51 protein-coding genes, 3 tRNA genes and 2 pseudogenes (2 of these 56 only partly in view) are annotated in these 56496 nt (G+C 64.8%); 30 read left to right on the forward strand and 26 right to left on the reverse strand.

The features are described 5' to 3' along the window. From lon to GDH07_RS26860, 7 genes are all read right to left on the reverse strand, one after another. Window positions 1-1641 carry the 5' portion of an endopeptidase La gene (gene lon / locus GDH07_RS26830; RefSeq protein ID WP_053136738.1) on the reverse strand. Its footprint begins 756 nt before the window's first position, so the window shows 1641 of its 2397 coding nt (coding positions 1-1641); its start codon is at window positions 1639-1641; its stop codon lies off the left edge, out of view. A gap of 163 nt (window positions 1642-1804) precedes the next feature. Continuing rightward, window positions 1805-3088 carry an ATP-dependent Clp protease ATP-binding subunit ClpX gene (gene clpX / locus GDH07_RS26835; protein ID WP_022639717.1) on the reverse strand — a complete coding sequence of 428 codons (1284 nt, stop codon included), beginning with the start codon at window positions 3086-3088 and terminating at the stop codon, window positions 1805-1807. Between the two features lie 106 nt (window positions 3089-3194). Then, on the reverse strand, window positions 3195-3836 hold the full coding sequence (gene clpP, locus GDH07_RS26840; protein ID WP_016965272.1) for an ATP-dependent Clp endopeptidase proteolytic subunit ClpP: 642 nt from the start codon (window positions 3834-3836) through the stop codon (window positions 3195-3197). A gap of 92 nt (window positions 3837-3928) precedes the next feature. Next, window positions 3929-5239, reverse strand: a complete 1311-nt coding sequence (gene tig / locus GDH07_RS26845; RefSeq protein ID WP_152899419.1) for a trigger factor — start codon at window positions 5237-5239, stop codon at window positions 3929-3931. Window positions 5240-5643: 404 nt separating this feature from the next. Beyond that, window positions 5644-5728: transfer RNA gene (locus GDH07_RS26850), tRNA-Leu, on the reverse strand. 56 nt (window positions 5729-5784) lie between these two features. Beyond that, window positions 5785-5860 (reverse strand) — tRNA-His (locus GDH07_RS26855). Between the two features lie 32 nt (window positions 5861-5892). Next, window positions 5893-5969, reverse strand: a tRNA-Arg gene (locus GDH07_RS26860). 279 nt (window positions 5970-6248) lie between these two features. On the opposite strand from GDH07_RS26860, the gene folD reads away from it, so the two are divergent. Further along, window positions 6249-7103: a bifunctional methylenetetrahydrofolate dehydrogenase/methenyltetrahydrofolate cyclohydrolase FolD gene (folD, locus tag GDH07_RS26865; RefSeq protein ID WP_022639734.1), complete on the forward strand. Its 855-nt coding sequence runs from the start codon at window positions 6249-6251 to the stop codon at window positions 7101-7103. Window positions 7104-7391: 288 nt separating this feature from the next. Next, complete coding sequence (gene pbpG / locus GDH07_RS26870; protein ID WP_031320183.1) at window positions 7392-8330, forward strand: D-alanyl-D-alanine endopeptidase; 939 nt, start codon at window positions 7392-7394, stop codon at window positions 8328-8330. 58 nt (window positions 8331-8388) lie between these two features. Here pbpG and GDH07_RS26875 read toward each other — a convergent pair whose 3' ends face one another. Further along, window positions 8389-9060 (reverse strand): peptidase C39 family protein, encoded by a 672-nt coding sequence (locus tag GDH07_RS26875; RefSeq protein WP_053137537.1) that lies wholly within the window; start codon window positions 9058-9060, stop codon window positions 8389-8391. 223 nt (window positions 9061-9283) lie between these two features. On the opposite strand from GDH07_RS26875, the gene GDH07_RS32405 reads away from it, so the two are divergent. Beyond that, entirely contained in the window at window positions 9284-9445 is a 162-nt protein-coding gene (locus GDH07_RS32405; RefSeq protein ID WP_164485036.1) for a hypothetical protein, read from the forward strand. Window positions 9446-9524: 79 nt separating this feature from the next. On the opposite strand, the gene GDH07_RS26880 is transcribed toward GDH07_RS32405, so the two are convergent. Continuing rightward, the gene (locus tag GDH07_RS26880) at window positions 9525-10280 is read right to left on the reverse strand and encodes a TerC family protein (protein ID WP_022639738.1); all 756 of its coding nucleotides are present in this window, start codon (window positions 10278-10280) and stop codon (window positions 9525-9527) included. A 30-nt stretch (window positions 10281-10310) separates the two neighbouring features. Further along, complete coding sequence (locus tag GDH07_RS26885; RefSeq protein WP_031320186.1) at window positions 10311-10559, reverse strand: hypothetical protein; 249 nt, start codon at window positions 10557-10559, stop codon at window positions 10311-10313. Window positions 10560-10692: 133 nt separating this feature from the next. Between GDH07_RS26885 and nhaR the strand changes: the two genes are divergently transcribed. Then, a complete protein-coding gene (nhaR, locus tag GDH07_RS26890) occupies window positions 10693-11598 on the forward strand; it encodes a transcriptional activator NhaR (protein ID WP_152899420.1) in 906 nt (301 codons plus the stop codon). A 3-nt stretch (window positions 11599-11601) separates the two neighbouring features. Here the strand turns inward: nhaR and GDH07_RS26895 are convergent, their stop codons facing one another. Then, window positions 11602-12762: an MFS transporter gene (locus GDH07_RS26895; protein WP_152899421.1), complete on the reverse strand. Its 1161-nt coding sequence runs from the start codon at window positions 12760-12762 to the stop codon at window positions 11602-11604. 346 nt (window positions 12763-13108) lie between these two features. Here GDH07_RS26895 and sstT point away from each other — a divergent pair, with 346 nt between their 5' ends. After that, window positions 13109-14341, forward strand: a complete 1233-nt coding sequence (gene sstT / locus GDH07_RS26900; protein ID WP_022639740.1) for a serine/threonine transporter SstT — start codon at window positions 13109-13111, stop codon at window positions 14339-14341. A gap of 78 nt (window positions 14342-14419) precedes the next feature. Here sstT and GDH07_RS26905 read toward each other — a convergent pair whose 3' ends face one another. Further along, window positions 14420-14929 carry a DUF1993 domain-containing protein gene (locus GDH07_RS26905; protein ID WP_152899422.1) on the reverse strand — a complete coding sequence of 170 codons (510 nt, stop codon included), beginning with the start codon at window positions 14927-14929 and terminating at the stop codon, window positions 14420-14422. Window positions 14930-14971: 42 nt separating this feature from the next. Further along, complete coding sequence (locus GDH07_RS26910; protein WP_152899423.1) at window positions 14972-16027, reverse strand: AraC family transcriptional regulator; 1056 nt, start codon at window positions 16025-16027, stop codon at window positions 14972-14974. A 162-nt stretch (window positions 16028-16189) separates the two neighbouring features. Here GDH07_RS26910 and GDH07_RS26915 point away from each other — a divergent pair, with 162 nt between their 5' ends. Both GDH07_RS26915 and GDH07_RS26920 read left to right on the forward strand, forming a co-directional pair. After that, window positions 16190-18703, forward strand: a complete 2514-nt coding sequence (locus GDH07_RS26915; RefSeq protein WP_152899424.1) for a flavin-containing monooxygenase — start codon at window positions 16190-16192, stop codon at window positions 18701-18703. Between the two features lie 208 nt (window positions 18704-18911). Next, window positions 18912-19562: a YceH family protein gene (locus tag GDH07_RS26920; RefSeq protein WP_152899425.1), complete on the forward strand. Its 651-nt coding sequence runs from the start codon at window positions 18912-18914 to the stop codon at window positions 19560-19562. Window positions 19563-19620: 58 nt separating this feature from the next. Here the strand turns inward: GDH07_RS26920 and GDH07_RS26925 are convergent, their stop codons facing one another. After that, the gene (locus GDH07_RS26925; RefSeq protein WP_152899426.1) at window positions 19621-20439 is read right to left on the reverse strand and encodes a shikimate 5-dehydrogenase; all 819 of its coding nucleotides are present in this window, start codon (window positions 20437-20439) and stop codon (window positions 19621-19623) included. 253 nt (window positions 20440-20692) lie between these two features. Here GDH07_RS26925 and GDH07_RS26930 point away from each other — a divergent pair, with 253 nt between their 5' ends. From GDH07_RS26930 to GDH07_RS26940, 3 genes are all read left to right on the forward strand, one after another. After that, window positions 20693-21049, forward strand: a complete 357-nt coding sequence (locus tag GDH07_RS26930; protein WP_022639747.1) for a hypothetical protein — start codon at window positions 20693-20695, stop codon at window positions 21047-21049. Between the two features lie 250 nt (window positions 21050-21299). Continuing rightward, window positions 21300-21494: a hypothetical protein gene (locus tag GDH07_RS26935; RefSeq protein WP_022639748.1), complete on the forward strand. Its 195-nt coding sequence runs from the start codon at window positions 21300-21302 to the stop codon at window positions 21492-21494. Window positions 21495-21612: 118 nt separating this feature from the next. Beyond that, entirely contained in the window at window positions 21613-21795 is a 183-nt protein-coding gene (locus GDH07_RS26940) for a hypothetical protein (protein ID WP_152899427.1), read from the forward strand. Window positions 21796-21849: 54 nt separating this feature from the next. Here GDH07_RS26940 and GDH07_RS26945 read toward each other — a convergent pair whose 3' ends face one another. Beyond that, window positions 21850-22917: an AI-2E family transporter gene (locus GDH07_RS26945; protein ID WP_152899428.1), complete on the reverse strand. Its 1068-nt coding sequence runs from the start codon at window positions 22915-22917 to the stop codon at window positions 21850-21852. Window positions 22918-23073: 156 nt separating this feature from the next. Here GDH07_RS26945 and trhP point away from each other — a divergent pair, with 156 nt between their 5' ends. Next, entirely contained in the window at window positions 23074-24399 is a 1326-nt protein-coding gene (trhP, locus tag GDH07_RS26950; protein WP_152899429.1) for a prephenate-dependent tRNA uridine(34) hydroxylase TrhP, read from the forward strand. Between the two features lie 334 nt (window positions 24400-24733). Further along, entirely contained in the window at window positions 24734-25747 is a 1014-nt protein-coding gene (locus GDH07_RS26955) for a LysR family transcriptional regulator (RefSeq protein WP_152899430.1), read from the forward strand. Here GDH07_RS26955 and GDH07_RS26960 read toward each other — a convergent pair. After that, window positions 25691-26437, reverse strand: a complete 747-nt coding sequence (locus GDH07_RS26960; protein ID WP_152899431.1) for an SDR family oxidoreductase — start codon at window positions 26435-26437, stop codon at window positions 25691-25693. The two genes, GDH07_RS26955 and GDH07_RS26960, sit on opposite strands and share 57 nt — an antisense overlap. Before the next feature lie 302 nt (window positions 26438-26739). Here GDH07_RS26960 and GDH07_RS26965 point away from each other — a divergent pair, with 302 nt between their 5' ends. Genes GDH07_RS26965 through GDH07_RS26985 form a run of 5 tightly spaced genes read left to right on the forward strand, consistent with a single transcriptional unit; the run spans window position 26740 to window position 34408 of the window. Next, window positions 26740-30927, forward strand: coding sequence for an SDR family oxidoreductase (locus GDH07_RS26965; protein ID WP_281356389.1), 4188 nt, complete (start codon window positions 26740-26742; stop codon window positions 30925-30927). A 31-nt stretch (window positions 30928-30958) separates the two neighbouring features. Then, entirely contained in the window at window positions 30959-31714 is a 756-nt protein-coding gene (locus tag GDH07_RS26970; protein ID WP_022639757.1) for an SDR family oxidoreductase, read from the forward strand. Between the two features lie 32 nt (window positions 31715-31746). Next, entirely contained in the window at window positions 31747-32562 is an 816-nt protein-coding gene (locus GDH07_RS26975) for a 2OG-Fe(II) oxygenase (protein ID WP_207245112.1), read from the forward strand. A 53-nt stretch (window positions 32563-32615) separates the two neighbouring features. Beyond that, window positions 32616-33509, forward strand: a complete 894-nt coding sequence (gene serB, locus GDH07_RS26980; protein ID WP_152899433.1) for a phosphoserine phosphatase SerB — start codon at window positions 32616-32618, stop codon at window positions 33507-33509. Continuing rightward, window positions 33506-34408: an EamA family transporter gene (locus GDH07_RS26985; RefSeq protein ID WP_178124125.1), complete on the forward strand. Its 903-nt coding sequence runs from the start codon at window positions 33506-33508 to the stop codon at window positions 34406-34408. The genes serB and GDH07_RS26985 overlap by 4 nt, the downstream gene beginning before the upstream one ends. A 60-nt stretch (window positions 34409-34468) precedes the next feature. Here the strand turns inward: GDH07_RS26985 and GDH07_RS26990 are convergent, their stop codons facing one another. Then, complete coding sequence (locus GDH07_RS26990; RefSeq protein WP_164485057.1) at window positions 34469-35785, reverse strand: Na+/H+ antiporter family protein; 1317 nt, start codon at window positions 35783-35785, stop codon at window positions 34469-34471. Between the two features lie 579 nt (window positions 35786-36364). Between GDH07_RS26990 and GDH07_RS32975 the strand changes: the two are divergent. Continuing rightward, window positions 36365-37435: pseudogene (locus GDH07_RS32975) on the forward strand (cache domain-containing protein); the annotation flags it as partial. A 348-nt stretch (window positions 37436-37783) separates the two neighbouring features. Next, window positions 37784-38293, forward strand: a pseudogene (locus GDH07_RS32980) (methyl-accepting chemotaxis protein); the annotation flags it as partial. 159 nt (window positions 38294-38452) lie between these two features. Here the strand turns inward: GDH07_RS32980 and GDH07_RS27000 are convergent. Genes GDH07_RS27000 through GDH07_RS27015 form a run of 4 tightly spaced genes read right to left on the reverse strand, consistent with a single transcriptional unit; the run spans window position 38453 to window position 41053 of the window. After that, window positions 38453-39766: a sensor histidine kinase gene (locus GDH07_RS27000; RefSeq protein WP_343038346.1), complete on the reverse strand. Its 1314-nt coding sequence runs from the start codon at window positions 39764-39766 to the stop codon at window positions 38453-38455. Then, on the reverse strand, window positions 39763-40431 hold the full coding sequence (locus GDH07_RS27005; protein WP_022639765.1) for a response regulator transcription factor: 669 nt from the start codon (window positions 40429-40431) through the stop codon (window positions 39763-39765). Before GDH07_RS27005 ends, GDH07_RS27000 begins: the two co-directional genes overlap by 4 nt. Beyond that, window positions 40431-40745: a PepSY domain-containing protein gene (locus GDH07_RS27010; protein ID WP_031320197.1), complete on the reverse strand. Its 315-nt coding sequence runs from the start codon at window positions 40743-40745 to the stop codon at window positions 40431-40433. The genes GDH07_RS27005 and GDH07_RS27010 overlap by 1 nt, the downstream gene beginning before the upstream one ends. Continuing rightward, window positions 40745-41053, reverse strand: a complete 309-nt coding sequence (locus tag GDH07_RS27015) for a PepSY domain-containing protein (RefSeq protein ID WP_022639767.1) — start codon at window positions 41051-41053, stop codon at window positions 40745-40747. The genes GDH07_RS27010 and GDH07_RS27015 overlap by 1 nt, the downstream gene beginning before the upstream one ends. A 160-nt stretch (window positions 41054-41213) precedes the next feature. On the opposite strand from GDH07_RS27015, the gene GDH07_RS27020 reads away from it, so the two are divergent. The 9 genes from GDH07_RS27020 to codA all read left to right on the forward strand — a co-directional run bounded on the left by GDH07_RS27020 (window position 41214) and on the right by codA (window position 48033). Continuing rightward, window positions 41214-42293 (forward strand): patatin-like phospholipase domain-containing protein, encoded by a 1080-nt coding sequence (locus GDH07_RS27020; RefSeq protein ID WP_022639768.1) that lies wholly within the window; start codon window positions 41214-41216, stop codon window positions 42291-42293. A gap of 126 nt (window positions 42294-42419) precedes the next feature. Further along, window positions 42420-42776 (forward strand): 6-carboxytetrahydropterin synthase QueD, encoded by a 357-nt coding sequence (gene queD, locus GDH07_RS27025; RefSeq protein WP_022639769.1) that lies wholly within the window; start codon window positions 42420-42422, stop codon window positions 42774-42776. A gap of 78 nt (window positions 42777-42854) precedes the next feature. Beyond that, complete coding sequence (locus GDH07_RS27030) at window positions 42855-43319, forward strand: GNAT family N-acetyltransferase (protein WP_103326047.1); 465 nt, start codon at window positions 42855-42857, stop codon at window positions 43317-43319. Window positions 43320-43336: 17 nt separating this feature from the next. Next, complete coding sequence (locus GDH07_RS27035) at window positions 43337-43840, forward strand: nucleoside 2-deoxyribosyltransferase (protein ID WP_085600061.1); 504 nt, start codon at window positions 43337-43339, stop codon at window positions 43838-43840. Between the two features lie 60 nt (window positions 43841-43900). Further along, a complete protein-coding gene (locus GDH07_RS27040; protein WP_152899437.1) occupies window positions 43901-44524 on the forward strand; it encodes an NUDIX hydrolase in 624 nt (207 codons plus the stop codon). A gap of 82 nt (window positions 44525-44606) precedes the next feature. Beyond that, complete coding sequence (locus GDH07_RS27045; protein WP_022639773.1) at window positions 44607-44981, forward strand: hypothetical protein; 375 nt, start codon at window positions 44607-44609, stop codon at window positions 44979-44981. Continuing rightward, window positions 44978-45175 (forward strand): helix-turn-helix transcriptional regulator, encoded by a 198-nt coding sequence (locus tag GDH07_RS27050; RefSeq protein WP_022639774.1) that lies wholly within the window; start codon window positions 44978-44980, stop codon window positions 45173-45175. The genes GDH07_RS27045 and GDH07_RS27050 overlap by 4 nt, the downstream gene beginning before the upstream one ends. Before the next feature lie 194 nt (window positions 45176-45369). Next, window positions 45370-46638, forward strand: coding sequence for a cytosine permease (gene codB / locus GDH07_RS27055; protein ID WP_152899438.1), 1269 nt, complete (start codon window positions 45370-45372; stop codon window positions 46636-46638). A 138-nt stretch (window positions 46639-46776) separates the two neighbouring features. Beyond that, the gene (codA, locus tag GDH07_RS27060; RefSeq protein WP_053137352.1) at window positions 46777-48033 is read left to right on the forward strand and encodes a cytosine deaminase; all 1257 of its coding nucleotides are present in this window, start codon (window positions 46777-46779) and stop codon (window positions 48031-48033) included. A 170-nt stretch (window positions 48034-48203) separates the two neighbouring features. On the opposite strand, the gene GDH07_RS27065 is transcribed toward codA, so the two are convergent. Together GDH07_RS27065 and GDH07_RS27070 are read right to left on the reverse strand one after the other, a co-directional pair. After that, window positions 48204-49199, reverse strand: coding sequence for a diaminopimelate epimerase (locus tag GDH07_RS27065; protein ID WP_053137349.1), 996 nt, complete (start codon window positions 49197-49199; stop codon window positions 48204-48206). 68 nt (window positions 49200-49267) lie between these two features. Further along, a complete protein-coding gene (locus tag GDH07_RS27070) occupies window positions 49268-50266 on the reverse strand; it encodes a cyclase family protein (RefSeq protein ID WP_022639779.1) in 999 nt (332 codons plus the stop codon). A 99-nt stretch (window positions 50267-50365) separates the two neighbouring features. Between GDH07_RS27070 and GDH07_RS27075 the strand changes: the two genes are divergently transcribed. Further along, window positions 50366-51256, forward strand: a complete 891-nt coding sequence (locus GDH07_RS27075; protein ID WP_152899439.1) for a LysR family transcriptional regulator — start codon at window positions 50366-50368, stop codon at window positions 51254-51256. A gap of 3 nt (window positions 51257-51259) precedes the next feature. Here GDH07_RS27075 and GDH07_RS27080 read toward each other — a convergent pair whose 3' ends face one another. Next, window positions 51260-51727, reverse strand: coding sequence for an Lrp/AsnC family transcriptional regulator (locus GDH07_RS27080; protein WP_022639782.1), 468 nt, complete (start codon window positions 51725-51727; stop codon window positions 51260-51262). A 533-nt stretch (window positions 51728-52260) separates the two neighbouring features. Here GDH07_RS27080 and GDH07_RS27085 point away from each other — a divergent pair. Continuing rightward, complete coding sequence (locus tag GDH07_RS27085) at window positions 52261-53412, forward strand: MFS transporter (RefSeq protein ID WP_022639783.1); 1152 nt, start codon at window positions 52261-52263, stop codon at window positions 53410-53412. Window positions 53413-53576: 164 nt separating this feature from the next. Here GDH07_RS27085 and GDH07_RS27090 read toward each other — a convergent pair whose 3' ends face one another. Together GDH07_RS27090 and GDH07_RS27095 are read right to left on the reverse strand one after the other, a co-directional pair. Continuing rightward, the gene (locus GDH07_RS27090; protein WP_343038347.1) at window positions 53577-56021 is read right to left on the reverse strand and encodes a TonB-dependent siderophore receptor; all 2445 of its coding nucleotides are present in this window, start codon (window positions 56019-56021) and stop codon (window positions 53577-53579) included. A gap of 96 nt (window positions 56022-56117) precedes the next feature. Beyond that, on the reverse strand, window positions 56118-56496 hold the 3' portion of the coding sequence (locus GDH07_RS27095) for a FecR family protein (protein WP_152899440.1). 605 nt of this gene lie beyond the right edge of the window; 379 of the gene's 984 nt are visible here — the last part of the coding sequence; its start codon lies beyond the right edge, outside the window; it ends in the stop codon at window positions 56118-56120.

The following is a 56496-nucleotide window of genomic DNA, read 5'->3' on the forward strand; positions in this document are numbered from 1 at the left end:
GACCTTGGCGATCTGGCGCTCCAGGCCGCGCACACCGGCTTCGCGGGTGTAGTAGCGGATGATGTCGCGGATCGCCGCCGGGTCGAATTCCAGCTCGCCCTTCTTCAGGCCGTTGGCCTGGATCTGCTTGGGCGCAAGGTACTTGACCGCGATGTTGATCTTCTCGTCCTCGGTGTAGCCGGGCAGGCGAATCACTTCCATCCGATCCAGCAGGGCCGGAGGAATGTTCATCGAGTTGGAGGTGCAGAGGAACATCACATCGGACAGGTCGTAGTCGACCTCCAGGTAGTGATCGTTGAAATTGTGGTTCTGTTCGGGGTCCAGTACCTCGAGCAGTGCCGACGCAGGATCGCCGCGCATGTCGCTACCCATCTTGTCGATTTCATCGAGCAGGAACAGTGGGTTGCGCACGCCAACCTTGGTCATCTTTTGAATCAATCTTCCCGGCATCGAACCGATGTAGGTCCGACGATGCCCACGAATTTCCGCTTCGTCACGCACACCACCCAGGGCCATGCGCACGAACTTGCGGTTGGTGGCGTTGGCGATCGATTCCGCCAGGGAGGTCTTGCCGACCCCGGGCGGGCCCACCAGGCACAGTACCGGGCCACGAATCTTCTTCACGCGCTTCTGCACGGCGAGGTATTCGAGGATCCGTTCCTTGACCTCTTCCAGGCCGTAGTGGTCGGCATCGAGGATGTCCTCGGCACGCGCCAGGTCCAGGCGCACCTTGCTCTGGGCCTTCCACGGCACCTGCACCAGCCAGTCGATGTAGGAGCGAACCACGGTGGCCTCGGCGGACATCGGCGACATCTGCTTGAGCTTGTTCAGCTCGGCCTGGGCCTTGGCCATGGCGTCCTTCGGCAGTCCGGCGGCATCGATGCGCTTCTTCAGCTCTTCGATTTCGTTGTGGCCTTCGTCACCGTCGCCCAGCTCTTTCTGAATGGCCTTCATCTGCTCATTCAGGTAGTACTCGCGCTGGCTGCGCTCCATCTGCTTCTTGACGCGGCCACGGATGCGCTTCTCCACTTGCAGCAGATCGATCTCGGCATCCAGCAGGGCCAGGACATGCTCGACCCGTGCGGACAGGTCGATGATCTCGAGGATTTCCTGCTTCTGCTCGATCTTCAGCGCCATGTGTGCCGCCATGGTATCCACCAGGCGGCTGGGCTCATCGATACTGTTGAGGGAAGAAAGAACCTCGGCAGGTACCTTCTTGCCCAGCTGTACATACTGCTCGAACTGGGACAGCAGGCTGCGGACGAAAACTTCCGACTCGCGGTCGGGAGCTTCGACCTCATCAATCAGGGCGACTTCGGCACGGCAGTGGCCGTCCACTTCGCTGAAGCGCTCGACAGCGCCGCGCTGCTCACCCTCGACCAGCACCTTGACAGTGCCATCGGGCAATTTGAGCAACTGCAGCACAGTCGCAATGGTACCTACGCGATAGAGCGCATCCTCACCGGGATCGTCATCAGCAGGGTTTCTCTGTGCCAGCAGCAGAATCTGCTTGTCGCCCGTCATCGCTGCCTCGAGGGCTTCGATCGACTTCTCGCGCCCCACGAACAGCGGGATAACCATGTGCGGATAAACCACGACATCACGCAATGGCAGGAGAGGCAATTCGATGGTTGTCTTCATGATTTCGCCTCTACGGCGGCCATACGGCCGTAAACAGGTGGAAGTAAGCGTGAAACCAAGATGGGGGCTGCCTGAAAAAAAAACAAGCTCAAAGACAGCGTTTCAAAGACGCTAAAAACAAAGGGGCCCGAAGGCCCCTTCTTTCACTCAAACAGCCCGAAGCTTACGCGTCGGGAGCTGCCTTGGCAGTCGGCTCACTGTTTTCATAGATGAACAGTGGCTGGGACTTGCCTTCAATAACGCTTTCGTCGATCACTACTTTACTCACCTCGGACTGCGAGGGGATCTCGTACATAGTGTCGAGCAGTACGCCTTCGAGAATCGAGCGCAGACCACGGGCGCCAGTCTTGCGCTCCAGAGCCCGCTTGGCCACGGCCTTCAGTGCGTCGGCACGGAACTCCAGGTCGACACCTTCCATCTCGAACAGCTTGCCGTATTGCTTGGTCAAGGCGTTCTTCGGTTCGGTGAGAATCTGGATCAGCGCAGCTTCATCCAGCTCGTCCAGGGTTGCCAGGACCGGCAGGCGGCCCACGAACTCTGGAATCAGGCCGAACTTGACCAGATCATCAGGCTCGACTTCACGCAGGGACTCGCCAACCTTCTTGCCCTCTTCCTTGCTGCGAACTTCGGCGTTGAAGCCGATGCCGCCGCGAGTGGAGCGGTTCTGGATGACCTTTTCCAGGCCGGAGAACGCGCCACCACAGATGAACAGGATGTTGCGGGTGTCGACCTGCAGGAACTCCTGCTGGGGATGCTTGCGGCCACCTTGAGGCGGAACCGAGGCAACCGTGCCTTCGATCAGCTTCAACAATGCCTGCTGCACGCCTTCGCCGGAAACATCCCGGGTAATCGAAGGGTTGTCGGACTTGCGGGAAATCTTGTCGATTTCGTCGATGTAGACAATGCCCATCTGGGCTTTTTCCACATCGTAGTCGCACTTCTGCAGCAGCTTCTGAATGATGTTCTCGACGTCCTCACCCACATAGCCGGCTTCGGTCAGGGTGGTAGCGTCGGCAATGGTGAAAGGCACATTCAACAGGCGCGCCAGGGTTTCGGCCAACAGTGTTTTACCCGAACCTGTAGGGCCGATCAGCAAGATGTTGCTCTTGCCGAGCTCGACATCGTCACTTTTCTTGTCACGCTGGTTAAGACGCTTGTAGTGGTTGTACACCGCTACCGCCAGAACCTTCTTCGCACGCTCCTGACCAATCACATACTGATCAAGGATGCCGCTGATTTCTTTAGGCGAAGGCAATTTATGCGCGCTGCTCTCGGCCTGTGCCTCCTGCACCTCCTCACGGATGATGTCATTGCACAGGTCGACGCACTCGTCGCAGATAAAGACCGAGGGGCCGGCAATCAATTTGCGTACTTCATGCTGGCTTTTGCCACAGAAGGAGCAATAAAGCAGTTTGCCGTTGTCCTCGCCGTTGCGGGTGTCAGTCATTCGATCGATCCAAATCCGATAGGCTTGCAACACAAGATGAAGGCAATTGCGGGCTTTTTCAAGTCCGCAGGCGACCGGTCAAACCAGCCGCCTACATTCAAGTTGCTTAGGCGGGCATTTGACGCTTGTTGATCACGGAGTCGATCAGGCCGTACTCCGCCGCGCGCTCGGCGCTCATGAAGTTGTCGCGCTCAGTGTCACGCTCAATGGTTTCCAGGCTCTGGCCGGTGTGATGGGCCAGCAGCGAGTTCAGGCGCGAACGGATGTGCAGGATTTCCTTGGCATGGATGTCGATATCCGACGCCTGGCCTTGGAAACCGCCGAGCGGTTGGTGGATCATCATGCGCGAGTTCGGCAGGCAGTGGCGCTTGCCAGCCGCACCACCTGCAAGCAGGAATGCGCCCATGCTGCATGCCTGACCGATGCAAATGGTCGAAACATCAGGCTTGATGAACTGCATGGTGTCGTAGATCGACATGCCGGCGGTCACCGAACCACCTGGCGAGTTGATGTACAGATGGATGTCCTTGTCCGGGTTTTCGGCTTCAAGGAAAAGCAGCTGTGCCGCAACCAGGTTGGCCATGTAGTCCTCTACCGGGCCAATCAGGAAGATCACTCGCTCCTTGAGGAGGCGCGAGTAGATGTCGTAGGCACGCTCGCCACGGGCGGACTGCTCGATAACCATCGGGACCAGACCACCTGCGGCCTGAATGTCAGAGCTCTGCTGATAATAAGAATTGCGGGACATGTCCTGCAGTCACTCCCAAATAGTCATGTCTTGAATACGCATAAGCCAGCACGAAGGCTGGCTTATGGTGTGTGCTTCGAACGAAAAAAGGATCAGTCGGCTTGAGGTGCTTCTACCGGCTTGACCGCTTCTTCGTAAGAGACCGATTTGTCGGTCACGCTAGCTTTCTGCAGAACAGTATCCACAACTTGTTCTTCCAGCACAACCGAACGCACTTCGTTCAGTTGCTGCTCGTTCTTGTAGTACCAGGACACGACTTGTTCTGGCTCCTGGTAGGCCGAAGCCATTTCCTGGATCAGTTCACGAACGCGTGCTTCGTCAGGCTTGAGGTCGAATTGCTTGACCACTTCAGCAACGATCAGGCCCAGCACTACGCGGCGCTTGGCTTGTTCTTCGAACAGCTCGGCTGGCAGCTGGTCAGGCTTGATGTTGCCACCGAATTGCTGAACAGCCTGAACGCGCAGACGGTTGACTTCGTTATCCAGCAGAGCCTTCGGCACTTCGATCGGATTGGCGGCCAGCAGACCGTCCATGACCTGGTTCTTCACCTTCGACTTGATGGCCTGACGCAGTTCACGCTCCATGTTCTTGCGAACTTCGGCACGGAAACCATCCAGGCCAGCTTCCTTGATACCGAATTGAGCGAAGAACTCTTCGGTCAGTTCAGGCAGCTTGGGCTCGGAAACGCTGTTGATGGTAACGGTGAACTCGGCAGCCTTGTTGGCCAGGTCCAGGTTCTGGTAGTTCTCGGGGAAGGTCAGGTTCAGAACGCGCTCTTCACCAGCCTTGGCGCCAACCAGACCATCTTCGAAGCCCGGGATCATGCGGCCGGAGCCCAGGACCAGTTGGGTACCCTTGGCCGAACCGCCAGCGAAGGCTTCGCCGTCAATCTTGCCAACGAAATCAATGTTCAGCTGGTCATCGTTCTGGGCAGCGCGGTCGGCCACTTCGAAACGAACGTTCTGCTTGCGCAGGATTTCCAGCATGTTGTCCAGATCGGCATCAGCCACTTCGGCGCTCAGGCGCTCGACAGCGATACCTTCGAAACCGGCAACGGTGAACTCCGGGAACACTTCGAAAGTGGCAACGTATTCCAGGTCCTTGCCTTTCTCCAGCACCTTGGGCTCGACCGAAGGAGCGCCAGCCGGGTTCAGCTTCTGCTCGACAACAGCTTCGTAGAAGGAAGCCTGGATCACATCACCTACTGCTTCTTGACGTGCATCAGCCTCATAACGCTGACGAATCACGCTCATTGGAACCTTGCCAGGACGGAAGCCTGGGATTTTGGCCTTTTGGGCAGTCTGCTGCAGACGCTTGTTGACCTGGCTCTCGATGCGCTCAGCCGGCACGGTGATGCTCATGCGGCGCTCAAGAGCAGAAGTATTTTCAACAGAAACTTGCATGGATATTCCTCGTTGCACAGACGATTAGCCGGCCGTTTTCCGACCCCAGAATCAAGGGCATGCATTCTAGTGGGTCGAACTCAAGAAGTCACCCTACTGAAAACGGGTAAAAAGCGGCCAGCAATGTGAAGACGGGGACAAAGGTTCCAGCCCCGCCGTGAGAGCAAATACTACGAACCGAACCAGGGCCTCTGCATCAGCCCTTCTATATATAGAAGGAACCTGAGCGAGCCCCTCGAACGCACCAGCGAACAGCAGCCATCGCCGGGAAAGCTGGCGAATACCGCACGAGCATTCACCACCTGGCACGCCGCGCGCACGGGGCGCCACCAAGACCGGAAACGAAAACGGCGCAGACCTTTTCAGGTACTGCGCCGTCATCTGCTATTAACTAGCTACTTTATTGGTGCGGACGAAGAGACTCGAACTCTTACACCTTGCGGCGCTGGAACCTAAATCCAGTGTGTCTACCAATTCCACCACGTCCGCGTAACAAGCTTTTAAAGCAAAGGCGCCAGATTGTTAATCTGGCGCCTTTTCGAATATGGGGTGGACGATGGGGATCGAACCCACGACAACAGGAGTCACAATCCTGTGCTCTACCAACTGAGCTACGCCCACCATATTGCGTTACTTGTGCCAAAGCTGCCTAATGGCGCACCCGGCAGGACTCGAACCTGCGACCATCCGCTTAGAAGGCGGATGCTCTATCCAGCTGAGCTACGGGCGCCTTATTAATCTGTACTCTTAGATGACTACAAACTAATTGCTTCAGTCGTTACGAGTTAAACATCAACTCTGCCCGACCTTCTTAACCAGTGCTAGGCTGTGCCCGACAAGTGCGACGAATGTTATAGACGAGCCGTTAGGTCGTCAACTCTTTTTTAAAAAAAATTCATTTAATTAAAGGAGTTAGGGCAATTCACGGACCAAGCGCCTTTGCCCTCTCGTCCCGACATGCGAGAATGCGTTCTCATTTTCTCTCCCTCTCGATGGTTAATCACGCGTCATGACTGCACAACTAATCGACGGCAAAGCGATCGCCGCTAGCCTGCGCCAGCAGATCGCCAAGCGTGTCGCCGAGCGTCGCCAGCAAGGCCTGCGTACTCCTGGTCTTGCGGTGATTCTGGTCGGCAGCGACCCGGCCTCCCAGGTCTATGTCTCGCACAAGCGTAAAGACTGCGAAGAGGTAGGCTTCCTTTCCCAAGCCTACGATCTACCGGCCGATACCACCCAAGAAGCCCTGGCCGGCCTGATCGACCGCCTCAACGATGACCCGAATATCGATGGCGTCCTGCTGCAACTGCCTCTGCCGGAGCACCTGGACTCTTCTCTATTGCTGGAGCGCATCCGCCCGGACAAGGACGTGGATGGCTTCCATCCTTATAACGTCGGGCGCCTGGCCCAGCGCATCCCGCTGCTGCGCCCCTGCACCCCCAAGGGCATCATGACCCTGCTGGAGAGCACCGGTGCCGACCTGTACGGCATGGATGCGGTAGTCGTAGGCGCATCCAACATCGTCGGCCGCCCCATGGCCATGGAGTTGTTGCTGGCAGGCTGCACCGTGACCGTGACCCATCGCTTCACCAAGGACCTGGCCGGCCATGTCGGCCGTGCCGACCTGGTGGTCGTGGCCGCCGGCAAGCCGGGCCTGGTCAAGGGCGAATGGATCAAGGAAGGCGCGATCGTCATCGACGTCGGCATCAACCGCCAGGAAGACGGCAAGCTGGTAGGCGACGTGGTGTATGACACCGCCCTGCCCCGCGCTGGCTGGATTACGCCGGTGCCAGGTGGCGTAGGCCCCATGACTCGCGCCTGCCTGCTGGAAAACACCCTGTACGCCGCCGAAACGCTGCACAGCTGAGTTTTCCGGTTCTTGAAAAAGCCCGCCATTGGCGGGCTTTTTCATTCCGTAAATGCACTATTCTCGACGCTCTCATCGCCAGCGGTTCTCAAGGCTCCCTTCCCTGGCGCCAGGGACCGGCCAGATACTACCGTTCAGCAAAAACTTGGGTTTTTTCTTGGTTTTTAAGGGCTTTCGCCTGACTGCTGAAGAGCAATCGACAGTTCTTCAGCCATACTCATAAAATGTAACGTTTTTCCAAGAAAGCCCGTTGCAAGACGGCGTATCCATCCTATCGAGTCCACCAGCGTGAAAATTCGTCTCTCCATCCTCAGCTTGTTGTTTGCTGTGTCCGGTACCCTGGTCGCGCAGAGCGTCGACGCCGCCGAAACCACCGCGGCGCCAAGAGACACTTCACAATTGCACATCGCCTCCGGCAGCGCCCTGCTGCTGGACCTGCAGACCAACAAAGTCATCTATTCAAGCAACCCGGACGTCGTGGTGCCCATCGCCTCGGTCACCAAGCTCATGACCGCCATGGTCGTGCTGGACGCCAAGCAGCCCATGAACGAATACATTTCCGTCAATATCAGCGATACCCCGGAAATGAAAGGCGTGTTCTCCCGAGTCAAGCTCAATAGCGAACTCAGCCGCCATGAAATGCTCCTGATCACCCTGATGTCCTCGGAAAACCGCGCCGCCGCCAGCCTGGCCCACCATTACCCGGGTGGTTACGCCGCCTTCATCGCCGCGATGAACGCCAAGGCCAAGTCCCTGGGCATGACCCACACCCGCTACGTGGAGCCCACCGGCCTGTCGATCCATAACGTGTCCACCGCCCGCGACCTGAGCAAGCTGCTGCTGGCCGCACGCAAATATCCGCTGCTCAGCGAACTGAGCACCACCAAGGAAAAGACCGTGGCATTCCGCAAGCCCAACTACACCCTGGGCTTTCGCAATACCGACCATCTGGTGAACAAGGAAAAATGGGACATCAAGATCACCAAGACCGGCTTCACCAACCAGGCCGGTCATTGCCTGGTGCTGGTGACCAGCATGGGCAATCGTCCGGTGGCCCTGGTGATTCTCGATGCCTTCGGCAAGTACACCCACTTCGCCGATGCCAGCCGGATCCGCAACTGGGTAGAAACCGGCAAGAGTGGCTCGGTGCCGGATGTGGCCCTGCGCTACAAGGCCGAGAAGAACCTCAAGAGCCGGCAGGTGGGAGCCACCCAGGCCTCCCACTGATCCGCAGCTCTCTCCTGCAACAACGGCGCCCTCGGGCGCCGTTGTCGTTATTACAGGCTCAACGTTTGTCGAGGGCCTTGCCGGCCCTGGCGGCTGCCTGCTCCTGGCCGGCCTGGGCCAGTTCATTGACCGCCTTCAGCCAACGCTGGCGATCGACCCCCGCCGGCAGTTGCTCGGGAGCCTGGATCAGCACCGCGAAGCTACCGGCATCCTTCCAGGCTGACTCGAACTCGCCGAATTCCATCAACTGCCGACGCAACTTGGCACCGCGCAACAGCACCGTCTGCTTGTCCCGGTTGTAACCCGCCAGCACCGCATAACGCGGCTCGGTCCAGAACTTGCCTTCGGTAAAACGCACCAGCACTGGATAACCCGCAGCCACCTGGGTCAGCAGGGCCGCCAGGTTATCGTCCAGGGGGTAGACCACCATGCCGTATTCCCGAGCCAGCTTCTGCATGTTTTGCTGCAACTGGGCCTCGGCTCCCGGCAAATGCAGGGGCTTGTCCAGCAACCCCGGGGTGATCACGATGCCCTGCTGCGACAGCATGCTGGCCAAGGCCCCCGGCCCGCTCTGGTACATCTCGCCACGGAAGAACGGCACGCTGCTCAGCTCCACCCGCTCAGGCAGGCGCTTGAACTGCGGCTGCACGCTGCCGGCACAACCGACCAGGCCCAGGACACAGGCGCCGGCCAGCAGCGCCACTCGAAATCGAGGAAATACCCGCACCATCATCGCTCTCTATATCTGCTGCCGGGCGACCCGCTCCCGGCTGGGGCCCTGATCATAGGGCTCTCGCGAGCAGGGGTATAGCGCCGGGGGGCAGTTAATTTAAAACCATAGAGCGAAGTGTTCGAAGACTCTCGACTATTGGTCAATAGCTTGAAACACAGAGGCTACTAGACTGTCGATTAGTAAGAGTGTGTGCCCCACAAGGGCACGAAAGGAGGCACTTATGAGCCTGACGACAACGATCCTGATGCTGGTCCTGGGCTGGCTGGCCGTAGCCGGCGCCATGCTCTGGGGCGTATTGCGCATCACCCGGCGCCATCACCATCCACGGCAACCCGCCGCCCCCGTGCAAAAGGCCGATCGCCGCCCCGCCACCGTCCATTGACTGACCACAAGCCCAGAAACCAAGCGGCCGCCCGACTCCAGGGAGTCAAGGCGGCTGCGGGGCATGCCTGCCGTTCAGGTCAGGCCTGGGCCTGGCTCTCCTGGCGCTTCTGCCGGGCCCGGCGGGCCAGCATGTTCAGGCACTCGATGGCAGCCGAGAACGCCATCGCCGCATAAACATAGCCCTTGGGCACGTGGGCACCGAAACCTTCGGCGATCAGGGTCATGCCGATCATGATCAAGAAGCCCAGGGCCAGCATCACCACGGTCGGGTTGTCATTGATGAACTTGGCCAGCGGCTCGGCGGCCAGCAGCATCACCAATACCGAGACCACTACGGCGATGATCATGATCGGCAGGTGCTCGGTCATGCCCACGGCGGTAATGATGCTGTCGATGGAGAACACCATGTCCAGCAGCAGGATCTGGCCGATCGCCGCGGCGAAACCGATGGCCACGCTGGGCGTCTCGGGCTTGGCCTCTTCAGGCTTGGAATCCATGCTGTGATGGATTTCCGTCGTGGCTTTCCATACCAGGAACAGGCCGCCGGCGATCAGGATCATGTCCTTCCAGGAGAAGCTCTGCCCCATCACCTCGATCACAGGCTCGGTGAGCTGGACGATGAACGCCACCGTGCTGAGCAAGGCCAGGCGCATGAACAGGGCCATGCCGATACCCAGCCGCCGCGCCTTGGCCCGGTGCTGTTCCGGCAACTTGTTGGTGAGGATGGAAATGAAGATCAGGTTATCGATGCCAAGCACGATCTCCATCACCACCAGGGTAGCCAGGGCGACCCAGGCGGTAGGGCTGGCGGCAAGTTGTAAAAGGTAATCCATGGGTCAATCCTGACTCGGTTGAATGAAAGATCAGATTTCCTGGGACGATTCGGCCTGCTTGGCGTCCTTATCCTGGTCTTTTTCCTTGCCGACGACACCGCGGGTGGCATCGCTCAGGGCCTGCTCCGCCGCCTTGTGAGTGTCGTCGATGGCTTGCTTGGCCGCTTGCGCCGTTTTGTCCAGCACTTGCTGGGCACTCTTCTCCGCCTGATCACAGCCCGCCAGGGTCAGCATAGACAGGGCCAGCACCGTGACCGCACCCAGGTTCTTCAATGACATGCTCTTTCCTCGATAGAACGGACAGGACCAAGGGGTGGCCCGTCGATGGCGTGGCATTCTAAGGAGCGCAATACTTCAGTAAAATTCGTATTTTCAGCAGTTATACTTCGGTTTTTACGAATATAGGCCAGCCATGCTCAACTACCGCCAATTGCACTACTTCTGGGTCGTGGCCAAGACCGGCAGCATCGTCCGCGCCTGCGAGCAACTGAACCTGACGCCCCAGACCATCAGCGGGCAGATCACCTTGCTGGAGCAGACCTATGGCGTGGAGCTGTTTCGCCGGGTCGGGCGCCAGCTGGAACTGACCGAGGCCGGACGCCAGACGCTGCCCTACGCCGAGCAGATGTTCCAGCTCGGCGGCGAACTGGAGGCCATGCTCCGGGCCCGCCCCGATGAACAGCAGATCCAGTTCCGCGTGGGAGTGGCGGATGTGGTGCCCAAGTCCATCGTCTACCGGCTGATCGCCCCGACCATGGAGCTGAGTGAGCCGATCCGCCTCACCTGCCGCGAAGACAAACTGGAACGCCTGCTCGCCGACCTGGCCATCCAGCGCCTGGACCTGGTGATTTCCGATAGCCCCATGCCAAGCCACCTGGATATCAAGGGCTACAGCCAGAAGCTGGGGGAATGCGGGATCAGTTTCTTCGCGACTGAGCAGTTGGCGCGCCTGCATGGCGCCGACTTTCCCCGCGGCCTGCACGGGGCACCACTGCTGATTCCCGGACAGGAAACCGTGGTCCGCAGCCGCTTGCTACGCTGGTTCGCCGAGCAGCAATTGCAGCCGCGGATCATCGGGGAGTTCGACGACAGCGCCCTGATGCAGGCCTTCGGCCAGTCCGGGAGCGGTATTTTCATCGCCCCCAGCGTGATCGCCGATGAGGTGCGCCAGCAATATGGAGTGCAGCTGATTGGCCAGACCGACGCCGTGGCCGAGTCGTTCTATGCCATTTCCGTGGAGCGCAAGGTCAAGCACCCCGGCATCGTGGCCATCACCGAAGGGGCGCGACGCGAATTGTTCACGCCCCTCGGCCACTGAACTTCAGGAAGCGCAGGCCTGGGGAGCGGCCTCCACCTTCATCAGCAGCACCGCCAGGAAGATGGACAGCAGGATGAAACCAGCCGCCGTGAACCCCAGGTGGCCCAGGCCGAAGGTATCGATCACCCGGCCGCCGACTATCGCCCCCAGGCCCACGCCGACGTTGGCCCCGGCGATGTTCAGCGAGGCGGCGAACGCCGGCGCCTGCGGGGCGGCTTTCATCATCCGCACATGGCTGACCAGGAACATCGCCGCCTGGGTCATGCCCCAGATTCCCATGGCCGCCGCCAGCCCCAGGGTCGAGTGAATGCTCGGCACCAGGGCCACCATGCCGCCCATCATCAAGGCACAGAACACCATCGAGGCGATCAGCGGATGGCGGTCCACCACCCGGCCTCCCAGGGAGTTGCCGATCAGCCCTACCGCGCCGAAGCCCATCAGGCACCAGCCCACCAGGGTGCCGTTGAAGCCGGCCAGGCGCTCGAGGATATCCGCCAGGTAGGTATAGGCGGTGAACATGCCACTGAACACCAGGATCGACAGCAGCACATGCCCGAGCATCAGCGGATTGCGCAGGATGCCGAACTGCGAGCCCAGGCTGGCCTGTTCGTCATGCACCGCAGTCTTGGGCAAGTAGAGGAACAAGAGCAGTGCCTTGGCGAAGGCCACCAGGGCGAGGATGGCGAACGCGCTGCGCCAGCCGAAGACGTCGGCGATCAGGGTGCCCACCGGAATCCCGAATACCGTGGCGCAGACGATGCCGAAACCGATCTTGGAGATGGCGCGCCCGGCATCGTCCGGTCCGACGATATCCACCGCGGTTTCACTGGCCAGGGCCCAGAACACCGGCAACCCGAGGGCCGGCACCAGCCGGGCGAAGGCCATCACCCAGATGTTCGGCGCCAGGGCCGCCACGGTATTGGACAGGCCGAACAGCACCAATACGATGATGAACAGCTGCTTGCGCGGGAAACGCGCGAAGTAGGCGGTCAGGAACGGGCCGAACGCGGCGACGGTGAACGCGAACAGGGTCACCAGCAAGCCGGCCTGGGACACGCTGACCTGCAAGTCGCGGGCGATCGCCGGCAACAGGCCGACGATCACGAACTCCGTGGTCAGGATGGTGAAGCCCGCGGCCGATAACAGCAGGATGGGAAACAGCATGAAAACTCCAGCGACGACGAATGACAGCGAGGCCCGAAGGGCGCGCTGAGCGGATAGGAAAAAAGGGATGGCGAATACTAACAGACCGGGTCCGGGTCAAGGCAACCTCAAGCTGCTATCCCGGCTGCCGACAAGTGGCAGATCGTCACATCGGCACGGGAAGCCGGGCCTGCTGTGCTAAAGTCCGCTCCCTGCCCCAAACGGACACCGGGCAAGCGCCTGCCACGTGATCGACCCGAGCGTCCGTTGCTTTCCGACCGCAGCCTTGTGTCGCGGTTCAATCCCGAGGCAGCGCCCTGCGGGACCGCCAACACGCACTGCACATTAAAAAAACAGAGATACCTTCATGAGCGCTTCACCTCCCTCTTTCCTGCAATCCCTCAAACGCTTGAGCCTGGTGACCCAGATCGTCATCGGCCTGATTGCCGGCATCGCCCTGGCACTGCTGGCGCCCGAGGCGGCCAAGTCCACCGCCTTCATCGGCAAGGTGTTCGTCTCGGCGCTCAAGGCCGTGGCGCCAATCCTGGTATTCGTGCTGGTCATGGCGTCGATCGCCAACCACAAGCACGGCCAGGAAACCCACATCCGGCCGATCCTGGTGCTCTACCTGCTGGGCACCTTCGCCGCCGCGGTGGTGGCCGTGATCGCCAGCAGCCTGTTCCCGTCGTCCCTGGTGCTGGTCACCCATGACGTGGCCGTCAGCGCCCCGGGCGGTATCAGCGAAGTCCTGCAAAGCCTGCTGCTGAGCGTGGTGGACAATCCGGTCAGCGCGCTGATGAACGCCAACTTCATCGGCATCCTGGCCTGGGCCATCGGCATGGGCGTGGCCATCCGCCATGCCGGGGAAGCCACCCGCAACGTGCTCGACGACCTGTCCAGCGGCGTGACCCTGATCGTGCGGGTGGTGATCCGCTTCGCGCCCCTGGGGATCTTCGGCCTGGTGGCCTCGACCCTGGCCACTTCCGGCTTCGATGCCCTGCTCGGCTACCTGCACCTGCTGGCGGTGCTGATCGGCTGCATGCTGTTCGTGGCCCTGGTGATGAACCCGCTGATCGTCTACTGGAAGATCCGCCGCAACCCCTTCCCCCTCGTGCTGACCTGCCTGCGCGAAAGCGGTATCACCGCCTTCTTCACCCGCAGCTCGGCAGCCAACATCCCGGTCAACCTGGAACTGAGCAAGCGCCTGGGCCTGCACGAAGACACCTACTCGGTGTCCATTCCCCTGGGCGCCACCATCAACATGGCTGGCGCTGCGATCACCATCACCGTGCTGAGCCTGGCCGCCGTGCACACCCTTGGCATCGCCGTGGACCTGCCCACCGCCGTGCTGCTGAGCGTGGTCGCGGCCATCTGCGCCTGCGGTGCGTCCGGCGTCGCCGGCGGCTCGCTGCTGCTGATCCCGCTGGCCTGCAGCCTGTTCGGCATCCCCAGCGAAATCGCCATGCAGGTGGTGGCCGTGGGCTTCATCATCGGTGTCCTGCAGGACTCGGCGGAAACCGCGCTGAACTCCTCCACCGACGTGCTCTTCACCGCTGCGGCCTGCATGGCCCAGGAAGACAAGGGCCAGGCATCCGCCTGATTGCGCCCCATTGAAAAAGCCCGGCCAGGTTGACCCTGGCCGGGCTTTTTCATGCCTGCAACACAGTCGGGAGCGGGATCAGAAGGCGCCCATGTAGTCACGCTTGCCCACTTCCACGCCGTTGTGGCGCAGGATGGCGTAGGTGGTGGTGACGTGGAAGAAGAACTGCGGCAGGCCGTAGCTCAGCAGGTAGGACTGGCCGCTGAAGCGCTTCTCTTTCGGAGTACCCGGGCGGGTGACGATCTCGATGCCTTCCTTGCCGTCGACCTGGGTCGGCTGGATGGTGTCGAGGAAGGCCAGGACCTTGGCCAGCAGCGCCTGGAGCTCGGCGAAGGTGGTTTCGCTATCCTCGTACTTGGGCAGCTCGATCTCGGCCAGGCGCGAGGAGACGCCCTTGGCGAAGTCCACGGCGATCTGTACCTGGCGCACCAGCGGGAACATGTCCGGATACAAACGCGCCTGGAGCAAGGCCGCAGGCTCGATGTTCTTCGCCGTGGCGTGGGCCTCGGCCTTGTGCAACACATCGCTCAGGGCCTTGAGCATCTGCTTGAAAACAGGAACGGAAGCGGCGTACAGGGAAATGGTCATGACAGTCTCGATCAACGGTGATGGGAATACAGCGCGCGCGGATTATAGCCCCAGGCCGTGACCCGGTGCTTCCTGTGCAACGCTCTGGCGGTAGACGCTGGGGGCCACGCCGAACCTGCGCTTGAAGCTCTGGGAAAAACTCGACAGGTCGCTGAAGCCCAAACGCTCGGCGATCTGGCCCAGGCTCAAGGCGGGATTGGCCAGCAACTCCAGCGCCCGGCCCCCGCGCTGCTCGGCCAGCAACTGGCGATAGCTGGTGCCCTCCTCCTGCAAACGCCGCTTCAGAGTGCGCACGCTGGTGTGAATCAGACGGGCCATGCCCGGCAAGTCCGGTACGCTGCCGGCGGGCTGCGCGTCCAGTTGCAGGCGCACCTGCGCGGCGCTGCCCTGGGACGCCTGCCGGCGCTCCAGCAACTGCGCGCACATCTGCTCGCACATCGACACCGTGACCGGATTGGCCTGGGGCAAGGGACGCTGGAGCAAGCGCCGGTCGAACACCAGGGCATGATGGGCCGCGCGAAATTCCGGGACCAGGCCGAAGATCCCTCGGACCTCATCCACGCCATGCTGCACCGACGGAGCACCACGGCGGGTCAGCCGCAGCAGGCGAAAATCCTGGCCGACGATTTCCTTCATCAATACCGCCGCTGCGGCCATGTCCCGCTCCAGCAGGAACGTCCGCACCCGGGCGTCCGCCACCGCCGGCTCGCCAAAGGTCAGCACCCCAAGGCCGGGTTCCTGGTGATAGCCGATAGGGGCGAAGGCATAGGTCAGGGGCAGGAAACGCAGGGCCAGGCGCAGGGCATCGGCCGGGGTCGCGCTGCTGATCAGGCCATAACCGAACAAACCATAGGTGGAAAAGTGATAGCGCAAGCCCACTTCATGGCCCAGCCCCGGCGGATGCCCCAGCAAGGCCAGCAAGTTGCCCACCAGCCGCAACTCCTGGGCCGCCGACAACAGGCTGTTGGGGTCCTGCAATTGCTCCAGGGACAGCCCCGAGCCGGCCAGCAGGCGCGTCTGCGCCAGATCCCGCTCAAGGCCGAAGTTCACCAGCAACAGGGCGCTGGAGGGTCCGCGGGTGAATGACTGAATGTTCATGGGCCAGCTCGTCGCAGCATGTTTTGGCCCAAATACTAAAGTACTTGTCCCCTTCCAGCATGGGGTCGGCGCTCGATTGCCTGCATGCTTGCTCCACCAGGCTCGTAGTCTCCCCCTCGGGAAGTGGCCACATCCCACCACAACAATAACAACGAGGTCGTCATGCCAGCATCCACCACTGCTTCGAACTCCGCACCCGACGCCAGCCAGCCCCTGGAGGCCATCATCATCGGCGCCGGCTTCGGAGGCCTGGGCATGGGCATCGCCCTGCGCAAGGCCGGGGCCAGCCGCTTCGTCATTCTGGAGAAAGGCCAGGACGTCGGCGGAGTCTGGCGCGACAACAGCTATCCCGGGGCCGCCTGCGACGTGCCCTCGCACCTCTACTCGTTTTCCTTCGAGCCCAATCCCCACTGGTCCCGGACCTTCGCCCCCCAGGCGGAAATCCACGCCTACCTGCGGCACTGCGTCAAAAGCCATGGCCTGGAACCGTTCATCCGGTTCGGCGCCGAGGTCCGCCAGGCCAGCTTCGACCAGGAGCTGGGCTGCTGGCAGGTGACCTGCAACGACGGCCAGGTGCTGCTGGCGCGCCTGCTGATCAGCGCCACCGGCCAACTGAGCCGTCCGGTGCTGCCGAAGCTGGCGGGCATGGAGAGCTTCGCCGGCCAGGTATTCCATTCCGCCACCTGGGACCACGACTACTCCCTGGCCGGCAAGCGGGTCGCGGTGATCGGCACCGGAGCCTCGGCGATCCAGTTCGTGCCGCAGGTCGCCGCCCAGGTCGCGGCGCTGAAAGTCTTCCAGCGCTCGCCGGCCTACATCATGGCCAAGGCCGACCGTCCCTACAGTCCCCGGGAAAAACAGCGTTTCGCGCGCTACCCGCTGTGGATGAAGCTGGTGCGCGCCGGCCATTACCTGCACTTCGAGTCACGCGCCCTGGGTTTCACCCGCTTGCGCGGCCTGATGCGCTGGGCCGTGGGCCGGCCCTTCCAGAAGTTGCTGGAGACTTCGGTGTCCAACCCGCAGCTACGCCGCCAGATGACCCCGGACTATCCCATCGGCTGCAAGCGCATCCTGCTGTCCAACGACTACCTGGCCACCTTCGACCAAGCCCATGTGCAATTGCTGACCCAGGGCATCAAGCGCATCACCGAGCACGGTATCCAGACCCAGGACGGCGAGCAGCACGATGTGGATGCGATCATCTACGGCACCGGCTTCGCAGCCACCGAGTTTCTCTCGCCGATGCGCATCACCGGCCGCAAAGGGCTCGATCTGAACCAGGCCTGGCAACAGGGCGCGGCCGCCTACCTGGGGCTCAGCGTGCCCGGCTTCCCGAACTTCTTCATGCTCTACGGCCCCAACACCAACCTGGGCCACAATTCCATCATCCATATGCTGGAAAGCCAGATATCCCATGTGCTCAAGGCTCGCCAGGCACTGCTGGCCAGCGGCGCCCGCACCCTGGAAGTGGACGAGCGCCCGCACCGGCGCTTCCAGTTGCGGATCCAGCAACGCCTGGCCAATTCGGTATGGAGCGGCTGCAAGAGCTGGTATGTGGACGAGCAAGGTCACAACAGCACCAATTGGCCCGGCTTCACCTTCACCTATCGCTGGCTGGCGCGATACGCCGGGCTGGCGGCCTACCAACTGTCCAGCCCGCTGGACCCGGCCTCGCCGGCGAGCGGGCGCAGCATCGCAGCCCCCCGGGACTGGCTGGAGCGGGCCAACGCGGCCCTCCTCAGGCTGTTCCTGCGCTGCACCTTCAGGGCCTTGATCGGCCCGTCACGGGCCCTGGCCAGCCAGCGCAAGCTCGTCGCCGGCATGTCCTGGCTGATGCCGCCAGCCCTGGGGGTCGCTCGACGGCGCACGCACCTGGGCCGGGTACCGGTGCAGATCATCGAACCCAAGGCCACTGCCGCCAGGGGCACGATCCTCTACCTGCACGGCGGCGCGTTCTGCCTCGGCAGCCCGGACACCCACTACAGCGTCACCAGCCGCCTGGCCAAGGAAAGCGGCTGTGCCGTCTGGGTCCCCGACTACCTACTGGCCCCGGAGCACCCTTACCCGGCGGGCCTGGACGACTGCCTGGCCTGCTATGACGCGATCCGCGCCCAGGGTTGCCCGGCCGAACAACTGTTGATCGCCGGCGACTCCGCCGGGGGTGCGCTGGCGTTGGCCCTGGCCCTGGCCTTGAAGAAACGGGGCGACGGCATCGCCGCCGGGCTCATGCTGCTGTCGCCAGTCACCGACCCGACCCTGGCTGGCCCCAGCCTGCAGAGCCGCCAGGGCGTAGATCCGATGATTCGCCGCGACTGGCTGGAACAGGCCCTGCAAGCCTATGGCGCGCCCGATCAAGACCTGTTGCACCGCCCCCTGGAGGCCGAGCTGGACGGCCTGCCACCGATGCTGGTGCAGGTGGGTGACCAGGAGCTGCTGCTGTCCGACTCCTGCCGCCTGGCCGAGCACGCCCGGGCCTGCGGGGTACCTTGCGAGCTGGAAATCCACCACGAGCGCTGGCATGTCTTCCAACTGCAGGCCTTCTACCTGCGTTCGGCCAGGAACGCCCTGCACAGCCTGGCGCGTTTCGCCCGGGAGCGCCTGGAGCAACCACCAGCAACCGATGCCCGACGGTCACCTGCAACGGCAAAAGCGTCCACGCAAGCACAACCCGGTTGATCGCCAGCGGCCACGCCCTCACGCGGGCGTGGTCCGGCACCCGGTTGCATGCCTGTCACCAAGTTCTGATGGCCAGAAACCGCTTCTGCGGGTAAAACAGAGCCCCTCGAAAGCGGCCATCATGGCCGTGGATATCCCCAGTGCCCAGCAGGCGACCTGAGCGGGCTATCCACGCGTCTTTCCATCAGTCATCAAGGGAGCAGTACTCATGAGCAGCGAACACGAAACCTCCAGCGAATCCCTGCGTCTTGGCAGCACGGAAATCCGCATCCTGGGTTCGTTGATCGAAAAACAGGCCACCAACCCGGAAACCTATCCCCTGACCCTCAACGCCCTGGTCATCGCCTGCAACCAGAAGACCAGCCGCGAGCCGGTGATGAACCTGACCCCGGGCCAGGTCGGCCAGAGCCTGCGCACCCTGGAAATCCAGGGTTTCACTCGCCTGCAGATGGGCAGCCGCGCCGATCGCTGGGAGCAGCGCCTGGAAAAAGCCCTGGAACTGGTACCGGCGCAGTTGATCCTCTGTGGCCTGATGTTCCTGCGTGGCCCGCAGACCGTGAACGAACTGCTGACCCGCAGCGGGCGCATGCACGACTTCGAAGACAGCGAGCAGGTCCTGCACCAGCTCGAACGCCTGGTGGCCCGCGGCCTGGCCTTGCACCTGCCGCGCCAGGCCGGCCAGCGCGAAGACCGCTACACCCACGCCCTGGGTGACCCGGCGGACATCGAGGCGATCCTCGCCGCCCGTGGCAACCCGGTGGAGCGCAGCAGCGGCGGAAATGTGTCACTGGAACGCATCGAAGAACTGGAAGCGCGGATCGCCGCCCTCGAAGAACGCCTGGCCCGCCTGGAAGGCTAGGCCCTGGCCACTGCCGAAGGTTGCGACAATCGCACACGCCTTCGGCTCATCGGCCCCTTCAGCCCCGGGCGAAGGCCACGGCCTGCTGGAACTGCTCTTCGCTCGGGCGTACGCCGGTGTACAGCACGAACTGCTCCAGGGCCTGGATGGCAATCACTTCAAGCCCGGTGATGACCCGCTTGCCCGCGGCCCGTGCCTGTACGATCAACGGCGTCTCGGCCGGTACCGCCACTACATCGAACACGGTATCCGCCGCGGCGATGGCCTGGGCCTCGAAGGCCAGTTGCTGCGCCTCGGGCCCGCCGCTCATGCCGATCGGCGTGACGTTGACCAGCATCCGCGGACGCAGGCTGCCCAGCTCCGCCTGCCACTGGTAGCCCAGGGAGCTGGCCAGGGCGCGGCCGGCCACTTCATTGCGGGCCACGATCACGCCATGGGCATAACCGCCGTCGCGCAAGGCACTGGCCACCGCCTTGGCCATGCCACCGCTGCCGCGCAGGACGAAGGTGCAATCCTTGGGCACGGCATGGGCCGCCAGCAACTGCGCCACGGCAATGTAGTCGGTGTTGTAGGCCTTCAAATGACCGTTGGTGTTGACGATGGTGTTGATCGAGGCAATGGCCCGGGCCGAGTCGTCCAGCTCGTCCACCAGGGCGATGCAGTCTTCCTTGAACGGCATGGAGACGCCGCAGCCACGGATACCCAGGGCCCGGATCCCACCGACCGCGCCCGGCAGGTCCTGGCTGCTGAAGGCCTTGTAGTAGAAGTTCAGCCCCAGTTGCTCATACAGGTGATTGTGAAAGCGCAGGCCGAAGTTCCCCGGACGCCCGGACAACGACATGCACAACTGGGTGTCTTTATTGGGGTTCATTTGCATCTTCATCTCCTCGCTTGGCACTTTCGGATAGACGGGATTGGTCGGCCAGCCGCTTGTGCCCGATCATATCGGCGCTTGTTCAAAGGGCTCCAGCCGTCCAGGGATAACGGTAAAGAGGCCGGTACAGACCTTACACAACATTTACTCAGCGACTGTGCAGATTTTGCGATAACCGCTGTCTTAGAAGTATCCCCGCGTCAGTTCTTGAGTCTGGTGCAGACCATAAACGCAGGGGTTGAACCGAGGAAAAACCATGATCTCCAAAATCCCCAAGATAGCCCTGCTCATTGGTGCACTCGCTGTCGCCGGCCAGGCATCCGCCCATGGCGGTGGCTGGGCCGGGCCCGCCGCGCTGGGTGCGGTCGTCGGCGCAGCCGTCGTGGGTTCGGTGATCGCCAACCAGGATCGCCCGGTCTACGTGCAACAGGCCCCGGTGTATGTGCAACCAGCCCCGGTGTACGCCGCCCCACCGCCCCCTCCGGTCTACTACCAGCCGGCACCGGTCTATGTGCAACAGCCGATCTACTATCGCCCGGCACCGGTCTACTACGGGCCACCCCGTGGCTACTACGGCCATCCTCATTACTACTACGGCCCTGGCCGCTGGTAAGCCAACCCAGGTTCCCGAAACAGGCCCCGCCCTCCAAGGCGGGGCCTGTTGCATTCCGACTCCGGCCGAATGTCTGAATAATTCTGCAGAATGTCGTGACTGGAACAGTACTTGCGTTTAAATCCGGCAATAGTGTGCCGATCCCAAGGAAGCCCCGGGCGACATGGGATGGTCATGTTTGTGTCATCCAAGGGCTGCAAGATCGATCCAGTCCGATCGCCCCAGGCCCATAACAACAAGGACGCTCCCCATGCCTACGCAAAATCCGCATCGCGTTGCCGGCCTCTGCACCTCCAGCCGGGTGTATGACGCCCTGACCGAGCTCAAGCACCTGGAGGGCCATCGCAACGCCAAGTTCCTGTCCCTGCTGACCCAGAACCTGGTGCGCAAGGGCCTGCTCAACGAGCATGAGGTGCTGCAGATGCTCGACCAGGTCGTGGACTGATCCCGCGCGCGCCGTGGGTGAATATCCTGCCCAGCCATCGATGTCCATTATCGATCCGGGTGATTTTTCGTAGCACTGGACACTTTGTAAGGTAACCGCTCCCATAAAGGAGCTTCCCATGCCCAACGTCCAGATCATGTCCGTCATCGGCAGCGCCGTCCCCTCCCCACTGCGGGAATCGGGCTTGCTCGCCTGCTGGTACCTGGTCCGCGATGGCGAGACCGTCAGCGGCCCCCTGGCTTCATTAACCGCTGCCCAGGCCCTTTCCCGGCAACTGGATCGCCAGCCGGTGCACGCCTAGCTGCCTGAACGTTGACCGCAAGCGCGATGTCCCGAAGCCCCGGCACCAGGCCGTTCAGGGCAAGGGCAAGCGCGCCCGCGGCCGGGTCTCGACGAACAGCCCCCAGCTGGACAGGAACAACGCGGCGATCAAGGGGCCGATGACGAAGCCATTGAGACCGAAGATCGCCAGGCCGCCAAGGGTCGAGACCAGGATCAGGTAATCCGGCATCCGGGTGTCCTTGCCCACCAGGATCGGTCGCAGCAGGTTGTCCACCAGGCCGATCACCAGCACCCCGAACAAGCCCAGCACCACGCCCTGCCAGATTGCCCCGCTGAGCAGGAAGTACACCGCCACCGGCCCCCAGACCAGCCCCGCACCCACTGCCGGCAACAGCGACAGAAAGGCCATCAGCACCGCCCACAGCAACACGCTGGGAATATCGAGGAACCAGAAGATCAACCCGCCCAGGGCGCCCTGGGTCACCGCCACCAGCACATTGCCCTTGACCGTGGCCCGCACCACCCGGGTGAACTTCAATTGCAGGCGCCGCTTCTGGTATTCCGCCAGCGGTACTGCGGCGCGGATCTTGCGCACCAGCTCCGGACCGTCGCGCAGGAAGAAAAACAGCAGGTAGAGCATGACGGAGAAACCCACCAGGAACTCGAAGGTGCCCTGGCCGAAACTGAACGCCTGGGTCGCCAGGTAATGGCTGCCCTGCATCGCCCCCTTGGCCACCTTTTCCTGCAGGCCCTGGAGCTCCCCCAGGCCGAAGCGGTCCAGCAAACCCTGAACGGACGGCGGCAGGCGATGCTTGAACAGCTCCAGGTAGCCGGCGATGTCCAGTTGCCCGCTCTCGATCTTGCGATACAACTCGGCACCTTCCTGGACCAACAGCACGCTGATGGCGATCACCGGCAGGATGGCGATCACCAGGCAAATGCCCAGGGTGCACAGCGAGCACAGGTTGCGTCGGCCCCCGAGGCGCAGCAGCAGGCGGCGCTGCAACGGTGCGAAGAGAATGCCGAGGATCACCGCCCAGAACAGCGCGCCGTAGAACGGCAGCAAGATCCAGATGAAGGCCACACTGACCAATGCCAGCAACAGCAGCAGGCTCTTGTTTTGCAGGTTGTTCTGATTCATGTCCGGTCCAGGTCGGTCAACGCCGGTTGGCGTCCTGGGATTTAGTCCACCGTCGCGTCGCCAAGTGCCGTTTTTTCTCTAGCGGATATAGACCCAGGTCAATGAATGCCTGCGGGCGCTGCCTTACCCTCGCGACCTTTTGCGACCGACAGCCCCATGACGCTCCTCGCCAAACCCGAACTCCTGGCCCCCGCCGGCACCCTGAAGAACATGCGCTACGCCTTCGCCTATGGCGCCGACGCGGTGTATGCCGGACAACCGCGCTATAGCCTGCGGGTGCGTAACAACGAATTCGACCACGCCAACCTGGCCCTCGGCATCCGCGAGGCTCAGGCCCAGGGCAAGCGCTTCTATGTGGTGGTCAACATCGCCCCGCACAACGCCAAGCTCAAGACCTTCCTCAAGGACCTGGCGCCGGTGATCGAAATGGCCCCCGACGCGCTGATCATGTCCGACCCGGGGCTGATCATGCTGGTACGCCGGCACTTCCCGGCCATGCCGATCCACCTGTCGGTGCAGGCCAACACGGTGAACTGGGCCAGCGTCGAGTTCTGGCAGCAGCAGGGCCTGAGCCGGATCATCCTGTCCCGGGAGCTGTCGCTGGAGGAAATCGAGGAAATCCGCCAGCAGGTGCCGGCCATGGAGCTGGAGGTCTTCGTCCACGGCGCCCTGTGCATGGCCTATTCCGGGCGCTGCCTGCTCTCGGGCTACATGAACAAGCGCGACGCCAACCAGGGCACCTGCACCAACGCCTGCCGCTGGAAATACAAGGCCGAGCAAGCCACCGAAAACGACCTCGGGGAGATCGTCCAGACCTTCGAACCCGAGCCGACCCTGGGCCTGGGCACCCCCACCGACCAGGTGTTCCTGCTCCAGGAAGCCAATCGTCCGGACGAGCAGATGCCGGCCTTCGAGGACGAGCACGGCACCTACATCATGAACGCCAAGGATCTGCGGGCGGTGCAGCACGTGGAGCGCCTGACACGCATGGGCGTGCACTCGCTGAAGATCGAGGGCCGGACCAAGTCCCACTTCTACTGCGCCCGTACCACCCAGGTCTATCGCCGGGCCATCGACGACGCCGCAGCCGGGCGCGAGTTCGACCGCAGCCTGATGAACGACCTGGAATCCCTGGCCCAGCGCGGCTACACCGAGGGCTTCCTGCGCCGCCACGTGCATGACGAATACCAGAACTACCAGAACGGCAGCTCGGTGTCGGAGCGCCAGCAGTTCGTCGGCGAGCTCACCGGACTGCGCCGCGACCGCCTGGCCGAGGTCAAGGTGAAGAACCGCTTCGCCCTGGGCGACCACATGGAGCTGATGACGCCCAAGGGCAACTTCCACTTCGACCTGCATGAGCTGCACAACGCCCAGGGCCAGGCCATCGAAGTGGCCCCGGGCGACGGCCATACCGTGTACCTGCCGATTCCCGACCAGGTGGACCTGCGCTTCGGCCTGCTGATGCGCGATATCGGCGCCTGAGGCGCAACGCCCTCACCCTTCCCCCCTGTCCGAGCACCGTCCGGCGTGAACCACGCCGGATGCGGGCATCCCCTGCGGTCCTGCCCAGGACCCGTCACGAAAGCCTGGTAAGCCTGATCGACAACGGTCTGCGGCCGCTGCCCGGATATCGTTGAATCAGTCCTGTCGCTGCCGGCAAACGCCCGCAGCGACAGGCCTGGCTGCCCCGGCCCACGCGGCTGGGAGAATAGGCGGGACGTTATACTTTTCGGCCGCGAAAGCAGACCGCGTTCGCGAAAAAGCAGCTCCTGCAGTAGCAGAATTACAACGATAAATACAAAGGAATGTCTTGATTATGTCCGACTCCAATCTGCATCGGCTCGCCAGCCAATTCTCTCCCAGACCCATGGAACACCGCCTGGAACTTCGCCATCTGCGCTACTTCAAGGCGGTGGCCGAAGAGCTGAGCTTCACCCGTGCGGCGCAGAAGTTGCACATGGCGCAACCCCCGCTGAGCCAACAGATCAAGCAGCTGGAAGAAGATCTTGGCGCCCTGCTGTTCGAGCGCCAGAGCCGGCCCCTGCGCCTGACCGAGGCCGGCGGACAATTCCTGCTCAAGGTCCGGGCCATCCTCGATGCCGTGCAGTCCAGCGTCAGGGAGATCCGCGGCCTGGCCGAAGGCCACACCGGGCGCCTGTCCATCGGCTTCGCCGGCTCGGTGATGTACAACCGGCTGCCGGAAGTGCTGGGGCTGTTCCAGCAGTGCTACCCGGGTGTGGAACTGTCGTTCAAGGAGCTGCTGGCGGCGGACATCGCCCCGGCGCTGCTGGAGCATCACATCGACATGGGCTTCGCCCGGCCCCCGATCGATGACGACCCGGCGATCGAGCAGCGCTTGCTGCTCAAGGAACCGCTGGTGGTGGCGCTCCCGGCACGGCATCGCCTGGCCGGGCGCAAGCACCTGGAACTCAAGGACCTGGATAACGAGAAGACCGTGCTCTATCCGCGTTATCCGCTGCCGAGCCTGACCGACCGGATCCTGTCCCACCTCGAACCGCTGGGGATCAGGTTGCACATCGTGCAACAGATCGAGAACCTGCAAGCCGCCCTGGGCCTGACCAGGGCCGGAGTGGGGCTGACCTTCGTGCCCCAGAGCGTCGGCGCCGAGCAACGCCAGGGCATCGTGTTCCTGCGAATTCGCGGCAACCCGCTGCATTCACCCCTGAGCGCCGCCTGGCTGCCGGCCTCCAACTCGGTGGCCCTGCGCAACTTCCTGCCCCTGCTCGGCCTGTTGGGAGAAGACCCCCAGGCCCTACCTGCCCCCGGCAACCGGGATAATGGCCCCGGTGACATAGCTCGCCGCGGCTGAGGCCAACCAGCACACGCAGTCGGCCACCTCCTCCGGCAATCCTGCCCTGCCTGCGGGCACTCCCGTGGACATCTCAGACAACCGCTCGGGTTTTCCGGCTGCGGCGTGCAACCCTGTCTCGATCAAACCTGGAGCCACGGCATTGACCCTGATTCCTTCGTCGGCGACTTCCTTGGCCAAGCCCCGGGTCAGGCTGTCGATAGCCCCTTTCGTCGCGGCGTAGTGGATCCACTCTCCGCCCCCGCCCAGTTCGGCGGCCCGGGACGACAGGTTGACGATGACCCCGCCCGCCCCACCATGGGAACGGCCCATGCGCCGCACCGCTTCGCGGGCACACATGAAGGCGCCGAACACATTGACCTGGAAGACATGCTCCAGGCGCTTATAGGACAGCGCCTCGAGCCGGGAGAAACCTTCGGTGATCCCGGCATTGTTCACCAGCAATGCCAGGGGTAGCGGGCGTCGATCCAGGGCCTCGAACAACGCCATGACCGCCACCGGCGAAGCGATGTCCAGCTGCCAGCTCCAGGCCACGCCACCAGCGGCGCCAATCGCCTCCTCCACCTGCCGAGCCGCCTCGCCGTCGTGCTCGTAGGTCAGGCACACCTCATACCCCAACAGCCCAAGCTGACGGGCCACCGCCGCACCTATTCCACGACTGCCACCGGTTACCAATGCCAAGCCTTTCATAGCGATTTCCTTATCCATTGCAGTTCAAGGAGCCTTACAAGCCAAAGTTCAAAGAACAACTAATTTTTATAATTCCCGCCTCCAGCAAGTGTCAACGCCGAAGTTCATCAACAGCAACTTATATATAGCCCATATAAAAGCATACGCAGCCGATATTGGACGCAAGGTCCCGTGCTGCATAGCCTGCAGGCCAACTCGCTCATCTGTTGATGTTTTCCAGGCCGGCCACTTTGGCCACAAGGAAAGTTCTAATAACGGAGATGGAAATGGCTGAACTTCTAATAGAGCGGCTGACCGGATGGATGTCACGGTCGGCAGAACAAGTCGCACTCAGCGATGCCTCCCGGCAAATGACTTATTCAATGTTGGAACGAGATGCCCTGGACCTGGCCGGGCAAATCCGCGGACGTGGCATCGGCGCAGGACAACTGGTGGCGGTGGTCGGCCCCAGGTGCCTGGAAGTGGTGGTCGGGCTAGTGGCCGTGATGTTCAGCGGCGCCGCCTACACCATAGTCGAGGTCGCCTCCCTTGAAGAGGACGCCGGCCCGCGCCTGGAGCAGATCGGCGCCGACCTGGTGCTGGCCGTGGGCGGCTACACCCTGATGCAGCACGATGCGTTGTCCTATGCCTTCGATGCCGACTGCCGCGCCGCTGCCCCTGCACCACAACCGACCGTTGCCGGGGGCGATGCAGCCACCTATGTGCTCTATACCTCCGGCTCCACCGGTACGCCCAAGGGCGTCGCGGTGTCCGCCCGCAACATCGCCCACTATTGCCAGGGCGTCGCCCAGGCGCTGGGCATCGCCGACGGCCTGCGCTATGCCCATGTCAGCACCCTGGCGGCCGATCTTGGCAACACCGGATTGTTCCTGGCGCTCTGGACGGGCGGCAGCCTGTACATCGCCGACGAATACGAACGCAAGGACCCCCGGGCCCTGTATCGGTTGCTGGGCGAACAACGCATCGACGTGCTGAAGATCACCCCCACCCACTGGCGCACCCTCCTCGACCAGGCCGCGGCGGACCAGGGGCCGCGCCCGACCCTGGGCTGGTTGTTGCTCGGCGGCGAGGCCCTGGAGCCGCCATTGGCGCGCAGCACCCTGGCCAGTGGCATGGTCGGCCGGCTGTTCAACCATTACGGCCCGACGGAAACCACGGTCGGCGTCACGGTCCAGCCGGTCCTGGCCGAACAATTGGCAGTGCTGGGCGAGGCCAGCGTGCCCATTGGCCGCGCCTTGGGAGACAGCCAGCTGCGGGTGCTGGACGGCCATGGCCACCCTTGCCCCGCAGGAGTCACCGGCGAGCTGTTCATCGGCGGACCGCAAGTGGCCCTGGGCTACTGGCAACGGCCGGACCTGGATGCCGGGCGCTTCGTCGAACTCCAGGGCCACAGGTTCTACCGCTCCGGCGACCGGGTCCGGCTCGACGACCAGGGGCGCCTGCACTTCGCCGGGCGGGCCGACCGCCAGGTCAAGGTCAACGGCTACCGGGTCGAGTTGGGACATGTCGAAAGCGCGCTGCAACGGCTGCTGGAGCAACGGGCGGTGGTGGTCCATCGCCGCTTCGCCGAACGCGACTACCTGCTGTGCGCCTATGAAGGGCCGCACAGGAGCACCGGCTGGCTGCGCGCCGGGCTCGCTCGGCAGGTGCCGGGCTACATGCTGCCGTTCAGCTTCGAGAACCTTGCGCACCTGCCCATGAATGCCAACGGCAAGCTCGATCGCCAGGCCGTCGAGCGCCGGTTGCAGGAAGGTTTCGCCACAACCATGGCCAGCGCCCTGGACGACCAGGTCCAGGCCGACGAACCCTACGCCAAGCTGCTGAACGCCTTCCGCCGCCACTGCCGGGCAACGAGCGTGGAGACCGACAGCGACTTCTTCGACCTGGGCGGCGACTCCCTGGACGCCGTGCGCTTGATCTCCGAGCTGCAACTGGAGGGCTTCGACGTCAGCGCCCGGGCCTTTTTGGGCAGCCCCACCCTCGCCGGCCTGGTGGCCCAGCTGCAACAGGCCAGCTCACCCGCCGAGCCCGGCCACAACCGTGCCGAGCAGGCCAGCCGGGGCATCGCCGGCCCGGCGCAGCAGTGGTTCCTGCAACAGGACGTGCGTGAGCCCGACCGCTGGACCCAATCGATGCTGGTGCAAGCCGAAGTGCGCCTGGACGCCGGGCGCCTGGGCCAGGCCTGCCTCCAGGTCTTGCAGGCCCACGAGATGCTGCGCTCGCGCTTCGCCTTCGACGGCCAGCGCCAGGCCTGGGTGTTCGAAGCCGGCGCCGCCTACCCCGAGGTGTTCTCCGAGCTGGATGCCGGGGCCGTCGATGCCAGCCTCGATGACTTGGCCAACCGTCGCTATGCCGTCCTGGAAAGCCGCTTGAGCATCAGTGCCGGACGCTTGTTCTTCGTCGAGCTGATCACCCACCAGGACCGGCAGTACCTGTTGCTGGTGGCCCACCACCTGGCCGTGGACGTGGTGTCCTGGAGCCTGATCCTCGACGAGTTGATGATCCGCTACACCAGCGACAGCCGTGCCATGCCCCTGCGCTGCGCCAGCTATGCCGACTGGGTCGGGCACCTGCAGGCCCACCGCGAACTCCTGGCCCGGGACGCCGGCTACTGGCGACAACGGCTCGCGAGCCCGGCGCAACAACCGTTCCCCGCCGGCCAGGAACAAGACGCCCAGACCGCCTGGATCGCCTTCGACGCCGAGCAGACCGCGCGCATCATGGCTGGCGCGGCGCGCGGCGGGGTGTCCATCGACCAGTACCTGCTGGGCCACTACCTGGCCCTGGCGAGCCGGCAATGGCCCGAACCGGTGCTCAATGTGACCTTCGAGAGCCACGGCCGCCTCAGTCTCGACGACCAGACCGAGATCTCGCGTACCGTGGGCTGGTTCACCGCCGCCTTTCCCCTGGCCCTGGACGCCGCCGAGCTGGCCCGCGAGCCAATCGCCACGGTTCGCCAGGCCCTGGCCGAGGTTCCCCACCTTGGACACTCCTATGCCAGCAGCGGGCTGCCGGCGTTCGCCACACGCCACTGCTTCAACTACCTGGGCAAGACCAGCCTCGGCCTGCGCGATGACTGGAAGCTGCGCCCGGCGCCGGTGACCTACGCCGGGCTGCGCGGTCGCGAGAACCCGCGGATCAACCAGTTCAAGCTCACCGGTCGGCTGGCGGGCGAGCAATTGATCCTGGACCTGAACTTCAACGCCCTGGCCACCCCGGCGGCGCTGATCGGCGAGTTCGCCCAGGCCCTGCGCGCGGCCTTGCTCGACGGCCAGGCCTCGGCAGGCGGCGTACAGCTGTCCGACAGCAGCTCCAGCGGCGCCTTGTGGAACATCCCTGCAACGGTGATCGGCAGCCATGGCGTGGCGCTGCCGGGCAAGGCCGCGCAGAACATCCTGCTGACCGGCGCCACCGGTTTCATCGGCATCCATGTGCTGCGCGAATTGCTGGAGCAGAGCAGCGCGACCCTGCACTGCCTGGTCCGGGCGGACTCCCCGAGCGCGGCCCGGGCCCGTCTGGCCGCCGCCTGGAGCCACTTCTTCAGCGATGCCAGCGCCTTGCCCCGGGAACGGGTACAGATTTGCGTCGGCGACATGAGCCAGCCCGGTTTCGGCCTGTCCCAGGCCCAATGGGCCAGCCTGGCCGGGAGCATCGACGCGGTGTACCACTTCGCCGCCGATACCCGCCTGGTGGGCAGCCGCAGCGACATGCAGCGCAATATCGTGTTCCCCACCCATGAACTGGTGCGCTTCGTCGAAAGCGGCCACGCCAAGGCCCTGCACTTCATGTCGACCCTGGCCGTCAGCGGCTGCTACCGGGGCGCCGAGCCGGTGGTGTTCGACGAAGACGCGCTGGACGTGGGCCAGGACTTCCTCAACGAATACGAGCGCTGCAAGTTCCTCGCCGAAGGCATAGTCCGGGAGCTGGCATACCGCGGGCACAGCGCCTTCATCTACCGCTCGGGCAACGTCACCGGTCACTCCCAGACCGCGATGTTCCAGCGCAACGCCAATGCCAATCGCTGGGTGCAGTGCATCAACGCCATCGCCCATGCCGGCTACGCACCGGCGCAGTACGACGAGCCGCTGGTGCTCAGCCCGGTGGACATCGTCGCCCGGGGCATCGTCAGCCTGTCTTTGGACCCGTCCCTGCGCAGCGGCACCTACCACGTCGACTCGCCCTACGCGATTTCCTCGGACCTGTTCGTCGCCTCGCTGCAAGACCTGGGCATCCCGATCAAGCGGGTCCGCGCGCACAGCCTCAAGGACGCCCTGGAACGCTCGGGCAAGACCACCCAGGCCGAAGTGGCGCTGGGCCTGTTCTGGGCCTCGCGCGAAGCACGCAACCTGACCTACGACCACTCACGGACCCTGTCGCGCCTGCAAGAACACCGGGTCGAGTTTTCCCAGCTGTCCCGGGACTGGGTGTTCACGTTCGTCCGGCGCTTGAAGGATCGCGGATTGTTCGGGTACGCCCGGACCAACGGGTGACCACGGCCACCCCCACTTGAAGGAGCAAGCAATGAACAATCATTCGACCGTGGCGATCTCCGGCGGCACCTCGGGCATTGGCCGCGCCGTCGTCCAGGCGCTGGTGCAGGCCGGGGCCAACGTGGCCCTCAGCGGCCGCGACCAGGCCCGCCTGGAGCAGGTCTGCGCAGCGGCCAACGACAACGCCAGAAAGGCCGTCGGCATCGCCATGGATGCCTGCGACCCGGCCCATGTGCCGCAACTGTGGCGGGCCGGCGAGCAAGCCTTCGGCGAGCCGCCCAGCGCCTTCGTACTGTGCGCCGGACGTGGCCTGCCAGGATCGCTGCTGGGCTCGGACAGCGCGCAGTGGCAAGAGCTGGTGGACGTCAACGTACTGGGCGCCATGCATCAGCTGCGCGCCGCGGCCAGGGCCTTCCTCGAACGCCGGCGCAGCAGCGAGCGGGTCCAGGACATCGTGGTCATCGGTTCCACCGTGGGGCGCCAGCTGTCCGCCGGCAACCCGGTATACGGCGCCACCAAGTTCGCCCTGCATTCGCTGGTGGAGTCCCTGCGCCAGGAGCTGGCCAGCAGCCTGGTCCGGGTGACCCTGATCGAGCCCGGGTTCGTGCGCACCGGCTTCCAGGAAACCGCCGGCTACGACATGCACGGCTTCGCTGCACTGGAACGCGACCAGGGTCCGTTCCTCGGCCCCGAGGACGTGGCCCGCGCCATCCGCTTCGTGCTCGAACAACCCGAGCACGTGCACATCGACGACATCCGCATCCGCCCTTCGCGGCAACGCATCTGACCCGCAACGTCACTTCCCAAGAGGATCCATGCATGAACATGCTCGTAAAACCTGCAAGAAGAGAAACCGCGCCACCGGTGGTGGCCAGCGAACTGACCACCGACACCCTGCTGGCCCTGGCCGCCCGGGAGATCGGCGCGATCCACGTCAAGGGCTACTACCCGGTGGCGATCGCCGAGCGAGCCGCCGAGGCCGCCATCGAGCACCCCAAGCTGGGTTACTACAACAAGAAATACACCAGCAGCGTCGGGCGCATCTGCACGCCGCACATCGATTCGGAGTGGAACCAGGAAGCCGGCCGCAAGTACCACGCCGAGGCGGTGGAGAACATCCAGGACCTGCGCAGCCTGTTCGAGCCGCACCTGACCCCGGCCGACAAGATCCGCCTGCAATTGCAGGAATACTGGCCCGGTGGCGCCAACATCCAGCGGCTCTACGGCCATGCCTGCTTCGTCGGCGCGATCCGCGTGTTCAAGCCGTCCTCGTCGCGGTTCTACCCGCACAACGACACCATCATCGAGGAGTCGGATGCACCGGAACTGGAGGGCATCGAAGAGCAATTGGTGGCCAACATGTACCTGCGCACCCCGCAACAGGGCGGCGATCTGCAACTGTGGCTGCGTGACCCGAGCCCCGAGGAGCTGGTCCTGATCCGCGATGTGGAAGGCCTGCTGCCGGAGAAGGTGGAGCAGCCGCCGCTGGTGCTGCATCCGGATGCCGGCGACCTGATTATCTTCAGTTCGCGCATGCTGCATGCCGTGACTCCCAGCAAAGACAGCTATCGTATCGGCATGGCGGCCTTCATTGGCTGCTATGGCAGCGACCGGCCCCTGACCTACTGGAGCTGATCGTCCCATGGACGTGGCGCCGCACCGATGCGGCGCCACCTTGGCGACAGGTTATGACACGACACCTCATTCTGTTCGGCTTCACCCCGGCACGACAGGCGGCCCTGGCCAGCGACCTGCACCAGCTGGGTTTGGACTCCCCCCGGCACGCCCACGGCAGTCTTGTCGTCCAGTGGCAACCGCGCCATGAAGCGCGGCGCGGGGAGCTGTTCAACGGCCTGCGCGAGCTGGCCACGGATTTCGCGGTGCTGCCCCCGGGCCTGGCCCTGGCGGACTTCCGCCTGCTGGCCTGCGACATGGACTCGACCCTGATCGAAGTCGAGACCATCGTCGCTTTGGCAGACCTCGTCGGCGCCACCGAGGAAGTCGGGCGCCTCACCGAGCGGGCGATCAGCGATGCCCGGGACGACTACGCCGCCAGCATGCGCTATCGCATCGGCTTGCTGCGCGGCCTGGCCGTGGCCGACCTGCATCGGCTGATCGAGCGCACCGTACGACTGTCCCCCGGCGCCGCCGAACTGATCGCCATCGCCGCCCGGGCCGGCCTGCGGACCGCCATCGTCAGCGGCGGTTTCGACCTGGTGGCCCAGGGCATCAGGCAGCGCCTGGGCATGGACGAGGCGTTCGCCCACAAGCTGGAGGTGGTCGACGGGCGCCTGAGCGGCACCCTGCTCGGCGAGGTGATCGATGCCCCGGGCAAGGCCGCCATCGTCCAGCAACTGTGCGCCCGCCATGGCATCGCCCCGCAGCAGGTGATCGCCGTCGGCGACGGAGCCAACGACCTGGACATGGCCCGCCAGGCCGGGTTGTTCGTGGGCTTCCGGCCCAAGCCGGTGCTGCTGCCGGCCTGCGATATCGTCCTCGACCATGGGGGCCTCGACAGCCTGTCCACGGCCCTGGCCCAGGGCCGCCAGGTCGAGGGCCTGCGGGCCGAGGCGGTCCAGTGAAAAGTCTGCCGCCAACGTTGCGCCAGCGGCCGGACCTGTGGATCTCCGGCCTGTTCCTGCTGCTCTGGTCGTCGGGCTTCGCCATCGTCAAGGTCGGGCTGCAGTACTGCAGCCCGATGATGTTCCTCTGGCTGCGCTACGTGATCGTGGTGCTGGTGCTGCTGCCAGTGGTGCTGGTGCAGCGTCCGCCCCTGCCCCGGGGCCGGCCCCTGCTGGCGATGATCGCCAGTGGCGTGCTCATGCAGTGCGTGTACTTCGCCGGGACCTACCTGGCCATCGACGCCGGGATCAGCGCCGGCCTGCTGGCGCTGATCGTCTCGCTGCAACCGGTGGTGATCGGCGTCGCCTCGCCCTTGCTGCTGCGCACGCCGGTGGCCGGCCGCCAATGGCTGGGGCTGTTGCTGGGATTTTTCGGGGCGGCGGTGGTGATCCTGGCCAAGTCCGGCGTGGAACGCTTCACCGCGCTGGGCATGGGCCTGGCCTGGCTGTCGCTGCTGGGGCTGAGCGCCAGCGTACTGCTGGAGAAGGCCTCGACCCCGCAGCCGATCATCCTTTCGCTGTTCAGCCAGTACCTGCTGGGCATGCTGCTGGTCTCGCCCCTGGCCTTCACCTTCGATACCCAGCCGATCCAGTGGAACTGGGCCTTCGTCGGCTCCCTGGGCTACCTGTCGTTCTTCAATTCGCTGCTGGCGATCGCCTTGCTGATGCTGTTGGTGCGGCGTAACGAGGCGGCCAGGGTGTCGGCGGTGTTTTTCCTGGTACCGCCCTGCGCGGCCCTGGTGGCCTGGCTGCTGCTGGGCGAGCCGATGCCCTGGCTGGCCTGGGGGGGCGTGATACTGGCCGCCATGGGCGTGCGCCTGTGCAGCGCGCCCGCGCCGGGCAAGCCATTGCTCAAGTGATCGGCAGGACGGCCTGAGGCCAAAGGGGAGCCGGCCGGGCTCCCCGGGCGGGGATGTTGCTCAGAGCACCATGGCCGCGACCCAGCCAAAGGCCAGCAGCGGCAGGTTGTAGTGCAGGAAGGTCGGGACCACGGTGTCCCAGATGTGGTGGTGCTGGCCGTCGATATTCAAGCCAGAGGTCGGGCCCAGGGTCGAGTCCGAGGCCGGCGAGCCGGCGTCGCCCAGGGCCCCGGCGGTGCCGACGATGCAGACGATGGCCACCGGGCTGAAGCCCAGTTGCACGCACAGCGGCACGAAGATCGCCGCCAGGATCGGCACGGTGGAGAACGACGAGCCGATGCCCATGGTCACCAACAGCCCCACCAGCAACATCAGCAGCGCACCCACGCCCTTGCTGTGGCCGATCCAGCTGGCCGACGCCTGGACCAGGCTGTTGACCTCGCCAGTGGCCTTCATCACCTCGGCGAAGCCTGAGGCGGTGATCATGATGAAGCCGATCATGGCCATCATCTTCATGCCTTCGGTGAACAGCTCGTCAGTCTCGCGCCAGCGCACGATGCCCGACATCGAGAAGATCAGGAAGCCGCACAGGGCGCCGATAATCATCGAGTCCAGCAGCAGCTGGATGACGAACGCGGCGACGATGGCCAGGCCCGCCACCAACAGGGTCCGCGGGTTGTACTGCACCTCGACCTGCTCGACCTTCTCGATCCGGCCCAGGTCGTAGACGCGCTTCTTGCGGTAGCTGACGAACGCCAGCAACAGGCCGCAGACCATGCCCAGGGCGGGAATGCCCATGGCGTGGGTAACGTTGACCTGGCTGATGTCGACACCACTGCGGGCGACGTTGGCCAACAGGATCTCGTTGAGGAAGATGTTGCCGAAGCCCACCGGCAGGAACATGTAGGGGGTGATCAGGCCGAAGGTGATGACGCAGGCGATCAGGCGCCGATCCAGCTGCAGCTTGGTCAGCACGTAAAGCAGCGGCGGCACCAGCAGCGGGATGAAGGCGATGTGGATCGGCAGGATGTTTTGCGAGGCGATGGCCACCACCCACAAAAGGCCGATCAGCAACCATTTGACCTGGCCGCCACCGTTGGCGTCCTGGCGATCCACCAGCAGCAGGATCTTGTCCGCCAGGGCGTGGGCCAGGCCGGACTTGGCGATGGCCACGGCGAAAGCCCCGAGCAAGGCATAGGACAGGGCCACCGTGGCCCCGCCGCCCAGGCCGCTGTTGAAGGCCTTGAGCGTGGCCTCGATCCCCAGGCCGCCGGTGAGGCCGCCCACCAGCGCGCCCACGATCAGGGCGATCACTACATGCACGCGGGACAGGCTGAGTACCAGCATCACGCCAACCGCGGCAATTACTGCGTTAATCATCGTTACCTCATTACTGCGGGCAAAAACCGCGCAAAAGCCAGTGACCGACCGGAGGGCAGCACGCTGCCGACATCGGGATGAAAGAGCTTGTTGTTAGAGGGCGCGCACTTTGCAGCAGTGGGCCCGGCTTGTCAAAACCGCGGCCCGGCGCCCATCGGCACCCGGCTTCGCATGGCTCGCAGGGCCGCATGGGTCGCAAGAACGCTGAAGGTCCTGCGGACCTTGGCGCAGCCTCGCGGGCTCGGCAGCGGCTACCCATATGGGGGGTGACGGATTTCGAACGCTCGTTTAAAGAAACCCGACCAACGGCCGCTACAGTGCAAAGTCTCAGATATTTATCGAATAAAGGACGTCTCCATGTCGCTCAGACAACTTTCCATCCAATGGAAGATCACCTTGCTGGCCGGACTCTGCCTGTTGGGCATCGTGTCGCTGTTGGTGGGGCTTTCGCTGTATCGCATGGAGCACAGCTCCGAGATGGTCAAGGCCTCGAGCATGGAGATGCTCAATGAAGCCGCCCAGGCCCGGATCGAGGCCCAGGGCGAAGTCCAGGCCCTGGGGATCCGCCAGCAGTTCATGGACGCCTATCAATACGGCCACGGTTTCTCGCGCCAGGTGCTGTTCCTGCGTGAACAGGCCGAGAAGCGTTTCCTCGACGCCTTCGACCTGCGCGAGGACCTGACCCGCCAGGTCAAGTCGGCACTGCAGGCCAACCCCGACCTGCTGGGCCTGTCCCTGGTGTTCGAGGCCAACGCCCTGGACGGCAAGGACAGCCTGTTCAACGGCCAGACCGAACTGGGCAGCAACGAGCAAGGCCGCTTCGCCCTGTACTGGTCGCAACCGACCCCGGGCCAGCTGACCGCCATGGCGCTGCCGGAAAGCGACATGAGCAATACCCGCACCGGCCCCAGCGGCCAGCCGGCCAATGCCTGGTTCACCTGCCCGCGCAGCACCCTCAAGCCCTGCGTGATCGAGCCCTACTTCTATGACATCGCCGGGCAGAAGGTGCTGATGACCAGCATCGTCTTTCCGCTACTGGTGGACGGCAAGGTCATAGCCTCGCTGTCGGTGGACATCAACCTCAACAGCCTGCAGGCGGTCAGCCAGAACGCCAGCCGCAAGCTCTACGCCGGCCAGACCAATGTCAGCATCGTCAGCCCCGAAGGCCTGCTGGCCGGCTACAGCCCCGACGCCAGCAAGCTCAGCCAGCGCCTGGACAGCGTCGACAGCGCCAACGGCGCCGAGCTGATCCGCCAGCTGGCCAGCAGCACCCAGACCCGCAGCCTGCACAACAACCACGAGCTCAAGGTACTGGCGCCGTTCACCCCGATCCCCGGCGGCAAGCCCTGGGGCGTGCTGCTGGACGTGCCGGAAAAGGTCCTGGTGGGTCCGGCCGAGACGCTGAAGAACGAACTGGATGCCAGCAACAGCAGCGGCACCCTGATGGAGCTGGGCCTGGGCCTGCTGGCTGCGGTGGTCGGCCTGCTGCTGGTATGGCTGATGGCCCGCAGCGTGACCCGGCCGATCCTTGGCGTGGCCGCCATGCTCCAGGACATCGCCAGCGGCGAAGGCGACCTGACCCGCCGCCTGGACTACGACAAGCAGGACGAACTGGGGCAACTGGCCGGCTGGTTCAACCGTTTCCTGGACAAGCTGCAACCGATCATCGCCGAGGTCAAACGCTCGGTGCAGGACGCCCGGGGCACCGCCGACCAGTCGTCGGCCATCGCCACCCAGACCAGCGCCGGCATGGAGCAGCAGTACCGCCAGGTGGACCAGGTGGCGACCGCATCCCACGAAATGAGCGCCACTGCCCAGGACGTGGCCCGCAGCGCCGCCCAGGCCGCCCAGGCTGCCCGGGATGCCGACCAGGCGACCCAGCAGGGCCTGACCGTGATCGACCGCACCACCCGCGCCATCGACCTGCTGGCCGCCGACATGAGCACCGCCATGGGCCAGGTCGAAGGCCTGGCCAGCGACAGCGAACAGATCGGCTCGGTGCTGGAGGTCATCCGTACCATCGCCGAGCAGACCAACCTGCTGGCTCTCAACGCCGCCATCGAAGCGGCCCGGGCCGGGGAAGCCGGACGTGGTTTCGCGGTAGTGGCCGATGAAGTGCGCAACCTGGCCCAGCGCACCCAGGAATCGGTGGAAGAAACCCGCCAGGTGATCGAGCAGTTGCAGAACGGCACCCGTGATGTAGTAGCGTCCATGGGCAATAGCCATCGCCAGGCCCAGGGTAGTGTCGAGCAAGTGGAACAGGCGGTGACCGCCCTGCGCCAGATCGGCGATGCGGTGACGGTGATCAGCGACATGAACCTGCAGATCGCCAGCGCCGCCGAGCAGCAGAGCGCCGTGGCCGAGGAGATCAACAGCAACGTGGCGACCATCCGCGACGTCACCGAATCGCTGTCGGAACAGGCCAACGAGTCGGCGCGGGTCAGCCAGTCGCTGAACAGCCTGGCCAACCAGCAGCAGGGCCTGATGGACCAGTTCCGCGTCTGACCCTGCAACCGCTGCCGAGGCCGCGAGGCCGCGACAAGGCCCACAGGGCCTTCGGTGCCATCGAAGGCGACGTCCTCTTCGGAGTCGATCGCCGCCTTCGACAGCCGCGACGCCACCAGCCCGGCATCCGACAGCAGCGCAAAGCGGCCCCTGGCAAGCTCAGCGCCGGGGCAACTCGATCTCTACCCGCAAGCCGCCCAGGGGGCTTTGCCCAAGGCTCAGGCGGCCGCCCCAGGCCTCGACGATATCGCGCACTATGCCCAGGCCCAGGCCATGGCCATCGGTCTGTTCATCCAACCGGGCGCCACGGCTGAATACTTCATCCCGGCGCTGCTCCGGAATCCCCGGGCCATCGTCGTCCACCACCAGGCAAAAGCCCGCGGCACCCTCCTCGACCTGCAGCCGCACTTGCGCATCCGCCCACTTGCAGGCGTTGTCCAGCAGGTTGCCCAACAGCTCCAGCAGGTCCTCGCGATCCCAGGGCAGGCGCAGCCCCGGCGCCGCGTGGTAGCTGAGCTCCAGGTGCTCGCCGTGGATCATGTTCAAGGTCGCCAGCAGCCCCGGCAACTCGGCATCGCACTCGAACAGCGCGCCGGGTAGCGCATCGCCGGCCAGCCGCGCCCGGTTCAATTCGCGGTTGAGCCGCGACTGCACCTGCTCCAGCTGCTCCAAAAGAATCTGCCGCACCTGCGGCTGGCCCGCCAGCTTCGGCCCCGAGGCCAGGCTCAGCAGCACCGCCAGGGGCGTCTTCAGGGCGTGCCCGAGGTTGCCCAGGGCATTGCGCGAACGCTTGAGACTGTCTTCAGTGTGCGCCAGCAAATGGTTGACCTGGGCCACCAGCGGCTCCAGCTCAACCGGTACCTGGGCATCGAGCTGGGAGCGCTGGCCCAGCTGCAGCTGGGCGATCTGCTCGCGGGCCGTCTCCAACGGACGCAAGGCCCGGCGCACGGTCAGGCGCTGCAGCAGCAGGATCAATAACAGCCCCGCCAGGCCCAGCCCGAGGCCGATCTGGCGCATGCGCTGGAAGCTCTCGCGCACCGGGGTGTAGTCCTGGGCCACGCTGATGCTGATGGCCTGGCCGAAGCGCTTGTAATCGCTGCGCAGCACCAGCAGTTGCTGGCCCTCGGGGCCCAGTTGCAGGTTGCCTTGCAGCCCGGCCTGCTCCAATTGCGGCAGGTCCTGGTCCCACAGCGAGCGGGAGCGCCAGTGCACGTTGGCGAAGTCGATACGAAAGTAATGCCCGGAGAACGGCCGCTGGTAGGCCGCCGACAGCCGCCGCTCATCCAGCTGCAAACCTTGCGGACCGCGAACCAGGGCCAGCAGCAGGCTTTCGCTGGCGTTGCGCAGGCCAGCCTCCAGGTAGCGTTGCAGGCCCACCTCGAACAACCACAGGCTGGTCTGCGCCAGCGCCAGCCCGACCACCAGCATCACCCCCACCAGGCCCAGGCTCAGACGGCGCTGGATCGACCTCACGAGGCCGCCCCGCCGAACAGGTAGCCCTGGCCCCGACGGGTTTCGATGACGCTGCGCCCCAGTTTGCGACGCAAATGGTTGACGTGGACTTCCAGCACGTTGGAATCGCGCTCGGTCTCGCCGTCATAGAGGTGTTCGGCCAAGTGGCTTTTGGAGAGGATCTGCTGCGGATGCAGCATGAAGTAGCGCAGCAAGCGGAATTCCGCCGCGGTCAGCTGCACGTCCTGGCCATCGCGGACCACGCACTGGCGGCCTTCGTCCAGGTGCAAGCCGGCGGCCTGCAGGGTCTGCTGGTTGGCCTGGCCATGGGACCGGCGCAACAAGGCCTGGACCCGCAGGTGCAGTTCTTCGGGATGGAACGGCTTGCTCAGGTAATCGTCGGCGCCGGCCTTGAGCCCTTCGATACGCTCGGCCCAGGAGCCCCGGGCCGTCAGGATCAGCACCGGGGTGGCCAGGCCTTCGGCACGCCATTGGCGCAGCACGTCCAGGCCCGGCACCCCGGGCAGGCCCAGGTCGAGGATGATCAGGTCATAGGGTTCGCTGGCCCCCTGGTACAGGGCATCGCGGCCATCGGCCAGCCAGTCCACGGCGTAGCCCTGGCGGTTCAGGCCTTCGAGCAACTCGTCGGCCAGGGATACATGGTCTTCCACCAGCAGCAGGCGCATCAGTCGTCTTCCTCGTCTTTCAACAGGCGCCCGGTGGCGGCCTCCAGGTCCAGCTCGCGGACCACGCCGTCCACGGTCAGCAACTCGACTTCATAGATGTATACGTCGTGTTTTTCTTCCAGTTCGGCCTCCAGCAGCTTGGCCCCGGGATAACGGTCCATGGCTTGTTGCAGCAGCTGCTCCAGGGGCAGGATCACCCCTCGCTGGCGCAGGCGCAGGGCCTCGTCCTGGTCCAGGTCGCGGGCCACCGCCAGCGAGCAGAACAACAACAGCGCCAGGGCCAGCCGGCTGCCGAGGGGCAATCTCCGATTCATTACGTGTCCTGATGATCCTTGAGTACCTGGCCGCTCACGGCGTCCAGTTCCAGGTCCCACTCCAGCCCCTGCGGGTCGCGCAGCTCGACCTGGTAGATGTACTTGCCGTACTCCTCTTCCAGCTCGGTTTCGCTGATGCTCGCCCCAGGATGCCGGGACAGGGCCATGGCATTGAGTTTTTCAAAGGAGGCAATGGTACCAGCGTCGCGCAGGCGCAGGGCTTCGTCGGGGCCCAGGTCGCGGGCATGGGCCAGGCTCGCGGTGAGGGCGATCAGGGTGGTGGCGAACAGGGCGGTCAGGGTCTTCATGGCAGGTCTCCAAGGCAGTGGCCAATGGCCAATGTTGTCCACGATACCCGGGGCAACTTAATTGAAGCTGAATCTGCCGCAGCGCCCTGACAGAACTTTCATTCGGCCCCCACGGGCAGGGTTCTCTATACTCGGCGACTGATTCGACAACGAGCCCGGTATGACCGCCATCCACATCAAGTTCGCCGCCCTGACCCTCAAGGCCGGCCCGCGCGCCTTGGCGCGCATCCGCCGCCAGGGCCTGCACGCCGGTGAAGTCGGCACCTTGCCCGGCGCTGCCGGCGGTCCCAAGGCCCTGGGCATCCAGGGCCTGGACCTGGCGCTGTTCGGCGAATGGTTGCCTGGAGTACCCCGCGAACGTTCGCTGATCGGCGCCTCGGTGGGTTCCTGGCGGTTCGCCAGCGCCTGCCTGCCCGATGCCGCCGCAGGCATCCGCCGCCTGGGCCAGTTGTACAACGCCCAGAGCTTCGCCAAGGGCGTGACCATGGCGCAGATCAGCCAGAGCTCGCGGCAGATGCTCGACGACCTGCTCGAAGGCCGCGATGCCAGCATCCTCGACAATCCCCACTACCGACTGAACATCATGGTGGTCAAGAGCCACGGCCTGCTCGCCGATGACCATCGCGGGCGCCTGGGCCTGGGCTTGTCCTCGGTGATCGCCGACAACCTGCGCGGCCGCGCGCGGCTGTCACGGCACTTCGAGCGCCTGGTGCTGCACGACCCGCGCCTGGCCCCGCCGCTGCATGCCCTGGAAGACTTCCCCTCGCGCTTCGTCCCCTTGGATCGCGGCAACCTGCGCCAGGCGCTGCTGGCCTCGGGCTCGATCCCCATGGTCATGCAGGGCGTGCGCGAGCTGCCCGGCGCCGGTGCCGGTACCTTCCGCGACGGCGGCCTGCTGGACTACCACCTGGACCTGCCCTACAGCGGCAGCGACATCGTGCTCTATCCACACTTCACCGACCGGGTGATCCCCGGCTGGTTCGACAAGACCCTGCCCTGGCGCCGGGCCAGCCCCGAGCGCCTTCGCGATGTCCTGCTGCTGGCGCCATCGCGGGAATACCTGGCGCGCCTGCCCTACGGCAAGCTGCCGGACCGCAACGACTTCAAGCGCTTCATGGGCGACGACGCCAGCCGGCAGAAATACTGGCGCAGCGCCATGGATGAAAGCCGGCGCCTGGGCGACGAGTTCCTCGAACTGGCCAGCCAGGGTCGCCTGGGCGAGCGCCTGCAGAGCCTCTGATACCCGGCATCGCTGCGGCAAAACCCTTTGATCAGGGTTTTTCCGTAACCGGGGGCAAGCTGATAAACTCGCCGACTGCCTCAATTCGCCCCAGGGCGATGCCATCCGACAGAGCTGACCGATACCGTGGAAATCTTCAAAGAATTTACCTTCGAATCCGCCCACCGCCTGCCTTTCGTGCCTGAAGGCCACAAGTGCGGCCGCCTCCATGGCCACTCGTTCAAGGTGGCGATCCACTTGAGCGGCGAGGTCGATCCGCATACCGGCTGGATTCGCGACTTCTCGGAAATCAAGGCCATCTTCAAGCCGCTGTACGAGCGCCTGGACCACAACTACCTGAACGATATCCCGGGCCTGGAAAATCCCACCAGCGAAGTCCTCGCCAAGTGGATCTGGAACGAGCTCAAGCCCCTGCTGCCGGAACTCAGCGCGATCCGCATCCACGAGACCTGCACCAGCGGTTGCATCTATCGCGGCGAATGAGCCGACCTGAAACCACCCCACGGGGTGGTTTTTTCATGCCTATGCTTGCCCCACTCCCGCCTCCCGAGCATTCGCGCCATGCCCTCGACCCCACCACCGACCATCCGCCCCGCCGCGCCACCTGACCTGGCCGCCATCGAACGCATCGCCAAGAACGCCTATGCGCCCTATATCGCGCGGCTCGGCCGGGAACCGGCGCCCATGCTCGAGGACTATTCCTGCCTGGTACTGGCCCGGCAGGTCTGGGTCCTGGAGGAGCAAGATGCGATCGCCGGCTTCGTCGTCCTGCTCGATGCCCAGGAAGCCCTGCTGCTGGACAACCTGGCGGTCAGCCCCGAGGCCCAGGGCCGTGGTCATGGCCGCCAGCTGCTGGCCTTTGCCGAACGACAGGCCCTGGCCGCCGGTCACAGTTGCGTGCGCCTCTACACCAACCAGGCGATGACCGAGAACATCGCCCTGTACGGCCGCCATGGCTACGTGGAAACCCACCGCGCGGTGGAGAACGGTCTGCACCGGGTGTACATGAGCAAACCGCTGGACTGAACCGCACAGGAGTTCCCATGCCGCCACGTATCTACCTCGCAGGCTTCGATGTGTTCCGCGCCGATGCGCAGGACCATGGCGAGTACCTCAAGCGGCTGTGCCAGGCCCAGGGCCTGCACGGGCTGTTTCCCCTGGACCACCAGGCACCGCCAGAGCTGTCGCCGGCGGCCACCGCGCAATGGATCTGCCGGCAGAACCTGCAGATGATCCGCGACTGCACGGCGCTGCTGGCCAACCTCAACGATTTTCGCGGCCTGGAGCCCGACTCCGGCACCGCCTTCGAAGTCGGCGCGGCCATCGCCCTGGGCAAGCCGGTGTGGGCCTACTTCAGCGGTCCCGCCACCCTGCGCCAGCAAGTACCCCACGACGCCTGCGGCCGGGATGCCCAGGGCCTGCTGGTGGAGGACTTCGAGCTGCCGCGCAACCTGATGCTGGCCTGCACCTGGAGCGGCCTGAGCACCACGGTGCAGTCCGCGATCAGCGAACTCGGGCAATGGCTGGCGCGTACAACCCCGGCTTGATCCCTGGGCCATGACGGTCTAAAACAACTCTCTTCGCCTTGAAGTCGCAGGAGCCCTCCCATGGAAAGCAGCTGGCTGACCCACGCCAAACGCCTGCAGGCCATCGCCTCCACCGGCCTGCATTTCTGCAAGGATGCCCACGATCGCGAGCGCTACCGGGAAGTCGCCGATATCGCCCACCAGATGCTCGCGCAGCTGGGCAACGTACCGTTGGAACGCATCACCGAACTGGTATCGGACTTCGCCCAGCGCTATTCGACGCCCATGGTGGAAGTGCGCGGCGCACTGATCGAGGACCACAAGATCCTCCTGGTACGGGAGATGACCGACGGCCTCTGGGCCTTGCCCGGCGGCTTTGCCGACGTCGGCCTGTCGGCCAGCGAGAACGTGATCAAGGAAATCCACGAAGAGGCCGGGATCGAGGTGGCCGTACGCGGCCTGTACAGCATCCGGCACAAGGCCAAGGGCCCCTACAAGGCCGACCATCGCGATTTCTACAAGCTGTATTTCCTCTGCGACCGGCAACAGCGCCTGGCGCCGGTGGCCGGTAGCGAGGCCAGCGAGGCCGGCTTCTTTGCCCTGGACCAACTGCCGCCGCTATCCCAGGGGCGCACCGTGGAGCGGGACATCCACGAAGCGTTCGACTTCCACCAGGGCAGGACCGCGCGGGTGCAATTCGACTGAGCACCAGCCGATGTAAAGTGAGCTTGACACTGGCATGTCGCTCCACCTAATGTAAAGCTCACTTTACATCAGGAGATCGCCCATGGGCGCCAAGCGTTACCTCGTGGAATTCACCTTGACCCTGTTGGCCTATATCGCCTGCGTGGTGCTCAGCAGCCATTGGCTGGAAGGCATGGCATCGGGCCCGGGCAAGATCGCCCTGGCCCTGGTACCGGTAGTGCCGATGATCGCCATGGCCCTGGCGGTGGTCCGGCAGTTGCGGCGCCTGGACGAAATGGTCCGGCGCGTCCAGCTCGAGGCCCTGGCCTTGTCCTTCGTCTGCACCGCGCTGATCACCTTCAGCTACGGCTTCCTGGAGACCGTCGGCCTGCCCAGGTTGTCGATGTTCTACGTGTGGCCGCTGATGGGCCTGATCTGGGCCCTGGCCACGGTGGTCGGCATGCGGCGCTACCAATGAACAACCAGGTACGCGAACTGCGCACCCGGCAAGGCTGGTCCCAGGCCGAGCTGGCCACCCGGCTCGAGGTGTCGCGCCAGACGGTGAACGCCATCGAGACCGGCCGCTACGACCCCAGCCTGCCCCTGGCCTTCAAGATCGCGCGGGCTTTCCAGATGCCCATCGAAGATATTTTCAGCCCGGACCCGGACTGACCTCTATCGGTGCGCCCTGGCCTGTTGCGCCGGGCTGCGCACCGTTTTACCCCAGCGTGCTTCAACGTCTTTACCCGGGGATTGGCTATAACTGCTGGAGCGCCCCGGCTCCAGCGGCGGCGTCCAGCCATGGCCGTCGAGAATGGCACGGCACCTGCAACACCACGTCGCGCCAATCAAACCAGGGACAGGCCATGACCCAGCACGCACCCGGCAACGACTACCCCTTGAGCGAAGTCCCGCAGCATGCCCGCAAGGGCCTGGCCTCGATGGCCATGGTGCTGCTGGGCTTCACCTTCTTCACCGCGACCATGTTCGCCGGCGGCAAGCTGGGCGTGGCCTACGACTTCCCCACCCTCTTGGCGGTGATCGTCCTCGGCAACCTGCTGCTGGGGCTGTACGCCGCGATCCTGGGCTACATCGCCTTCAGCAGCGGGCTCAACTCGGCCTTGATGGGGCGCTTCTGCTTCGGCGAGCGAGGCAGCAAGCTCAGCGACCTGATCCTGGGCTTCACCCAGATCGGCTGGTATGCCTGGGGCACCGCCACCGCCGCCGTGGTACTGGGCAAGTACTTCCAGCTCGACCAGGGCGCGGTGCTGGGGTTGATGCTGCTGTTCGGCATGGGCTTTTGCGCCACCGCCTACATCGGTTATCGCGGGCTGGAGCTTTTGTCCTGGATCGCGGTCCCGGCCATGGGCCTGCTGCTGGTGCTCTCGATGTGGACCGCCACCGAGCAGGTCGGCGGGCTCGACGGCCTGCTGGCACGGCAACCCAGCGGCGCGCTGGACCTGTCTACCGCCATCACCCTGGTGTTCGGCACCTTCGTCAGCGGCGCGACCCAGGCCACCAACTGGAGCCGTTTTTCCCGTTCGGCACAGGTAGCGATAGCAGCCAGCCTGATCGGCTTCTTCATCGGCAACGGCCTGATGGTGCTGATCGGCGCCTACGGCGCCATCGTCTACCAACAACCGGACGTGGTCGAAGTCCTGCTGCTGCAAGGATTCGCCATGGCCGCCATGGCCATGCTCCTGCTGAATATCTGGAGCACCCAGGACAACACCATCTACAACTTCGCCGTGGCCGGCTGCAACCTGCTGCGCACCGACCGGCGCAAGAGCGTGACCCTGGTGGGCGCAGTGATCGGCACCCTGCTGGCGATGCTCGGCATGTACGACCTGCTGGTGCCCTACCTGATCCTGCTGGGCACGGTGATCCCGCCGATTGGCGGAGTGATCATGGCCGACTTCTTCTATCGCTGGCGCGGTCGCTACCCGCGCCTGGCCCAGAGCCAGCTGCCGGCCTGGAACTGGCCGGGCCTGGGCGCCTACGGCCTCGGCACCCTGGCCGCGTTCTGCTCGCCGTGGGTCGCGCCGCTGGTGGGCATCGGTGTCGCCAGCCTGGGCTACGTCCTGTTCAGGACGCTCCTGGGCGGGCGCGCGCCGATCGCCGCCGACACGGCTTGACCCGACAGCCACCCAGCGCTGTTGTCTATCCGCTGCGCCGCAGGTCTATCATGGCCCCATCCAGAACATGACCGCCGGACCAGGGCCAGGGCCCGGATCCGGCGGCAACCTTTCCGACCGCCCCGAGGAACCACCCCGATGCTGATCACCAACGCCCGCCTGCGCCACCGTGAAGGCCTGCACCAACTGCACCTGGAACACGGGCGCATCGCCCGCATCCTGCCCCAGGAACAGCAGCCCCCGGTGCCGGCCCACGGCCCGGAGCACCTGGATGCCGGCGGCAACCTGGTGGTACCGCCTTTCGTCGAGCCACATATCCACCTGGACGCCACCCTCACCGCCGGCGAGCCACGCTGGAACATGAGCGGCACGCTGTTCGAGGGCATCGAGTGCTGGGGTGAGCGCAAGGCCAGCATCACCGCCGAAGACACCCGTACTCGCGCCCACAAGACCCTGCGCGCCCTGGCCGCCCATGGCATCCAGCAGGTGCGTACCCATGTCGATGTCACCGACCCCGACCTGACCGCGCTCAAGGCCATGCTCGAGGTGCGCGAACAGGCCCGGCACCTGGTGGACTTGCAGATCGTCGCTTTCCCCCAAGAGGGGATCGAGTCGTTTCGCAATGGCCGCCAACTGATGGAGCAAGCCATTGCCCTGGGGGCCGACGTGGTGGGCGGCATCCCGCATTTCGAATACACCCGCGACCAGGGCGTGAGCTCGGTGAAGTTCCTCATGGACCTGGCCGAACGCACCGGCTGCCTGGTAGACGTGCATTGCGACGAGACCGATGACCCGCACTCGCGCTTTCTCGAGGTACTGGCCGAGGAAGCTCGCAGCCGCGACATGGGCTCGCGGGTCACCGCCAGCCACACCACGGCCATGGGCTCCTACGACAACGCCTACTGCGCCAAGCTGTTCCGCCTGCTGGGGCATTCCGGGATCAGCTTCGTCTCCTGCCCGACCGAAAGCATCCACCTGCAGGGCCGCTTCGATACCTTTCCCAAGCGCCGCGGGGTCACCCGGGTCAAGGAGCTGCTGGATGCGGGCATGAACGTCTGCTTCGGCCAGGATTCCATCGTCGATCCCTGGTATCCCCTGGGCAACGGCAACATCCTGCGGGTGCTGGAAGCCGGTTTGCACATCTGCCACATGCTCGGCTACAGCAACCTGCAAGGCGCCCTGGACCTGGTCACCGACAACAGCGCCAAGGCCCTGGCCCTGGGCGATGGCTACGGCCTGGAGGAGGGACGCCCGGCGAACCTGCTGATCCTGTCCGCCGACAGCGACTACGAAATGCTCCGCAGCCAGGGCCTGCCGCTGTATTCGATCCGCCACGGCAAGGTGCTGATGCAACGCCAGATGGCCCAGGTGCAGTTGCAGGACACCCCGCTGTAACTCCAGCACCTGGTGTCACGGCCACAGCCTCGCCATATAGCCGCTGCCGCAGGCTGCGCACGGCTCGGCACGAGCCGCAAGGCCGGCATCCATGGCCTGCCTGATGCACCGCGTCGCCCATCTTCACGGCCGCTGCGCGCCCGGGCGCAACCTCGCCAGCTCGGCAGCGGCTACAGGGGCATGCGCTGGGCGGTGCCGAACAGGCTCACGCGATGCAGGACTCCGTCGCGCTCCTCCAGGCGCAGCGGCGCGGTGCCGCCCGGCATCACCACCTGGACCTCGCCGGCCTTGACCCAACCCACCCGCCAGGCGGCGCAGGCCACGGCACTGGCACTGGTGCCGGAGGACGCCGTCGGCCCCTCGCCCCGCTCGAACACCCGGGCCACGATGCGTTGCCCCGATTCGCGCGCCGCCCATTGCAGGTTGACCCCGGCCGGGCACGGCTCGCCACTGCCCACCGGCAAGGCGAAGGCAGTGGCGGTCAGGCCCTCGGCCAAGGGCGACTCAAGCATCTGCCGGTTGTCCGGCAAGGCGCCAGCCTCATCCACCAGGGTCACGCAATGGGGATTGCCGACCCGCACGAACTGGCTGTATTCCCATTGCGGGTTCAAGGCCTGCAACGGGCTGACCTGGCTCAGTTGGCGTCCATTGAACGTCACCGCCTCGACGCCCAGGGCCGCCACCGCCTCGGGACCGAACGCCGGTTGCCCGAGATCCAGCCAGAAGCCCTGCACACCCGCCACCTGGGCTGGTTCCACGACCGTGGTCACTGGCGAAAGGCCGGCGCCCTGGTCGTGATGGACCTGCAACACAGTCTGCCCCGGGTCCGGCAGCAACCCTTGCTCGGTGAGGGCCTGGGAGAAGATCGTCAGGCCGTTGCCGCTGCGCTCGGCCAGGGTGCCGTCGGTGTTGACGATCAGCAGATCGAACGGCGCCGCCTCCTGGAACGGCCCCACCAGCAGGCCATCGCTGCGGTGGGCCTTGGCTCCGGCCGGGCGGCTGCCCGGCGCCCAGTCGCACAAGGCGGCGATGGCCTGCTCGGCCCATAGCCGTCGATCCCGCGCCGCCTGGGCCGCAGTGCCCGGCAGGGCCACCCCCAGGCGCCGCAACGCCGCCGGCGAGACCACGCCATAGATATTGCCCCGTGCATCGTAGAACGCCGCCATCGCCCCATCCCCGAAAAAAACCAGCCGCTGACATTACGACCAATGCCGCGGCTGTACCAGAGGATCGATCAGCGAATCGGCAGGGCCATCGGCCGGATCGGCGCCGCATCGGCCCCCCGCAGCTTGAGCGAGGCACCGATGAAGGCGAACTGGTAGACCTTGTCCCGGGCCAGGCCCTCGAGATTCACCAACTCCATGATCGGCGCGCCCTGCATCGCCAGCAGGTAGGTGTGCAGTGGCAGATAGTTGCCCTCGACCTCGGACGGGAAGGTCTCGAAGCTCAGGTTGTCGGCCCCCACCACCATGGCACCGCCCTCTTCCACCAGGAACTTGGCGGCATCCAGGCTCAGGCCCGGCGGGTTGGCCATGTACACCTGGGCATTCTCGTAGTCACGCATGCGCCCGGTGCGGATCAACACCACATCGCCCTTCTCCAGGGCCACCTTCTGCTTGGCCAGGGCCTGCTTGAGATCGGCGCGGGTCACCCGGTAGCTGTCGGCCAACTGGTCCAGGCCCTTGGCTGCGGCGACGTCGATCATCACCCCGCGGGCAATGATCGGTGGCAGCTTCTCGGCCCCGGTGACGTTCCAGCCCCGGTCGCCCAGGTGTTGGTCGGCGCGGAAGCCGTTCCAGATCTTGCCGTTGAGCCCGAAGTGGTTGAGGGCGTCGATATGGGTGCCCATGTGAGCGTACATCGACACCGCCGAACCGCTGTAGCTGACGTGCTGGTTCATCGGCTCGCCGACCTGCATCGGGTCGGCGATCACATTGCCGTGGGGGGTGTGGGTCATCCACATCTGGTACGGCGGATCACCGGCGGCCTGCCAGCTGGGCATGCCGACGAAGTAGTCCACCGCCAGGTCGTAGGCCTGCTCGCCGCTGACCCGGGACATGATCGCCGCTCGCGATTCGGGGGTGATCAGGTTCAGGCGGCCGATCTCGTCCTTCGGCCCCCAGGGGCTGATGCCCACGTCTGGCTGCTGCGCGGTGGCGGCGCTGCAAGCGGCGCTGACGAGCGACAGGGCGAGGACCCCGGGAAGGATTTTCGACATTGCGCGGATACCCATGACAACACTCCTTTGAAATAGAAGTGGCCATGGTATTGGGCGGCTATTCAGAGATAATCAGCCGATTAGTGAATAGATATTCAACTCAAGGGAAACAATATGGATGTACTGATGGCCATGCGCACCTTTCGCCGGGTGGTGGAACGCGCCAGTTTCAGCCTCGCCGCCGCCGACCTCGGGCAGTCCACCGCCGCGGTGAGCAAGCAGGTCCGGCAGCTGGAAGAGCGCCTGGGCAGCTTGTTGATCCTGCGTACCACCCGGCGCATGAGCCTTTCGGAAGCCGGGCAAAGCTACTTCACCGAGTGCTGCCACCTGCTGGACGAACTGGACGCCCTGGAACGCGCCACCCAGGCCGGATCGAGCGAGCCCGGCGGGCGCCTGCGGGTCAACGCGCCGCTGTCGTTCGGACTCAAGGTGCTGTCGCCGATCCTGGTGGCCTTCATGCAGCGCTATCCGCAACTGCAAGTGGACCTGACCCTCAACGATCAGGTGCTGGATGTGGTGGGCGAGGGTTTCGACGTGTCGCTGCGGATCCGCCGCCAACTGGAAGACTCATCGCTGATCGCCCGCCACCTGGGCCAGGTCGAGCAGGTGATCTGCGTTGCGCCGGCCTACCTCCAGGCCCAGGGCGCGCCGGTGGGCATCGCCGACCTGCACCGGCATCGCTGGCTGGCCTATCGCCTGGCCGAGCACCCCGGGCGCTGGCAACTGGAAGGTCCCGAAGGGCAAACCCGGCTGGAGCTGCCAGTGCACTTCGCGGTGGACAACAGCCTGATGCTGGCCGACATGCTGGTGGCCGGCCTGGGCATCGGCGCCCTGCCCGACTTCGTCGCCCAACCGCTGCTCGACAGCGGCCAGTTGCAGCGGCTGTTGCCGGAACAAAGCCTGCCCAGCCGGCACATCTATGCCCTGTATCCCAGCCAGAGGCACCTGTCGCAGAAGGTCCGGGTATTCGTCGACTTCCTGGTCCAGGCCCTGCAGCAAGGCTGAGTCTCAGGCGGTGGGGACTTCCAGCCCGACCTTGACCCGGTTCATCGCCACCAGGGTCTTGAAGCGCTTGACGTTGGCGTTGTCGAAGAACAGCTCGCGGGTCAGCTGGTTGTACTGGGCCATGCTGCGCACGCAGAAGATCAGCACGAAATCGCACTCGCCGGCCACGTAGTAGCACTGCTGGACCTGGGGACAGGCCTGGAAGCTGCGCTTGAGCGCATCGAGCTGGTCGACCCGCTCACTCTCCACCTCCACCTCGACGATGATGCTCAGCTCATGGCCCAGGGCATCCGGGGCGACCACCGCCGTATAGCGTTCGATCACCCCTTCCTCGGCCAGGCGCTTGAGGCGCCGGTTGACCGCTGCGGTGGACAGGTTGACCCGCAACCCCAGTTCGCTCTGCGCGGTGCTGGCATCGCGCTGCAGCTCGGCGAGCAGCTTGAGGTCGTAGGCGTCGAGGCTGGTGGTCATGATGGGGCTCCGGGTACGGCAGGCATGGGTGGAATGATATTGCGCGACGGCGCGCGATTATGCGTAACCGACGCCCGGCCTGCGCAAGTTTATTCCGGCCCTGCGAGCTGGTTCGGTGGCAGCTTCAAGCACTTGCCGGCTCCTGCTCTGCGTCCGGAGGAAGGGTTGCCCGGACAGCACGGCACCTGTTCCACACCCCTGGGCTGATCGACCGCGACGCTCATCGCGAGCAGGACTGGCCTGGTGATTTCTGCAACCTTGGCTCGCCAGATTTGTCACAATCCCCGACTCGGCCGCATGGGGTGCCCTGCGCTACCTGGCGGCCGGCAACGAACGGCTCGACCGCAGGCGGCCGGCTAATCCGCCGCCGTGGGCGGTTCAGGCAACCACCCCATGGCCGGCCCTGGATGTCCGTTCGCCCATGCTCCTGATCAATATTGAAGACGCCACCGACACCGCCCCCACCAGTACAGGGTCGGCGAAACGGCACGATCGGCGGCCCCCCGCACGATGCCCGGCCAGCAAGGATTTTTATGACTGCCAGCAACACCCACTTCCAGGCCACCCCCGGCCGCCTCGAACAGATGTCCACCCGCGTGGCTTATTTCATCGCCGGGTTCGGCATCGCCGCCTGGGCTCCGCTGGTGCCCTACGCCAAGAGCCGGGCCGGACTCGACGAAGGCACCCTGGGCCTGTTGCTGTTGTGCCTGGGCGTGGGCTCGATCCTGGCGATGCCCATCGCCGGCGCACTGGCCGCGCGCCATGGTTGCCGGCGGGTGATGGCCGCCGGCACCTTGCTGATCTGCATTGCCCTGCCCTTGCTGGCGATCCTGGCGTCGGCGCCGTCGCTGATGTTCGCCCTGTTCATGTTCGGCGCCGGGCTCGGCACCGTGGACTCCACGGTCAACCTGCAAGCGGTGATCGTCGAACGAGCCAGCGGCAAGACCATGATGTCGGGGTTCCACGGCATGTTCAGCCTCGGCGGGATCGTCGGCGCCGCCGGCGTCAGCGCCTTGCTGGGCCTGGGCCTGTCGCCCCTGGGAGCGACCCTGGTGGCGGTGGTGCTGATGCTGCTGGCCCTGGCCAAGTCCGCGCCGCACATGCTGCCCTACGGCAGCCAGAGCTCGGGGCCAGCCTTTGCCGTGCCCCACGGCGTGGTGCTGTTCATCGGGTGCCTGTGCTTCGTGGTGTTCCTGGCCGAAGGCGCGGTGCTGGACTGGAGTGCGGTGTTCCTCACCGCCGAGCGCGGCCTGGACACCGCCTACGCCGGCCTGGGTTATGCGGCCTTCGCCCTGACCATGACCGCCGGGCGCCTGACTGGCGATGCCATCGTCCATCGCCTGGGCGCCCGTCGGGTGATCTTCATCGGTGGTGCCACCGCGGCGGCCGGCATGCTGCTGGCCACTCTGGCCCCGGCCTGGGAAGCGGCGCTGCTGGGGTACGCCCTGGTGGGCGCCGGCTGCTCGAACATAGTGCCGGTGCTGTACACCGCGGTGGGCAAGCAGAAGGTCATGCCCGAGGCCATCGCCGTCCCGGCCATCACCACCCTGGGTTACGCCGGCATCCTCGCCGGGCCGGCGGTGATCGGCTTCATCGCCCATGGCAGCAGCCTGAGCGCGGCCTTCGGCCTGATCGCCGCGGCGCTCTTGGCAGTGGCCGCCAGCAGCAAGGTGCTCAAGGTCTGAGCCCCCGGCCATCTAGCCGCTGCTGAGCCTGCGAAGCTGCGCACAGGGGCGCAGCATCCGCAGGCCTCGCACCCGGCCGTGCCAGGCCCGACGCGCCGACGACACCAGCGTCTGCTGCGCGGCCTGCGGCAGCGGCTACACGAAGCCAGCCGCGGCGGCACGTCTCAGAAACCGACGCTGGCCTGGACGAAGAAGGTCCGTGGCGCGCCCACGTAGATCCCCGAGTTGTTGTCGCTGGAGCGGGTGTAGTACTGGCGGTCGAAGACGTTCTTCACCCCGGCGCCCAGCTTCAGGTTCGACAACTGCGGGCCGAAGTCATAGCCACCACGGATGTTCCACAGCACATAACCGGGCATGTCGCCGTACTGGCCGTCGGCGCTGCCCTCAGTGATGTAGTTGCCGGTGAAGCTGCCGTTGCTCTTCACCCCGGTGCCTGGCGAACGCTGCCCGGACTGGGCGAAGGCATCGATGTTGTAGGTCCAGTGGTCGATGTCGTAGCGCAGCCCGAGGGTGGCCACCTGACGCGAATAGAACGGCAGGTCGCGGCCCTTGAAGCCGGGGATCTCGCCTTCGTAGCTGGCTCGGGTATAGGTGAAGCCGGCGCTGGCGGTCAGCCCTTGCAGCCGTGGGTCCAGGGCAGCGAGATCGTAGTGCATGGAGGTTTCCAGGCCCTGGTGCTTGGTGGCGCCGAGGTTGGTCCAGCCCACGTCGTTGCTGATGTATTGCAGTTCATCGTCGAAGTCGATGTAGAACAGGGTCACCTCGCCACCCCAGACATCGTCGTTGTAGCGCGTGCCGATTTCGTAGGTCTTGGCCTTTTCCGGGCTCAGGCCGTTGGCGGTCTGGTCGCCTTGGCCGCCCTGGCCCAGCTGGAAGTACTGCAGGCTGCCGAAGGAGGTCTCGTAGTTGGCGAACAGCTTCCAGGCGTCGGACAGGTGGTACATCACGCTCAGCGCCGGCAGCGCCTCGTTGCTGTCGATGCTGCGGCGCTTCTCCTGGACCCGCACGCCATCGGTGCCCGGCACCGGCCGGTCATGCCAACGGGTGCTGATGTCCTCGAAGCGGATCCCCGGGGTGATGGTCCAGTTGCCGACGTCGATCTTGTCGTCGATGTAGTAGGCATGGGCCTCGGTGCCGCCGGTGCGATCCTGGTAGACGTGGCCATCGGAATCCTTGGTCAGCACCGGCTGGTTGTTCACCAGGGCCACGCGACTGGCCTGCTCATGCATGCCTTCCTTCAGGTAGCGGTAGCCCAGGCTGACCTCCTGGGTGGTGGGCCCGAGGTCGAACACATGGGACACCCGGGGCTCGATGCCGAAGGTGTAGTAGGTGCGCGGGTAGGACACCAGGGTCTTCTGGTCGCGGGCGGCGATGTTGCTGCCGCGGAAGCTGTCGGAGTAGTAGGTCAGCACCTCGAACTGGGTACGGTCGTCCACCTGGCGCAGGTACTTGAACGACACATCCTTGCGCCGGCCACTGAAGTTGTCCCAGTCCCGGTCGGAGTCGTAGGGGTGGGCGTCGTACTGCTTCTGGGTCAAACCGCCGGGCATGTCGGCGGTGGCATCGTAGTAATGCAGGTTCAGCGAGAAATCGTCCTGGTCCGTGGGTGCCCAGTGGGTCTTGAGGATCACGTCGTCGATGTCGTTGCCATTGTTGCGCTCGCGGTAGCCGTTGCCATTGACCCCGGAATACAGCAGCGCCACCCCCAGGCCGTTGTCGGCGGTACCGCCGAGGAACGCCGTGTCGATGTGCTTCCAGCCGCCACGCTGGGAGGTTTCCAGGGTCGTGCCGATTTCCCCGGTGGCTTTCTCCGGGATGGCCCGGGTCACGAAGTTGATCACCCCACCGACGTTCTGCGGTCCGTAGCGTACCGAACCGGCGCCGCGCACCACATCGATGCTGTCCAGGTTGCCCGAGGAAATCGGTGCCATGGACAACTGCGGCTGGCCGTAGGGCGCGAAGGCCGCCGGCACACCGTCGATCAGCACCGTGGAGCGCGGCGACAGGCGCGAGGTCAGGCCGCGCACGCCGACGTTCAGGGCGATATCGCTGCCGCCGGTACCGTTGGCGTCCTGCACCTGCACCCCCGGTACCCGGCGCAACACATCGCCGACGTTCATCGCGCCCTGCTCGACCATGGCCTCGCGGCGGATCACCGTGCGTGCTCCCGGATGGTTCTGGACTTTCTCGGCATCGGCATCGGCCAACCAATCGCCCACCACGCTGATACTGGTGGAATCCAGTTGCAGGCTACCGGCGGCGGCAGCCGGGGCCGGGCTCAAGGTCACCGAGCTGCCGTCGATCCGGTACTGCAGGCCACTCCCCTGGAGCAACTGGCCCAGGGCCTGCTCCGGGGAGAGGTTGCCGTCCACCGCCGGGGCCTGCTTGCCGGCCACCAGCTCGGGGCTGAAGAACAGTTGCAGTGAAGTCTGCAAACCCAGCTGGCCCAGGGCCTGGCCCAAAGGCTGGGACTGGATGTGGATGGCATTGGTGCCCTGTGCGGCCTGGGCCTGGGGCAATGCGGCCGACACCGCCAGGGCCAGCGCCAGAGGCAGCCAGCGGCGGGTGGGCAACGGTGATACGGCAGGAAGAACGGTTATTTTTGTCACGTCGGCGGCTGTCCTGTGGATCGCACCAGGGTGCGTCTGTTAATGCAAACCAGTTGCGTTGGACAAGAAGACGACGAACTGAAAAAAAACCTGAATCTAACGGGGAAAAATTTCCTGGCTGCCGTCGGCCCGGGTGCGTACCGCCACCGGCAGGATGCTCGGCAGGGCTTTTAGCAGGGCGTCGGTGTCATCGGACTTGAATACGCTGGTCAGGCGCAACTCACCCAGCGCCGGGCTGGCCAGGTGCAACGGCTGCTGGCGGTAGCGCGCGACCTCGGCCAGCACATCGGCCAGCCGGGCGTTGTCGAACACCAGCTTGCCGTGGCGCCAGGCCGTCGAATTCTCGGGATTCACCGCGTAGGCCGTGGCCACCCGGCCCTGGGCGTCGACATGGGTCCCAAGGCCCGGGGTCAGGGTGATGAAGTCATCGGCGCCAGCCTGTCGGCCCTGGACCTTGACCCGCCCCTGGGCCACC

The organism is Pseudomonas piscis, assembly GCF_009380155.1.
In the GTDB taxonomy this organism is placed as follows: Bacteria; Pseudomonadota; Gammaproteobacteria; order Pseudomonadales; family Pseudomonadaceae; genus Aquipseudomonas; species Aquipseudomonas piscis.

Excerpts from the sequence above, each read along its gene's own strand:
- GDH07_RS27035 (WP_085600061.1), top strand. The coding sequence starts at position 43,337 with ATGCCGCCACGTATCTACCTCGCAGGCTTCGATGTGTTCCGCGCCGAT.
- GDH07_RS26930 (WP_022639747.1), top strand. The coding sequence starts at position 20,693 with ATGATCTCCAAAATCCCCAAGATAGCCCTGCTCATTGGTGCACTCGCT.
- GDH07_RS26945 (WP_152899428.1), bottom strand. The coding sequence starts at position 22,917 with ATGAATCAGAACAACCTGCAAAACAAGAGCCTGCTGCTGTTGCTGGCA.
- GDH07_RS26875 (WP_053137537.1), bottom strand. The coding sequence starts at position 9,060 with ATGGTGCGGGTATTTCCTCGATTTCGAGTGGCGCTGCTGGCCGGCGCC.
- GDH07_RS27015 (WP_022639767.1), bottom strand. The coding sequence starts at position 41,053 with ATGAAGACCCTGACCGCCCTGTTCGCCACCACCCTGATCGCCCTCACC.
- GDH07_RS27085 (WP_022639783.1), top strand. The coding sequence starts at position 52,261 with ATGACTGCCAGCAACACCCACTTCCAGGCCACCCCCGGCCGCCTCGAA.
- GDH07_RS26940 (WP_152899427.1), top strand. The coding sequence starts at position 21,613 with ATGCCCAACGTCCAGATCATGTCCGTCATCGGCAGCGCCGTCCCCTCC.
- serB (WP_152899433.1), top strand. The coding sequence starts at position 32,616 with ATGACACGACACCTCATTCTGTTCGGCTTCACCCCGGCACGACAGGCG.
- GDH07_RS27020 (WP_022639768.1), top strand. The coding sequence starts at position 41,214 with ATGACCGCCATCCACATCAAGTTCGCCGCCCTGACCCTCAAGGCCGGC.
- GDH07_RS27030 (WP_103326047.1), top strand. The coding sequence starts at position 42,855 with ATGCCCTCGACCCCACCACCGACCATCCGCCCCGCCGCGCCACCTGAC.
- GDH07_RS26910 (WP_152899423.1), bottom strand. The coding sequence starts at position 16,027 with ATGAACATTCAGTCATTCACCCGCGGACCCTCCAGCGCCCTGTTGCTG.
- nhaR (WP_152899420.1), top strand. The coding sequence starts at position 10,693 with ATGCTCAACTACCGCCAATTGCACTACTTCTGGGTCGTGGCCAAGACC.
- GDH07_RS26925 (WP_152899426.1), bottom strand. The coding sequence starts at position 20,439 with ATGCAAATGAACCCCAATAAAGACACCCAGTTGTGCATGTCGTTGTCC.
- tig (WP_152899419.1), bottom strand. The coding sequence starts at position 5,239 with ATGCAAGTTTCTGTTGAAAATACTTCTGCTCTTGAGCGCCGCATGAGC.
- sstT (WP_022639740.1), top strand. The coding sequence starts at position 13,109 with ATGAGCGCTTCACCTCCCTCTTTCCTGCAATCCCTCAAACGCTTGAGC.
- GDH07_RS26965 (WP_281356389.1), top strand. The coding sequence starts at position 26,740 with ATGTCACGGTCGGCAGAACAAGTCGCACTCAGCGATGCCTCCCGGCAA.
- GDH07_RS27065 (WP_053137349.1), bottom strand. The coding sequence starts at position 49,199 with ATGGCGGCGTTCTACGATGCACGGGGCAATATCTATGGCGTGGTCTCG.
- GDH07_RS27045 (WP_022639773.1), top strand. The coding sequence starts at position 44,607 with ATGGGCGCCAAGCGTTACCTCGTGGAATTCACCTTGACCCTGTTGGCC.
- GDH07_RS27050 (WP_022639774.1), top strand. The coding sequence starts at position 44,978 with ATGAACAACCAGGTACGCGAACTGCGCACCCGGCAAGGCTGGTCCCAG.
- clpX (WP_022639717.1), bottom strand. The coding sequence starts at position 3,088 with ATGACTGACACCCGCAACGGCGAGGACAACGGCAAACTGCTTTATTGC.
- trhP (WP_152899429.1), top strand. The coding sequence starts at position 23,074 with ATGACGCTCCTCGCCAAACCCGAACTCCTGGCCCCCGCCGGCACCCTG.
- GDH07_RS26915 (WP_152899424.1), top strand. The coding sequence starts at position 16,190 with ATGCCAGCATCCACCACTGCTTCGAACTCCGCACCCGACGCCAGCCAG.
- GDH07_RS26970 (WP_022639757.1), top strand. The coding sequence starts at position 30,959 with ATGAACAATCATTCGACCGTGGCGATCTCCGGCGGCACCTCGGGCATT.
- GDH07_RS32405 (WP_164485036.1), top strand. The coding sequence starts at position 9,284 with ATGAGCCTGACGACAACGATCCTGATGCTGGTCCTGGGCTGGCTGGCC.
- GDH07_RS27005 (WP_022639765.1), bottom strand. The coding sequence starts at position 40,431 with ATGCGCCTGCTGCTGGTGGAAGACCATGTATCCCTGGCCGACGAGTTG.
- GDH07_RS26895 (WP_152899421.1), bottom strand. The coding sequence starts at position 12,762 with ATGCTGTTTCCCATCCTGCTGTTATCGGCCGCGGGCTTCACCATCCTG.
- GDH07_RS27040 (WP_152899437.1), top strand. The coding sequence starts at position 43,901 with ATGGAAAGCAGCTGGCTGACCCACGCCAAACGCCTGCAGGCCATCGCC.
- codB (WP_152899438.1), top strand. The coding sequence starts at position 45,370 with ATGACCCAGCACGCACCCGGCAACGACTACCCCTTGAGCGAAGTCCCG.
- GDH07_RS26920 (WP_152899425.1), top strand. The coding sequence starts at position 18,912 with ATGAGCAGCGAACACGAAACCTCCAGCGAATCCCTGCGTCTTGGCAGC.
- GDH07_RS27010 (WP_031320197.1), bottom strand. The coding sequence starts at position 40,745 with ATGAATCGGAGATTGCCCCTCGGCAGCCGGCTGGCCCTGGCGCTGTTG.
- GDH07_RS26885 (WP_031320186.1), bottom strand. The coding sequence starts at position 10,559 with ATGTCATTGAAGAACCTGGGTGCGGTCACGGTGCTGGCCCTGTCTATG.
- GDH07_RS27070 (WP_022639779.1), bottom strand. The coding sequence starts at position 50,266 with ATGGGTATCCGCGCAATGTCGAAAATCCTTCCCGGGGTCCTCGCCCTG.
- GDH07_RS26935 (WP_022639748.1), top strand. The coding sequence starts at position 21,300 with ATGCCTACGCAAAATCCGCATCGCGTTGCCGGCCTCTGCACCTCCAGC.
- GDH07_RS27075 (WP_152899439.1), top strand. The coding sequence starts at position 50,366 with ATGGATGTACTGATGGCCATGCGCACCTTTCGCCGGGTGGTGGAACGC.
- GDH07_RS26975 (WP_207245112.1), top strand. The coding sequence starts at position 31,747 with ATGAACATGCTCGTAAAACCTGCAAGAAGAGAAACCGCGCCACCGGTG.
- GDH07_RS26880 (WP_022639738.1), bottom strand. The coding sequence starts at position 10,280 with ATGGATTACCTTTTACAACTTGCCGCCAGCCCTACCGCCTGGGTCGCC.
- clpP (WP_016965272.1), bottom strand. The coding sequence starts at position 3,836 with ATGTCCCGCAATTCTTATTATCAGCAGAGCTCTGACATTCAGGCCGCA.
- GDH07_RS27080 (WP_022639782.1), bottom strand. The coding sequence starts at position 51,727 with ATGACCACCAGCCTCGACGCCTACGACCTCAAGCTGCTCGCCGAGCTG.
- GDH07_RS26905 (WP_152899422.1), bottom strand. The coding sequence starts at position 14,929 with ATGACCATTTCCCTGTACGCCGCTTCCGTTCCTGTTTTCAAGCAGATG.
- folD (WP_022639734.1), top strand. The coding sequence starts at position 6,249 with ATGACTGCACAACTAATCGACGGCAAAGCGATCGCCGCTAGCCTGCGC.
- GDH07_RS26960 (WP_152899431.1), bottom strand. The coding sequence starts at position 26,437 with ATGAAAGGCTTGGCATTGGTAACCGGTGGCAGTCGTGGAATAGGTGCG.
- GDH07_RS26955 (WP_152899430.1), top strand. The coding sequence starts at position 24,734 with ATGTCCGACTCCAATCTGCATCGGCTCGCCAGCCAATTCTCTCCCAGA.
- codA (WP_053137352.1), top strand. The coding sequence starts at position 46,777 with ATGCTGATCACCAACGCCCGCCTGCGCCACCGTGAAGGCCTGCACCAA.